The 55,505-nt window shown below is 69.8% G+C and carries 57 protein-coding genes (2 of these 57 running past the window's edge); 38 read left to right on the top strand and 19 right to left on the bottom strand.

Going from position 1 to position 55,505, the window contains the following annotated elements; translation table 11 throughout:
- From AC0Z9V_RS07740 to proC, 5 genes are all read left to right on the top strand, one after another.
- Positions 1–778 carry the final stretch of a DUF7059 domain-containing protein gene (locus AC0Z9V_RS07740; protein ID WP_485141160.1) on the top strand. It extends 935 nt beyond the left edge of the window, so 778 of the gene's 1,713 nt are visible here — the last part of the coding sequence; its start codon lies off the left edge, out of view; the stop codon is at positions 776–778.
- Between the two features lie 123 nt (positions 779–901).
- On the top strand, positions 902–3,649 hold the full coding sequence (topA, locus tag AC0Z9V_RS07735) for a type I DNA topoisomerase (RefSeq protein ID WP_459267312.1): 2,748 nt from the start codon (positions 902–904) through the stop codon (positions 3,647–3,649).
- A 58-nt stretch (positions 3,650–3,707) separates the two neighbouring features.
- Positions 3,708–4,721, top strand: a complete 1,014-nt coding sequence (locus AC0Z9V_RS07730) for a Ppx/GppA phosphatase family protein (RefSeq protein WP_485141159.1) — start codon at positions 3,708–3,710, stop codon at positions 4,719–4,721.
- A gap of 1 nt (position 4,722) precedes the next feature.
- Complete coding sequence (locus AC0Z9V_RS07725; RefSeq protein ID WP_208739175.1) at positions 4,723–5,523, top strand: sugar phosphate isomerase/epimerase family protein; 801 nt, start codon at positions 4,723–4,725, stop codon at positions 5,521–5,523.
- Positions 5,524–5,763: 240 nt separating this feature from the next.
- Positions 5,764–6,621, top strand: a complete 858-nt coding sequence (gene proC / locus AC0Z9V_RS07720) for a pyrroline-5-carboxylate reductase (RefSeq protein ID WP_485141158.1) — start codon at positions 5,764–5,766, stop codon at positions 6,619–6,621.
- On the opposite strand, the gene AC0Z9V_RS07715 is transcribed toward proC, so the two are convergent.
- The 3 genes from AC0Z9V_RS07715 to AC0Z9V_RS07705 are packed head-to-tail and all read right to left on the bottom strand — an operon-like array spanning position 6,587 to position 9,927.
- On the bottom strand, positions 6,587–7,870 hold the full coding sequence (locus tag AC0Z9V_RS07715; protein ID WP_485141157.1) for a glycosyltransferase 87 family protein: 1,284 nt from the start codon (positions 7,868–7,870) through the stop codon (positions 6,587–6,589). The two genes, proC and AC0Z9V_RS07715, sit on opposite strands and share 35 nt — an antisense overlap.
- On the bottom strand, positions 7,854–8,522 hold the full coding sequence (locus AC0Z9V_RS07710) for a potassium channel family protein (RefSeq protein ID WP_104050125.1): 669 nt from the start codon (positions 8,520–8,522) through the stop codon (positions 7,854–7,856). The genes AC0Z9V_RS07715 and AC0Z9V_RS07710 overlap by 17 nt, the downstream gene beginning before the upstream one ends.
- Entirely contained in the window at positions 8,515–9,927 is a 1,413-nt protein-coding gene (locus AC0Z9V_RS07705) for a TrkH family potassium uptake protein (protein WP_133081167.1), read from the bottom strand. The genes AC0Z9V_RS07710 and AC0Z9V_RS07705 overlap by 8 nt, the downstream gene beginning before the upstream one ends.
- 137 nt (positions 9,928–10,064) lie before the next feature.
- On the opposite strand from AC0Z9V_RS07705, the gene AC0Z9V_RS07700 reads away from it, so the two are divergent.
- The 4 genes from AC0Z9V_RS07700 to AC0Z9V_RS07685 all read left to right on the top strand — a co-directional run bounded on the left by AC0Z9V_RS07700 (position 10,065) and on the right by AC0Z9V_RS07685 (position 12,547).
- Positions 10,065–11,267 (top strand): acetoin utilization protein AcuC, encoded by a 1,203-nt coding sequence (locus AC0Z9V_RS07700; RefSeq protein ID WP_459267308.1) that lies wholly within the window; start codon positions 10,065–10,067, stop codon positions 11,265–11,267.
- 51 nt (positions 11,268–11,318) lie between these two features.
- Positions 11,319–11,846: an ArsR/SmtB family transcription factor gene (locus AC0Z9V_RS07695; RefSeq protein ID WP_133081166.1), complete on the top strand. Its 528-nt coding sequence runs from the start codon at positions 11,319–11,321 to the stop codon at positions 11,844–11,846.
- Positions 11,847–12,036: 190 nt separating this feature from the next.
- Entirely contained in the window at positions 12,037–12,249 is a 213-nt protein-coding gene (locus AC0Z9V_RS07690) for a helix-turn-helix domain-containing protein (RefSeq protein ID WP_133081165.1), read from the top strand.
- A 199-nt stretch (positions 12,250–12,448) separates the two neighbouring features.
- A complete protein-coding gene (locus AC0Z9V_RS07685; protein ID WP_003792170.1) occupies positions 12,449–12,547 on the top strand; it encodes a 30S ribosomal protein bS22 in 99 nt (32 codons plus the stop codon).
- Between the two features lie 141 nt (positions 12,548–12,688).
- Here the strand turns inward: AC0Z9V_RS07685 and AC0Z9V_RS07680 are convergent, their stop codons facing one another.
- Positions 12,689–13,501, bottom strand: coding sequence for an HAD family hydrolase (locus tag AC0Z9V_RS07680; protein WP_133081164.1), 813 nt, complete (start codon positions 13,499–13,501; stop codon positions 12,689–12,691).
- A gap of 55 nt (positions 13,502–13,556) precedes the next feature.
- Between AC0Z9V_RS07680 and AC0Z9V_RS07675 the strand changes: the two genes are divergently transcribed.
- Together AC0Z9V_RS07675 and AC0Z9V_RS07670 are read left to right on the top strand one after the other, a co-directional pair.
- Positions 13,557–13,814, top strand: coding sequence for a glutaredoxin family protein (locus tag AC0Z9V_RS07675; RefSeq protein ID WP_133081163.1), 258 nt, complete (start codon positions 13,557–13,559; stop codon positions 13,812–13,814).
- Between the two features lie 140 nt (positions 13,815–13,954).
- A complete protein-coding gene (locus tag AC0Z9V_RS07670) occupies positions 13,955–14,662 on the top strand; it encodes a redox-sensing transcriptional repressor Rex (RefSeq protein ID WP_133081162.1) in 708 nt (235 codons plus the stop codon).
- 21 nt (positions 14,663–14,683) lie between these two features.
- Here AC0Z9V_RS07670 and AC0Z9V_RS07665 read toward each other — a convergent pair whose 3' ends face one another.
- Positions 14,684–15,355 (bottom strand): hypothetical protein, encoded by a 672-nt coding sequence (locus AC0Z9V_RS07665; RefSeq protein ID WP_133081161.1) that lies wholly within the window; start codon positions 15,353–15,355, stop codon positions 14,684–14,686.
- A gap of 201 nt (positions 15,356–15,556) precedes the next feature.
- Positions 15,557–16,114: a YceI family protein gene (locus AC0Z9V_RS07660; RefSeq protein WP_133081160.1), complete on the bottom strand. Its 558-nt coding sequence runs from the start codon at positions 16,112–16,114 to the stop codon at positions 15,557–15,559.
- Between the two features lie 159 nt (positions 16,115–16,273).
- Between AC0Z9V_RS07660 and AC0Z9V_RS07655 the strand changes: the two genes are divergently transcribed.
- From AC0Z9V_RS07655 to ccsB, 5 genes are read left to right on the top strand one after another with little or no spacing between them, the layout of a single operon-like run.
- On the top strand, positions 16,274–16,951 hold the full coding sequence (locus AC0Z9V_RS07655; protein WP_133081159.1) for a histidine phosphatase family protein: 678 nt from the start codon (positions 16,274–16,276) through the stop codon (positions 16,949–16,951).
- 39 nt (positions 16,952–16,990) lie between these two features.
- Positions 16,991–17,611 carry a TlpA family protein disulfide reductase gene (locus AC0Z9V_RS07650; RefSeq protein WP_485141156.1) on the top strand — a complete coding sequence of 207 codons (621 nt, stop codon included), beginning with the start codon at positions 16,991–16,993 and terminating at the stop codon, positions 17,609–17,611.
- Between the two features lie 33 nt (positions 17,612–17,644).
- Positions 17,645–18,424: a cytochrome c biogenesis CcdA family protein gene (locus tag AC0Z9V_RS07645; protein ID WP_459267306.1), complete on the top strand. Its 780-nt coding sequence runs from the start codon at positions 17,645–17,647 to the stop codon at positions 18,422–18,424.
- Positions 18,425–18,484: 60 nt separating this feature from the next.
- Positions 18,485–20,206: a cytochrome c biogenesis protein ResB gene (gene resB / locus AC0Z9V_RS07640; protein ID WP_244185875.1), complete on the top strand. Its 1,722-nt coding sequence runs from the start codon at positions 18,485–18,487 to the stop codon at positions 20,204–20,206.
- Positions 20,203–21,234 carry a c-type cytochrome biogenesis protein CcsB gene (gene ccsB, locus AC0Z9V_RS07635; RefSeq protein ID WP_459267305.1) on the top strand — a complete coding sequence of 344 codons (1,032 nt, stop codon included), beginning with the start codon at positions 20,203–20,205 and terminating at the stop codon, positions 21,232–21,234. Before resB ends, ccsB begins: the two co-directional genes overlap by 4 nt.
- A 464-nt stretch (positions 21,235–21,698) precedes the next feature.
- On the opposite strand, the gene AC0Z9V_RS07630 is transcribed toward ccsB, so the two are convergent.
- Positions 21,699–22,145 carry a PLD nuclease N-terminal domain-containing protein gene (locus tag AC0Z9V_RS07630; RefSeq protein ID WP_133081157.1) on the bottom strand — a complete coding sequence of 149 codons (447 nt, stop codon included), beginning with the start codon at positions 22,143–22,145 and terminating at the stop codon, positions 21,699–21,701.
- Positions 22,146–22,175: 30 nt separating this feature from the next.
- Here AC0Z9V_RS07630 and AC0Z9V_RS07625 point away from each other — a divergent pair, with 30 nt between their 5' ends.
- A complete protein-coding gene (locus AC0Z9V_RS07625; RefSeq protein WP_133081156.1) occupies positions 22,176–22,481 on the top strand; it encodes a DUF4229 domain-containing protein in 306 nt (101 codons plus the stop codon).
- Positions 22,482–22,613: 132 nt separating this feature from the next.
- Here the strand turns inward: AC0Z9V_RS07625 and AC0Z9V_RS07620 are convergent, their stop codons facing one another.
- The 6 genes from AC0Z9V_RS07620 to AC0Z9V_RS07595 form a co-directional block, all read right to left on the bottom strand.
- Positions 22,614–23,498, bottom strand: a complete 885-nt coding sequence (locus AC0Z9V_RS07620; protein WP_485141155.1) for a 1,4-dihydroxy-2-naphthoate polyprenyltransferase — start codon at positions 23,496–23,498, stop codon at positions 22,614–22,616.
- A 51-nt stretch (positions 23,499–23,549) separates the two neighbouring features.
- Positions 23,550–24,680 carry an AMP-binding protein gene (locus tag AC0Z9V_RS07615; protein WP_485141154.1) on the bottom strand — a complete coding sequence of 377 codons (1,131 nt, stop codon included), beginning with the start codon at positions 24,678–24,680 and terminating at the stop codon, positions 23,550–23,552.
- A 7-nt stretch (positions 24,681–24,687) separates the two neighbouring features.
- Positions 24,688–25,641 (bottom strand): 1,4-dihydroxy-2-naphthoyl-CoA synthase, encoded by a 954-nt coding sequence (locus tag AC0Z9V_RS07610; protein WP_133081153.1) that lies wholly within the window; start codon positions 25,639–25,641, stop codon positions 24,688–24,690.
- A 61-nt stretch (positions 25,642–25,702) separates the two neighbouring features.
- A complete protein-coding gene (locus tag AC0Z9V_RS07605; protein WP_133081152.1) occupies positions 25,703–26,140 on the bottom strand; it encodes a VOC family protein in 438 nt (145 codons plus the stop codon).
- A 156-nt stretch (positions 26,141–26,296) separates the two neighbouring features.
- A complete protein-coding gene (locus AC0Z9V_RS07600; RefSeq protein ID WP_485141153.1) occupies positions 26,297–27,163 on the bottom strand; it encodes an SGNH/GDSL hydrolase family protein in 867 nt (288 codons plus the stop codon).
- A complete protein-coding gene (locus tag AC0Z9V_RS07595) occupies positions 27,160–27,591 on the bottom strand; it encodes a hotdog fold thioesterase (RefSeq protein ID WP_133081150.1) in 432 nt (143 codons plus the stop codon). The genes AC0Z9V_RS07600 and AC0Z9V_RS07595 overlap by 4 nt, the downstream gene beginning before the upstream one ends.
- A gap of 448 nt (positions 27,592–28,039) precedes the next feature.
- On the opposite strand from AC0Z9V_RS07595, the gene AC0Z9V_RS07590 reads away from it, so the two are divergent.
- From AC0Z9V_RS07590 to AC0Z9V_RS07570, 5 genes are read left to right on the top strand one after another with little or no spacing between them, the layout of a single operon-like run.
- Positions 28,040–29,332, top strand: a complete 1,293-nt coding sequence (locus AC0Z9V_RS07590) for an ABC transporter substrate-binding protein (RefSeq protein ID WP_133081149.1) — start codon at positions 28,040–28,042, stop codon at positions 29,330–29,332.
- Positions 29,333–29,335: 3 nt separating this feature from the next.
- A complete protein-coding gene (locus tag AC0Z9V_RS07585) occupies positions 29,336–30,325 on the top strand; it encodes an ABC transporter permease subunit (protein WP_133081148.1) in 990 nt (329 codons plus the stop codon).
- Entirely contained in the window at positions 30,322–31,236 is a 915-nt protein-coding gene (locus AC0Z9V_RS07580; RefSeq protein ID WP_133081147.1) for a carbohydrate ABC transporter permease, read from the top strand. Before AC0Z9V_RS07585 ends, AC0Z9V_RS07580 begins: the two co-directional genes overlap by 4 nt.
- Positions 31,233–32,702: a GH1 family beta-glucosidase gene (locus AC0Z9V_RS07575; protein ID WP_133081146.1), complete on the top strand. Its 1,470-nt coding sequence runs from the start codon at positions 31,233–31,235 to the stop codon at positions 32,700–32,702. The genes AC0Z9V_RS07580 and AC0Z9V_RS07575 overlap by 4 nt, the downstream gene beginning before the upstream one ends.
- A complete protein-coding gene (locus tag AC0Z9V_RS07570) occupies positions 32,702–33,781 on the top strand; it encodes a LacI family DNA-binding transcriptional regulator (protein WP_133081145.1) in 1,080 nt (359 codons plus the stop codon). Before AC0Z9V_RS07575 ends, AC0Z9V_RS07570 begins: the two co-directional genes overlap by 1 nt.
- Here AC0Z9V_RS07570 and AC0Z9V_RS07565 read toward each other — a convergent pair.
- A complete protein-coding gene (locus AC0Z9V_RS07565; protein ID WP_485141152.1) occupies positions 33,712–35,916 on the bottom strand; it encodes a S9 family peptidase in 2,205 nt (734 codons plus the stop codon). The two genes, AC0Z9V_RS07570 and AC0Z9V_RS07565, sit on opposite strands and share 70 nt — an antisense overlap.
- Positions 35,917–36,124: 208 nt before the next feature.
- Here AC0Z9V_RS07565 and AC0Z9V_RS07560 point away from each other — a divergent pair, with 208 nt between their 5' ends.
- The 4 genes from AC0Z9V_RS07560 to paaZ are packed head-to-tail and all read left to right on the top strand — an operon-like array spanning position 36,125 to position 41,113.
- Positions 36,125–37,333: an acetyl-CoA C-acyltransferase gene (locus AC0Z9V_RS07560; protein ID WP_485141151.1), complete on the top strand. Its 1,209-nt coding sequence runs from the start codon at positions 36,125–36,127 to the stop codon at positions 37,331–37,333.
- Positions 37,333–38,073, top strand: coding sequence for an enoyl-CoA hydratase/isomerase family protein (locus AC0Z9V_RS07555; protein ID WP_485141150.1), 741 nt, complete (start codon positions 37,333–37,335; stop codon positions 38,071–38,073). Before AC0Z9V_RS07560 ends, AC0Z9V_RS07555 begins: the two co-directional genes overlap by 1 nt.
- Complete coding sequence (locus AC0Z9V_RS07550) at positions 38,070–39,011, top strand: 3-hydroxyacyl-CoA dehydrogenase family protein (RefSeq protein WP_485141149.1); 942 nt, start codon at positions 38,070–38,072, stop codon at positions 39,009–39,011. The genes AC0Z9V_RS07555 and AC0Z9V_RS07550 overlap by 4 nt, the downstream gene beginning before the upstream one ends.
- Before the next feature lie 14 nt (positions 39,012–39,025).
- Positions 39,026–41,113, top strand: coding sequence for a phenylacetic acid degradation bifunctional protein PaaZ (gene paaZ, locus AC0Z9V_RS07545; RefSeq protein ID WP_485141148.1), 2,088 nt, complete (start codon positions 39,026–39,028; stop codon positions 41,111–41,113).
- A gap of 99 nt (positions 41,114–41,212) precedes the next feature.
- Here paaZ and AC0Z9V_RS07540 read toward each other — a convergent pair whose 3' ends face one another.
- Both AC0Z9V_RS07540 and AC0Z9V_RS07535 read right to left on the bottom strand, forming a co-directional pair.
- A complete protein-coding gene (locus AC0Z9V_RS07540) occupies positions 41,213–42,022 on the bottom strand; it encodes a type IV toxin-antitoxin system AbiEi family antitoxin domain-containing protein (RefSeq protein ID WP_485141147.1) in 810 nt (269 codons plus the stop codon).
- Positions 42,023–42,372: 350 nt separating this feature from the next.
- Entirely contained in the window at positions 42,373–42,984 is a 612-nt protein-coding gene (locus AC0Z9V_RS07535; RefSeq protein ID WP_133081138.1) for a TetR/AcrR family transcriptional regulator, read from the bottom strand.
- 134 nt (positions 42,985–43,118) lie between these two features.
- Between AC0Z9V_RS07535 and AC0Z9V_RS07530 the strand changes: the two genes are divergently transcribed.
- The 8 genes from AC0Z9V_RS07530 to AC0Z9V_RS07495 all read left to right on the top strand — a co-directional run bounded on the left by AC0Z9V_RS07530 (position 43,119) and on the right by AC0Z9V_RS07495 (position 48,813).
- Positions 43,119–43,574, top strand: a complete 456-nt coding sequence (locus tag AC0Z9V_RS07530; RefSeq protein ID WP_485141146.1) for a helicase associated domain-containing protein — start codon at positions 43,119–43,121, stop codon at positions 43,572–43,574.
- Positions 43,575–43,713: 139 nt separating this feature from the next.
- Positions 43,714–44,118: a DUF7793 family protein gene (locus tag AC0Z9V_RS07525; RefSeq protein ID WP_133081136.1), complete on the top strand. Its 405-nt coding sequence runs from the start codon at positions 43,714–43,716 to the stop codon at positions 44,116–44,118.
- Positions 44,119–44,212: 94 nt separating this feature from the next.
- On the top strand, positions 44,213–45,178 hold the full coding sequence (gene paaA / locus AC0Z9V_RS07520; RefSeq protein WP_459288072.1) for a 1,2-phenylacetyl-CoA epoxidase subunit PaaA: 966 nt from the start codon (positions 44,213–44,215) through the stop codon (positions 45,176–45,178).
- Positions 45,179–45,526 carry a 1,2-phenylacetyl-CoA epoxidase subunit PaaB gene (paaB, locus tag AC0Z9V_RS07515; RefSeq protein ID WP_133081134.1) on the top strand — a complete coding sequence of 116 codons (348 nt, stop codon included), beginning with the start codon at positions 45,179–45,181 and terminating at the stop codon, positions 45,524–45,526.
- Positions 45,523–46,347 carry a 1,2-phenylacetyl-CoA epoxidase subunit PaaC gene (gene paaC / locus AC0Z9V_RS07510; RefSeq protein ID WP_485141145.1) on the top strand — a complete coding sequence of 275 codons (825 nt, stop codon included), beginning with the start codon at positions 45,523–45,525 and terminating at the stop codon, positions 46,345–46,347. Before paaB ends, paaC begins: the two co-directional genes overlap by 4 nt.
- A complete protein-coding gene (gene paaD, locus AC0Z9V_RS07505; RefSeq protein WP_485141144.1) occupies positions 46,341–46,850 on the top strand; it encodes a 1,2-phenylacetyl-CoA epoxidase subunit PaaD in 510 nt (169 codons plus the stop codon). Before paaC ends, paaD begins: the two co-directional genes overlap by 7 nt.
- The gene (gene paaE, locus AC0Z9V_RS07500; RefSeq protein ID WP_133081131.1) at positions 46,850–47,980 is read left to right on the top strand and encodes a 1,2-phenylacetyl-CoA epoxidase subunit PaaE; all 1,131 of its coding nucleotides are present in this window, start codon (positions 46,850–46,852) and stop codon (positions 47,978–47,980) included. Before paaD ends, paaE begins: the two co-directional genes overlap by 1 nt.
- A gap of 53 nt (positions 47,981–48,033) precedes the next feature.
- Complete coding sequence (locus tag AC0Z9V_RS07495; protein ID WP_485141286.1) at positions 48,034–48,813, top strand: enoyl-CoA hydratase/isomerase family protein; 780 nt, start codon at positions 48,034–48,036, stop codon at positions 48,811–48,813.
- 406 nt (positions 48,814–49,219) lie between these two features.
- Here AC0Z9V_RS07495 and AC0Z9V_RS07490 read toward each other — a convergent pair whose 3' ends face one another.
- Positions 49,220–49,879: a dihydrofolate reductase family protein gene (locus AC0Z9V_RS07490; protein WP_485141143.1), complete on the bottom strand. Its 660-nt coding sequence runs from the start codon at positions 49,877–49,879 to the stop codon at positions 49,220–49,222.
- 161 nt (positions 49,880–50,040) lie between these two features.
- On the opposite strand from AC0Z9V_RS07490, the gene AC0Z9V_RS07485 reads away from it, so the two are divergent.
- Positions 50,041–50,415: a hypothetical protein gene (locus AC0Z9V_RS07485; RefSeq protein ID WP_133081129.1), complete on the top strand. Its 375-nt coding sequence runs from the start codon at positions 50,041–50,043 to the stop codon at positions 50,413–50,415.
- Positions 50,416–50,538: 123 nt separating this feature from the next.
- Positions 50,539–51,909, top strand: a complete 1,371-nt coding sequence (locus AC0Z9V_RS07480; RefSeq protein WP_485141142.1) for a hypothetical protein — start codon at positions 50,539–50,541, stop codon at positions 51,907–51,909.
- 63 nt (positions 51,910–51,972) lie between these two features.
- Here AC0Z9V_RS07480 and AC0Z9V_RS07475 read toward each other — a convergent pair whose 3' ends face one another.
- Positions 51,973–52,611 carry an isochorismatase family protein gene (locus AC0Z9V_RS07475; RefSeq protein WP_485141141.1) on the bottom strand — a complete coding sequence of 213 codons (639 nt, stop codon included), beginning with the start codon at positions 52,609–52,611 and terminating at the stop codon, positions 51,973–51,975.
- A gap of 141 nt (positions 52,612–52,752) precedes the next feature.
- Here AC0Z9V_RS07475 and AC0Z9V_RS07470 point away from each other — a divergent pair, with 141 nt between their 5' ends.
- Entirely contained in the window at positions 52,753–53,733 is a 981-nt protein-coding gene (locus AC0Z9V_RS07470; protein ID WP_133081126.1) for a helix-turn-helix domain-containing protein, read from the top strand.
- Between the two features lie 88 nt (positions 53,734–53,821).
- Here the strand turns inward: AC0Z9V_RS07470 and AC0Z9V_RS07465 are convergent, their stop codons facing one another.
- Entirely contained in the window at positions 53,822–54,265 is a 444-nt protein-coding gene (locus AC0Z9V_RS07465; protein WP_485141140.1) for an Lrp/AsnC family transcriptional regulator, read from the bottom strand.
- Positions 54,266–54,506: 241 nt separating this feature from the next.
- Between AC0Z9V_RS07465 and pdhA the strand changes: the two genes are divergently transcribed.
- Positions 54,507–55,505 carry the 5' portion of a pyruvate dehydrogenase (acetyl-transferring) E1 component subunit alpha gene (gene pdhA, locus AC0Z9V_RS07460; RefSeq protein WP_485141285.1) on the top strand. 165 nt of this gene lie beyond the right edge of the window, so the window shows 999 of its 1,164 coding nt (coding positions 1–999); the start codon lies at positions 54,507–54,509; its stop codon lies beyond the right edge, outside the window.

The raw sequence follows: 55,505 nt of genomic DNA, 5'->3' as shown, positions 1-55,505 counted from the left end.
CGGACTCGCCGGGGACGCCATCGTCGAGGACCTCGTCGGGACGCTGCCGGGAGTACTCGCACCCGGTGGTGCCGCCCAGCTGCTCGGCAACTGGGAGATCCCGGAGGGGAACGCGTGGGACCGGCGGGTCCGTGGGTTCGTCCCGCCCGGCGTCGACGCCTGGGTCATCCAGCGCGAACAGCTGACACCCGTGCAGTACGCCGAGACGTGGCTGCGGGACGCCGCGGAGAACCGCGACCGGGAGGCATACCTCGAGAGCTTCGCGGACTACCTCGCGGACTTCGCGTCGCGGGATGTCGAGGGGATCGGCTTCGGCTCCGTATGGCTGCGTCGGCCCGGCAACCCCAACGACCTCGTCCGGGTCACGCTGGAGGAGATCACCCACGAGATCGAACAGCCCGTGGGCCCCCACCTTGCCGCCGCGATCGGCCGGAACGACTGGCTCGCCGCCCACACGGAGCAGGCGGCGTCGGGCATCGGGATCGCTGACGAGTTCCTGCTGGTGGCGGACGACGTCACCGAGGAACGTCATGCACGGCCCGGAGCGGAACATCCCGGCGTCATCCTGCTGCGGCAGGGAGCGGGGCTGCGGCGCACCACGCTGCTGAGCACCGAGCTCGCCGGATTCGTGTCCGCATGCGACGGCGATCTCACCGCGGGCCAGATCGCGGGTGCGCTCGCGATGCTCCTGGACCGGCCCGACGCGGCGTTCACAGCGGAACTGCTGGTCGATGTCGAGCAGCTCGTCCGCGAGGGCTTCCTGATTCCGGCCCCCTGAAACCAGCGGTTACCCTTGTGCAGGTACGCATGACGCATACTGTGAGGTGAGGCCGAGCAGCGGGATCCGGACCGGACACCCACGCACCTGCCGCGGCATCGCACCCGTATATATAGGAGAGATGTGCCGACCAAGGCCACGGACAAGAAGCACGGCAAGAAGCTCGTCATCGTAGAGTCCCCCAGCAAGATCAAGAGCATTTCGGGCTATCTCGGCGAGGGTTTCCAGGTCGCGGCGTCCATGGGGCACATCCGGGATCTCCCGCAGCCCTCCGACCTCCCCGCCGAACTCAAGAAGTCCTCGGTGGGCAAGTTCGCCGTGGACCTCGACAAGGATTTCGAGCCGTACTACGTCGTCTCACCGGAGAAGCGGAAGACGGTCGCCGAGCTCAAGGCCGCCCTGAAGGACGCCGACGAGCTCTATCTCGCGACCGATAACGACCGCGAGGGCGAGGCCATCGCGTGGCACCTGCTGCAGGTCCTCAAGCCGAAGGTCCCCGTCTACCGCCTGACGTTCGGCGAGATCACCAAGGAAGCCGTGACGCGCGCCATGGGCGAGCTGCGCGACGTCGACATCCCCATGGTCGACGCCCAGGAGACCCGGCGCATCCTCGACCGACTGTACGGCTACGAGATCTCCCCCGTGCTGTGGCGCAAGGTGGCCCGCGGCCTGTCCGCCGGGCGCGTGCAGTCTGTAGCGACTCGGCTCGTCGTGGAGCGCGAGCGCGAGCGGATGGCGTTCCGGACCGCCTCGTACTGGGACCTCACCGGCACGTTCACCCCCGAGGACTCGGCGAAGGGCAGCACCTTCCCGGCCAAGCTCGTCGCCGTCGACGGCGGCCGGATCGCGACCGGCAAGGACTTCACCGACCGCGGCGAGCTGAAGGGCGCCAACGCGGTCCGGCTCGACGAGGAGGCGGCACGGTCCCTCGCCGCCGGGCTGGAGAGCGCCGCCTTCACCGTGCGCTCCGTCGAGACGAAGCCGTACACGCGCCGTCCCGCGGCGCCGTTCACGACGTCGACCCTGCAGCAGGAGGCGGCCCGCAAGCTGCGTTTCAGTTCGAAGGTCACCATGCAGGTGGCGCAGCGGCTGTACGAGAACGGCTACATCACCTACATGCGTACCGACTCGTCGGCGCTCTCGGACCAGGCCATCAACGCCGCCCGCCGGCAGGCCTCCGAGCTGTACGGTCCCGAGTACGTCCCCGAGTCGCGCCGCGTCTACAAGGGGAAGGCCAAGAACGCCCAGGAGGCGCACGAGGCCATCCGTCCTGCGGGAGACTCGTTCCGCACCCCCGCGCAGGTCGCCCAGTCCCTGCGCGGTGACGAATTCCGCCTGTACGAGCTGATCTGGAAGCGGACCGTGGCCTCGCAGATGGCGGACGCCAAGGGCTCGACGGCCTCGCTCCGCCTCGGCGCGACGAGCGCCGACGGCCGGGACGCCGAATTCGCCGCCTCCGGCACCGTCATCACGTTCCGCGGCTTCCTCGCCGCCTACGAGGAGGGCCGCGACGCCGACCGCAACGAGGACGGCTCCGACGACGACGCCCAGGGCACGCGCCTGCCCAACGTCGCCACGGGCGACGCCCTCGGTGCGACGGCGATCGAGGCCATCGGCCACGAGACGTCCCCGCCGCCGCGCTACACCGAGGCTTCGCTGGTCAAGGTGCTGGACGAGCGGGGGATCGGCCGCCCGTCCACGTACGCCGCGACGATGTCCACCATCATGGACCGCGGCTACGTGCGGACCCGCGGCCAGGCCCTCGTGCCGAGCTGGATCGCGTTCTCCGTGGTGCGCCTGCTCGAGGAGCACTTCAACGACTACGTCGACTACGACTTCACGGCGGAGCTCGAGGAGGACCTCGACCGCATCTCGCGGGGCGAGGCCGGGCGCGTGGAGTGGCTCAACCACTTCTACTACGGTGACCGCAAGGACACGGGCCTGCACACGATCGTCAACGAGCTCGGCGAGATCGACGCGCGCCGGATCAACTCGGTGGAGATCGCCGAGGGCATCACCCTGCGGGTGGGCAAGTTCGGCCCGTATCTCGAGAAGCCCCTGCCGGAGGATGCGCCCGAGGGGACCGAGCCCCAGCGCGCCAACGTGCCCGAGGACCTCGCACCGGACGAGCTGACGGCCGAGAAGGCGATCGAACTGATGGAGGCGCCGACGTCGCAGGAACGCGTCCTCGGCACCGACCCGGAGACCGGGCGCACGATCGTGGCCCGCGACGGGCGCTACGGGCCGTACGTCATCGAGCTGATCCCCGAGGTCACGGCCGAGGAGCTCGCGAGCCAGCCGGTCGAGTATTACAAGAACGGCAAGCCGAAGCCGCCGAAGAAGCCTGCGAAGGTCAAGCCCCGCACGGGTTCGCTCTTCAAGTCCATGGCCGTGGACACGGTGACGCTCGAGGACGCCCTCAAGCTGATGAATCTGCCGCGTGTCCTCGGGACGGACGAGGACGGCAAGGAGATCACGGTGCAGAACGGCCGGTTCGGCCCGTACCTGAAGAAGGGCAGCGATTCCCGGTCCATCGGCTCGGAGGAGGAGATCTTCACGATCACCCTCGAGCAGGCGCTGGAGATCTACAAGCAGCCCAAGCAGCGTGGCGGGCGGACGGTCACCCCGCCGCTGGCCGAGTTCGGCGACGATCCGGTGAGCGAGAAGCCCATCGTGGTGAAGGACGGCCGCTTCGGCCCCTACATCACCGACGGCGTCACGAACATCACCGTCCCGGGGTCGATGGCCATCGAGGAGCTGACGCGGGAGCAGGCGATCGAGATGCTCGCCGACAAGCGTGCGAAGGGACCGGCACCGAAGAAGACCACCCGCAGGGCACCCGTGAAGCGCAAGGTCGCGGCGGGTAAGTAGCCTGAAAGCGCGGGGCGGGAACACAGACGATAGCGGGAGAGCTGGGAGCGCGGGAACAATGCGGCTAGGTGTGCTGGACATAGGGTCGAACACGGTCCATCTGCTGCTCGTGGATGCCCACCCCGGTGGTCGGCCGGTGCCCTTCGCCTCCCACAAGAAGCCCCTGCAGCTCGTGGCCTACCTCGACGAGCACGGCTGCATCTCCCGACAGGGACAGGACGAGCTGGTGGGTTTCGTCCGCGAGGCACGGGAGTTCGCGACGGGGCACGACGCCGAGGACTTCCTCGCCTTCTGTACCTCGGCCATCCGTGAGGCGGGGAACGGCAGCGAGGTGCTCGCGAGGGTCCGCGAGGAGACCGGCGTCGACCTGCAGGAGCTGTCCGGCGACCAGGAGGCAGCAGTGACCTTCCAGGCCGTCCGCCGCTGGTACGGCTGGGGGGCGGAGTCGATCCTCAACCTGGACATCGGCGGTGGATCCTTCGAGCTGGCGATGGGCACGGACGAGCTGCCCGAGGTCGCCATGTCCGTACCGCTCGGCGCAGGCAGGCTCACGCGTGACTGGCTCCAGGGCGACCCGCCGTCGGCGAGGAGCGTCAAGGAACTGCGCCGCTACATCCGGGCGACCCTCCGCGAGGCAGTGCCGCAGTTCGCCCATCTCGGTACGCCGCACCTCGTGGCCGGTACCTCGAAGACCTTCCGGTCACTGGCACGCATCACGGGTGCCGCTCCGTCGGCCGCAGGTCCCTTCGTCCGGCGCGAGCTGCGCCTCGAGGACCTCACCCTGTGGACGAAGCGGCTGGCCGCGATGAGCGCCAGGGACCGCACCAGCCTGGACGGCGTCTCGGAACTCCGTGCGCCGCAGGTCCTCGCGGGAGCACTCGTGGCGGAGTGCGCCCTGGAACTGTTCAATGTCCCCTCCATGGACATCTGCCCGTGGGCGCTGCGGGAGGGACTCCTGCTGAGGCGGTTCGACGCCAAGATGTTCGACGCCGACGAGCCGCTGCCCGGTGCCGGGGTGGGGCACTCCCAGCTCGACTCGATGCGGCGCACGCCCCTGTCCAGGGGAGCCTGAGGTGGCGCACCCGGCCCACGGCCTGCCCGCGATCCCGGTCGCGCTGTCCAGTGCCTCCGTCTATCCGCTCGCGGTCCATGACGCGTTCGCGCTCGCCCAGGACCTCGGTTACGACGGGGTCGAGGTCATGGTCACCAACAACTCGGTGAGTCAGAGCCCCGACCAGCTCAACGTCCTGAGCGAACGGTACGAGATGCCGATCCTCGCCATCCATGCACCCACCCTGCTGCTGACGCAGCAGGTCTGGGGGAAGGCGTGGACGAAGATCGAACTCTCGGCAGCGATGGCCGCCGAGGTGGGGGCCAGGACGGTCGTGACGCATCCGCCGTTCCGCTGGCAGACGGGGTACGCCGAGGAGTTCCCCGAGGGTATCGCGCGCGTCGCAGCCGAGTACGGCGTCGAGATCGCCGTCGAGAACATGTATCCGTGGAAGGTCCGCGGCCGTGAGGCGAAAGCCTACCTGCCGCACTGGAACCCGGTGCCGGAGCCGTACGAGCGCATCACCTGGGACTTCTCCCACGCCGCCATCGCCGGGATGGACTCCTATGAGGAGATGCGGGCGCTGGGCGACCGGCTCGCCCACGTGCACCTGACCGATGGAACGCCCAACGGGAAGGACGAGCATCTCCTCCCGGGGCAGGGGCAACAGCGGTGCGCCGAGGCACTCGAACACCTCGCAGGGGCGGCGTGGGACGGCGTGGTGGCCGTCGAGGTCAGCACGCGCCGGGCACGGGGCGCGGGGGAGCGCGAGGAATGGCTCGCCGAGACCCTCCGCTTCGCGCGTTCGCACCTGCGCCACTGAGCGGCGCCGACGTCCCGGCCGCCCGGCCGGTCGCTCGGGCCGTTGAACGAGGAATGGCGCCGGTGGACGGTCCAGATGCTGGGGGAATCATCTGTTGCCACCGACGCCGGACCGGATCAGGAATTCCGGTCCCCATCACTCGCACCCTTATGAGGTAGTTGGAACACTAGGCCCCCAACTTGTGCCGCGACGACGAGGATGCTGGGAGAAGGCTGGTAGCCCTCGTGGCAGGATGGGGCCATGACTCCGCAAGCAACGCAGCGCATCGCCTTCCTCGGCTGCGGTTCGATGAACGAATCCATCCTCGCCGGGCTGCTCGCCGCCGGGCTGGACCCCACTCTGGTCACCGCCACCGTGCGGCGCGCCGAGCGTGCGGCGGAGCTGCGCCGGCGCCACGGGATCGAGGCCCTCGCCACCGCCGAGGACGACGGCGCGAACGTCGCCGCGGTCCGCAACGCGGACGTCGTCGTCCTGGGCGTGAAGCCGGTCGGCATCGTCCCCCTCGCCCGTGAGGTCTCGCCCGCGCTCGAACCGACCGCCGTCGTCCTGAGCGTCGCCGCCGCGGTGTCCATCGCGATGATCGAGGCGGCGCTGCCCGCGGGGCAGCCCGTCATCCGGTCCATGCCCAACACGCCGTCGCGCCTCGGACGGGGCGTGCTGTCCATCTCGGCCGGCACCTCGGCGGGGCCGGAGCTCATGGCGCAGGCCCGGGAACTCCTGCGGCCGGCCGGTACGGTCGTCGAGATCCCGGAGGCCCAGGTCGACGCGCTGTCGGCCGTCAGCGGCTCGGGACCGGCGTACGCGTTCTACCTCGCGGAAGCCATGGCGGCCGCGGGCGAGGAACTCGGCCTGGACCCCGGGCTGGCCGAGCTGATCGCCCGCGAGACGGTCGCCGGAGCCGGGTTCATGCTGGCGGAGGAGGGCGCCGACGCCACGGCGCTGCGACGGGCCGTGACCAGCCCCAACGGGACGACGCAGAGCGCCATCGAGACCTTCGACAAGCTCGGACTGGCGCACATAGTGACCGCCGGCGCGCAGTCCGCCACCGCCCGCGCGGCGGCGATCACCCGTGAGCTGGCAGGGCCGCCGTCCGCCTGACCGGCCGCAGCGCCCAAAGCCCCAGCAGCGCCACCGGCAGGACCACGCCGAGTGCCGTGAAGAGCCGCAGGGGCAGCGGCCCCTCGCCCGACACGGCCCCCGTGAGGGTGAGGGTCACGGTGATGGAGGAGAACATCATGACGGGCACGAGGGCGGCCAGCAGCACCCGGACGGCTGTGCGCCGTGCGCCCTCCTCCGGGGCGGACAGGTAGGCGGCGGGGAAGACCAGCGCGATCCAGACCCAGTGGTGGAACCAGGAGATCGGTGAGATCGCGAGCATCACGACGGCGTTGGCGGCGATCGCCCGGACGGTGTCGCCGGCGTCGTCCGCCCGCCGGATCGCCAGATACCCGACGGCGATCACTGCGAGGGACGCCAGCGCCCACACGGGCCGCTGCAGGGATCCGGGCAGGCCGGACTGGGCCACGATCGAATTGAGCGACACGTTGTAGAGGTCGGCCGTCGCCCCCACGCGGGAGGCGTCGAACAGTGCATCCAGCCAGAAGACCGCGGACTCGCGGGGGGCGAGGACCCACCCGAGGGCGACGGTGGAGCCGAAGGACGCCGCCAGCCAGGCGAGGGAACGCCAGTCCCTCCGGGCCAGGTAGACCAGCCCGAACGCGAGCGGGGTCAGCTTGATGCCCGCGGCGATCCCGACGAGGACGCCGGAGGGCAACCGCGTGGAGCGCAGCAGGTCGGTGAGGACCAGGACCATCAGGAGGGCGTTCACCTGCCCGAAGCCGAGGCCTTCCCGCCAGGGTCCGCTGAGGCCGAGGACGAGCATCGTCGCGAGCACGGCGACGGCGGTGTGCCGCGGCGCCGTCGCGCCCGCGGGGCGGGCCGAGCGCAGGTACCGCACCACGAGGGCCGCGACGCCTGCCAGGCAGCCGCAGGACAGCGCGGTGACGATGCCGAGGGCCACGGACTGCGGCACGAGCGCGAGGGGCACGAACAGGATCGCGGCGAACGGGGGATAGGTGAAGGGCAGGCCGCGCGTGTCGGTCTGCACGAGGGCGTCGTCGTACAGGTCCTTGTCGCCCGCCCGGCCGAGCAGCGCGAGCGCGCCCTCCCGGTAGACGGAGAGGTCGAGTCCGTGGATCTGCGCGGCAGCGACGACGACGGCGAGCACGAGGGCACCCCCGAGGGCCGATGCGGCCGCCGGCCGGAACGCGGGGCGGACGCGGGCCGGGGTAGCGGGGTCCGGCTGCGGGGAACCGGGCCCCCGCCGCATGCTAGGGACGGCCGGCAAAGCGCTCGAGCAGATCCACGTGGCCCGAGACGATCAGCATGTCCCGGCCGGATACCTTCGTGTCGGGCCGGGCGTAGGTGAAGTCCTCGCCCGGGGACTTCACCCCGACGACCGTGACGCCGTACTTGGAACGCACGGAGGACTCGGCGAGGGTGAACCCCTGGGTCTCCTTCGGCGGGTACATCTTCACGATCGCGAAGCCGTCATCGAACTCGATGAAGTCCAGCATGCGACCGCCGACCAGGTGCGCGGCGCGCTGCCCGGCGTCGGCCTCGGGATAGATCACGTGGTTCGCGCCGATGCGCTTGAGGATCTTGCCGTGCGAGGGCGTGATCGCCTTGACCCAGAGATGGTCGATCCCGAGGTCCACGAGGTTCGCCGTGATGAGCACACTCGACTCGATCGAGGTCCCGACGCCGACGACGGCGGCGGAGAACTCCTGCGCGCCGAGCTGGCGGAGGGAGTCGATGTTCGTGGCGTCGGCCTCGACGACGTGCGTGAGGATGCTCGCGAACTTCTGCACCAGCTGCGGATCGCGCTCGATGGCGAGCACCTCACGGCCCTGCCGGACCAGCTGCTCGGCGGTGGCCGCACCGAAGCGGCCGAGGCCGATCACGAGGACGGGTGCGTTGTGGGCGGGTCTTTCAGCCAATGATCGGCCTCTCGTCGGGGTAGCGGTACAGCGTGCTGCGTTGCCTCAGCGCCAGGGCCGAGGCGAGCGTGATGGTGCCCATGCGCCCGGCGAACATCAGGGCGGACAGGACGTACTTGCCCGCAGGGGGCAGTTCGGCGCTGAGGTTGGTGCTGAGGCCCACGGTCGCGAAGGCCGAGATGACCTCGAAGACCACCTTGTCGAGCGGCTCGTCGGAAAGCGCGAGGATCAGGCCGCTGCCGACGAGGACGAGCGTCGCACCCATGAAGATGACCGAGATCGCGACGCGCATGGCACCGTGCGGGATGGTGCGGCCCCAGGCGCGGACGTCGGCGTCACCCCGCGCCTCGGCGACGATCGCGAGGAACATGACCGCGATCGTGGTGACCTTGATGCCGCCGGCCGTGGACGCGGACCCGCCGCCCGCGAACATGAGCGCGTCCGTGAGGAGCATCGTCGTCGTGTTCATGTCGTTCTGGTCCACGAGGTTGAACCCGCCGGAGCGTGTCATCACGGAGGCGAACAGGGCGTGGATGCTCTTGTCGACCACGCTGAGTCCGGAGATCGTGCGGTCGTTCTCCCACTCGAGGAAGCCCCAGCCGAACGTCCCCGCGACGAGGAGGATCAGCGACACGGACACGGTGAGCTTGGCGTGGAGCGTCCACTTGCTGAACCGGTGGCGCACCTGGACGAGCACCATGACCACGGGGAACCCGAGGCTGCCGAGGAACACGCCGACCATGAGCGGTGTCAGGATCCAGAGGTCCGTCTCGTAGGGCACCAGTCCGTCGCTGTGCGGTGTGAATCCCGCATTGTTGAAGGCGGAGATCGAGTAGAAGATCCCGTGCCACAGCGCCTGCCACCACGGTTCGCCGAGGATCATGAAGCGGGGGATGAGGACGACGGCGAGCACGATCTCGATGACCACGGAGGTGACGATGACGATCCGCAGGAGCGTGCCGATCTCCCCCAGGCGGCTGGCGTTGTTCAGCGCCTCCTGGGCCAGCAGCTTGCCGCGCACGCCGAGCCGCTTGCTCACGATGAGCGCGAGCAGGGATGCGAGCGTGAGGGTGCCCAGTCCGCCGATGAAGATGCCGAGCAGGATCACCAGCTGCCCGAAGAAGGACCAGTGGGTGGCCGTGGAGACGACCGTGAGCCCGGTGACGCAGACGGCGGACACCGCAGTGAAGAAGGCGTCGTGCAGGACCGTGACCTCGCCGCTGGTGGTCGCGATCGGCAGGCTCAGGAGCGCGGTGAACAGCAGGATGACGCCGCTGAAGATGAACAGGGCGAGCCGGGCGGGAGAGCTGTTGGCGAAGGAGTCGACGAAGTCACGGATCGAGGCCAGCAGCCTGAAGTATCCGTTCTGATCGTCCTTCAGCCACCGCGGCTGTTGACTTAGCATTGACGCCCGCTCTGCCCCGTCTGCCGGTCCTCCCGCCGAAGCGGCACGGTGACCGCCCCTTGTTGTCTTCCTGCAGTAGTAAAGCATCTCACCCGCGGGCATCGTCGGAATATCCGCCATCGCGTAGCCTTGCAGGGATGTCTACGCACTCCGGGCCAGCGGTACCCCTCCAGGTCGTCTGGGACGATTCGATGCTGGCCTACGACTTCGGTGGCCTGCACCCCATGAATCCCGAGAGGCTGCACCTGACGGCCCGCCTCACGCGGGACTGCGGCCTGCTCGACCGCCGGGGAGTGACGGTCGCGCGGCCCTTCGTGGCATCGGACGAGGACCTCGCCTGCGTCCACAGCCCCGACTACATCAGCGCCGTCCGGCTCGTCAGCAGCAATCCGGACAGATCCGACGCCGCGCACGGACTCGGCACGGAGGACAATCCCGCCTTCGCCGGGATGCACGAGGCCAGTGCTCGTCTGGCCGGCGGTTCGCTCGGTGCCGCCGATGCCATCCTGCAGGGCACGACCGTGCGGGCGGTCAACTTCGGCGGCGGCATGCACCATGCAGCGCGCTCGCGGGCCAGCGGCTTCTGCATCTACAACGACGCCGCCGCCTCCGTCCAGCGGCTGCTCGACCGCGGCGCGCAGCGCGTCCTCTATATCGACGTCGACGCCCACCACGGGGACGGGACGCAGAGCATCTTCTGGGACGACCGCCGCGTCATGACGATCTCCCTCCACGAGACGGGCATGAGCCTCTTCCCGGGCACGGGCTTCGCCAACGAGACGGGAGGGCCCGGCGCCGAGGGCTACGCCGTCAATGTGGCCCTGCCGACCGTCGCGGGCGATGCCGCCGTCCTGCGGGCCTTCCACGCCGTCGTGCCGCAGCTCGCCGGGGCCTTCGCGCCCGACGTGATCGTCAGCCAGCACGGCTGCGACTCCCACCGTGAGGATCCCCTGACGAACCTCCGGGTGAGCGTGGACGCCCAGCACGCGATGATGGTCGCCGTGCGGGATCTGGCGGACCGCCTGTGCGGCGGGCGGTGGATCGCCACCGGCGGGGGTGGGTACGCACTCGCGAGCGTGGTGCCCCGTGCCTGGACGCTGCTCGTCGCGGTCGCGGCGGGCGCCGCACTGGGTCCGGGCAGCGAGGTACCCGCAGCCTGGCGCGAGTACGTCCTCGAGCGGCACGGGATCGATGCACCCCGCCTGATGGGGGACGGTGCGGATACGTGGTGGCGTTCCTGGGAGGTCGGCTACGACCCCGATGATGACCTGGACCGCACGGTGATGGCGACGCGCAAGGCCGTGTTCCCGCTGCACGGATTGGATCCCTGGTTCGACTGATGCGTCGGGTCGCAGGATGCCCGGCGGCGTATATATCGCTAGGGTAGGCGGATGGGTATCGATGATGTTTTCGCTGTCATCGCCGAAGGAACACGCAGGCAGATCCTCAAGAACCTGCGGGACGGCGACAAAGCGGTGGGGGAGCTCGTTGTCGAGCTGCAGGTGAGCCAGCCGACGGTGTCGAAGCACCTGAAGGTCCTGAGGGAAGCGGGACTGGTCACCATGAGGGCGCAGGGCCAGAAGCGGTACTACTCGCTGGATCCGGCGCCGCTCGACCACGTGCGGAACTGGCTCGCCGACTTCGAGGCGTCCGCGACGCAGGCGGGTACGGCCCTCGGGGAACCGGCCGGGGAGGCATCGGCTGACGCGACGCCGGAAGCAGCGACAGATGCGGATGTCGGCGCTGCCGGGGCCGCGGAGATCGCCGAGACCGGGGTGCTGGCTGCAGCGGTGCTCGCCGCCCCGCAGCCTCCGACCGGGGTCGAGGCCGTCCGGCCGCCCATCGGGAGGACCATGGGACGCGCAGCCGAGCGTGCCGCGGATCTGTTGTCGCAGCTGCGGCGGCGTCGCGAATCGTAGGGCCTTCCCACGACGGACGCCTGGGTGACGCACAGTCCTTTCACTTTGGTCACAGGAGCCACTAGAGTTGTTCCTTAGGCGAAAATCCAGACAGCTCAGGACGACACGCCGGAGAGTCCCTCCAGGGGTGTCCTCCCCGATGCCGGTCTCAGGGTGAACAACAGCCTTCGTGCAAAGGAAAAGTGGTGAGATGGCAGACGGGAACAACTTCTCGGATGTGCAGTTCCTGACGGTCGCGGAAGTGGCCGAGCTCATGCGTGTCTCGAAGATGACGGTGTACCGGCTCGTCCATGCCGGTGACCTCCCTGCGGTGCAGTTCGGCCGCTCGTACCGCGTCCCCGAATCGGCGGTCGAGGCCTTCCTCCTCGCCGCGCAGGTCGAGGGCCAGTCCGAGAGCGCCTGAGGCCGGGTCCGCGCGTCCAGTCCGTTGTTCAAACGGATGTACCCTGTTAAGGAGCGTTTTGGGCGGGCCTAGGCCCGCTCGATTTATTGCATCATCCGGGCGACTGCCAGACGGCAGGTGCCGACGTCATGACCAGGGACGGCCTTCCGGCTACGAGCCTGATGCCGCCCTGGCAACAGAACAAGTTTGTGAGGACTCTATGGGTTCAGTTATCAAGAAGCGCCGCAAGCGTATGGCGAAGAAGAAGCACCGCAAGCTGCTTCGCAAGACCCGTCACCAGCGCCGCAACAAGAAGTAGGCAGGCGCCCGGCCACGAGCCGGGGTGTGCAGACCGGCCCGGATCCCCGCCCTCGAGGCGTCGGATCCGGGCCGTCGTCGTTCCCCGGCCCTGCGGATCGCGCAGAAGGCATCGCGCAGAGGGCAGAGCCGGGCCGCGGCGTCAGCGGCCCCGGAAGCGTGAGAAGCCGCGCCACAGGCCGTAGACGGACCCGACGAGCGTGGCGGCGCTGAGGCCGAAGGTGGCCGCACGCCGACCGCTGCGGAAGTCGTAGACGGGCCAGTTGTTGGCGCGTGCATGACGGCGCAGCTTCCTGTCCGGGTTGATCGCGACGGGGTGGCCGACAGCGGTGAGCAGCGGGATGTCGTTGTACGAGTCGCTGTAGCCCCAGCACCGTGCGAGGTCGAGGTGCTCCCTCTCGGCGACCGCCAGGACGGCAGCGGCCTTCGCCGAGCCGTGCAGGAAGTCGCCCACCAGCCGTCCGGTGTAGAGCCCGTCGATGACTTCGGCCACCGTCCCGAGCGCGCCGGTCAGGCCGAGCCGGCTGGAGATGACGGCGGCGACCTCCACGGGCGTGCCGGTCACGAGCCAGACCTGCCGGTTCGAGGAGAGGTGCTGTTCAGCGAGGGCGCGGGCGCCGGGCCAGATCTTCGAGGCGATCATCTCGTCGTAGACCTCCTCGCCGAGGGCCAGGATGTCCTCGTGGGCGATCCCGATCGCGAAGGCGAGGGCGGCCTCGCGCACCGCATCCACGTCGGTCATCGTCTCGCCGCGCATGATGAAGCGCAGCTGCTTCCAGGCCAGTCCAGCCGCGAAACGGAGGGTGAACGCCTTCCGCTGGTACATCTTGCGCGCTACGTGGAACAGGCTCGCGCCCCGCATGAGGGTGTTGTCGACGTCGAAGAACGCGGCCTCGCCCGGAGGCGGCGCCGGAGGCTCTGGGGAGGGCTGCGTGCCCTGGATGGCGTCCGGCATGCTCCGAGTCTAGTTCTTCGCTCCGCGGGCCTGCCCCTGCCAGTACGGTGGAGGCATGGAATCGACCGCTGACGCGCCGGGAAGCGGCGTCGTGCTCCTCACGCGCCCGGACTGCCACCTCTGCGAGGACGCGCGCGCAGTGGTGGACCGTGTGACCAGGGACCTCGGGATCGGCTGGCGGGAACTGTCCGTGACCGATGCCCCGGCACTCGGGCAGCAGTTCGCCGAGGAACTCCCCGTCCTGTTCATCGGTGGGGTGCAGCGTGACTTCTGGTCGATCGACGAGGCGAGGCTGCGCAGGCTGCTGTCCTAGGCCCTCCGGGTGCTGTCAGGGCGTGCCGGTCCGGCTTGGAGGCCCCGCGTCGTCGGCATACAGTGGTTCTACTTCCGCCCCGACGACGCCGGGGGACCAGGAACCACCGCCCGCTCGCGGTGGTGCTAGCAACGGAGCCGATGACAGTGACAACGCCGGACATGCCAGGCCTCCACCCCGTGGGTGATTCGTCACGCCATATCCCGCCCGCCTCGGTGGCCCGCCTGACCATCTATCTGCGGGCCCTCAACTCGCTGCTCGCCGAGGGGATCGAACGCGTGTCCTCCGAGGAGCTCGCGGATGCTGCCGGGGTCAATTCGCCCATGCTGCGCAAGGACCTCTCCTACCTGGGGTCGTACGGCACCCGGGGGGTCGGGTACGAGGTGCAGTACCTGAACCGGCAGATCTCGATCGCCCTCGGGCTGACGCTGGACTGGCGCGTGGCGATCATCGGCGCCGGCAACCTCGGCCGCGCGCTGGCGGGCTACTCCGGCTTCGTCTCGCGCGGCTTCGAGATCGTCGCGATCTTCGACGCCGACCAGCTCGTCGTCGGGTCCGAGGTCGGCTACCTCCGCGTGAGCGCCGTCGACGACCTCGAGGCCGTGCTGGAGCGGACCCGCACCAACATGGCGGTCCTGTCCGTGCCGGGCGCCGTGGCGCAGGAGCTGTGCGACCGCCTGGTGGACGCTGGGATCTCCAGCATCCTCAGCTTCGCGCCCGTGGTGCTCCAGGTGCCGCCGCACGTGCAGCTGCGGAAGGTGGACATGTCCACCGAACTGCAGATCCTCGCCTATCACGCGCAGCGGGCGCAGGAGACGGACCTCGATCCGATCTCCCGCGCCCAGTAGGTATCGCTGCGGAGGTCCCGCTCAGTAGCCGAGCTTCCTCGGTGCGAAGTAGGGCCGCGCGGGCTTCGCGTAGGTCAGGACGACGCCGGCCACGCCGAGGAGCATGACGATCACGCTCAGGGCGAGCGAGAGTCCTGAGGGCTGGACCGCGGCCTGGCCGGTCGCCTCTGCAGCCTGGCCCACGAGCGGGAGGAGGAGGAAACTGCTGAGGACGGACAGGACGTTGAGCCCTGCCAGCACGGTCGCAGTGATCCTCGCCCAGTTGTGGCCCTTCCTGATGAAGACGGCCAGCACGATGTACACGGCGGTGAAGAGGGCCGCGAAGACGATCCCCAGGCCCACGCCGATGGATGCTCCCGGAGCATCCGGCACGGGGGTGGTCAGGCCCGAGACGACGGACGCCACGAGGTAGAGGATGCCCGCCGCCAGGATGAGGTAGTACGCCCGCTGGACCTCCGTGGGTGCGGGACCCCTGTCCGCCGGGCCGGATCCCCCGGCGGGGGGCGTCGGGTAGGCGTAGCTGGAGGGCTGCGCCGACTGGTAGCCGTACCGGCCCCCACCGTCGCCCTGTCCGTAGGCGCCGGGCCGGCCGTGTCCGTCCTGGCCGGCACCGCCTGTGCCGGGCGCGCTCCACGGCTGTCCCTCGCCCTGCCTGTTGCCCTGCCCGTTCGGGTCGTCCTGTGGCGTGCTCATCGCTGCGTCCTCCGTTGCGGTTCGAATGTCCATCCACCCGCCGGAGCCCCCATGGACGTGCCTTTCGTGGATGCGGTCATCGTCAGCCTAGTTCGTCGGCCGCGGCCGCGGACAGGGGCCGACGGCAACGGCCGACGCCGTCCAGGGGACGACGTCGGCCGTGAGCGTGCTGCCGGCCGGCCCAGCGGCCGGGATGCGGGACTAGACCGTGACGACGGCGGGAGCCACGAAGGCGGCTTCGATGGTGATGGTCACCTTGTCGCCGACGAGGACGCCGCCCGCTTCGAGTGCTGCGTTCCAGGTCAGGCCGAAGTCCTTGCGGGAGATGGTGGTGGAGGCGGAGACGCCTGCGCGGGTCGCGCCGAAGGGGTCCACGGCCACGCCGTTGAACTCGGCGTCGAGGACGACCGCCTTGGTGATCCCGCGGATGGTGAGGTCTCCGTGGATCTCGTAGGTCTCGCCGGAGCCGGTGTGGGAGGTGGAGACGAAGGTCATCTCGGGGAACTGCTCGACGTCGAAGAAGTCGGCGCCCTTGACGTGCCCGTCGCGGTTCTCGTCGCCCGAGGTGAACGACGCGGTCCTGATGGTCGCCGTGATGCTGGAATCCTCGAGGGAGGATCCGACGGTGAGGGACGCATCGACGTCCTTGAACGAGCCGCGGACCTTGCTGATACCGGCGTGGCGGACGCTGAATCCGACCTCGCTGTGGGCGGGATCGAAGGACCAGGTGCCGGAGGTGAGGCCTGAGGGGACAGTCATGATGAACTCCTGAGAAGTGGTGGTGGCGACGCTTACAGTGGATAGAAGCATGCGTATGCATGTTTTATTCCACAAATCGGTGGAATGTTCAAGTAAATGTACCGGTGTCCACTGCGCCCCGATTGGCCGTCGTGCGGGGACATGCGGGAAACTGGACCCATGCAGCGAGCAACCGTCCACCTGGTGCGCCACGGTGAGGTCCATAATCCCGAGGGCGTCCTCTACGGGAGGCTTCCGGAGTTCCACCTCTCCGAACTGGGCCGCCAGATGGCCCTGCAGGTGGCGGGTCACTTCGAGCAGCGCCGCGACGAGGGTGCCGACATCGTCCACCTCGTGGCCTCCCCCCTGACGCGGGCCCAGGAGACCGCGCGCCCCCTCGCCGAGGCGCTGGGCCTGGAGATCGCCACGGATGAGCGCATCATCGAGGCCGAGAACCGCTTCGAGGGGATGTCGAGGATCAAGAGCAGGCTCCGCCAGCCGAGGTACTGGCCCCTGCTCGTCAATCCGTTCCGGCCGTCCTGGGGGGAGCCCTACGCCGAGCAGGCGGCGCGGGTGATGCTCGGGGTGCACGACGCCCGCCGCCGCGCCCTCGAACTCGCGGAGGGCGGAGGGGCGGACCGTCCCGCCGAGGCGATCCTCGTCAGCCACCAGCTGCCCATCTGGGTGACACGGCTCGCCGCCGAGCATCGCCGGCTCTGGCACGACCCGCGCCAGCGCGAGTGCACCCTCACGTCCGTCACGTCGCTCGACTTCGAGGGTGACTCCGTCCGCCGCGTGCGCTACGCCGAGCCCTGCGCCGACCTGCTGCCCGGTGCGGCGAATGTCCCCGGGGCGTAATAGAATTACTACACGTCGTAGAAATCATCGGAAGAAGCTGTGACACCAACCGCCCGTCCCCCGAAGCGCCGCCTCCTGCTCGAACTGGGCATGGCGCTCGCCGTCGTGCTGCCGGTTTCCCTGGTGGTCACCTCCTGTGCCGCCGAGGACCCGCTCGCACAGCAGGCCGCGGCCGGTGACGGCAAGAACTACATCGCAGGGGACGGCTCCGTCACGGAGTACGCGGCCGCGGACCGCGGTGAGCCCGTCGAGGTCTCCGGCACCCTGTTCGACGGGACGGACGTCTCGAGCGCCGACTGGGACGGCCAGGTCACCGTGCTCAACTTCTGGTACGCCGCCTGCGCACCCTGCCGGGAGGAGGCCGCGGACCTCGTCTCGCTCCACGACGAGTACGCGCCGCAGGGCGCAGCGTTCTACGGCGTCAACATCCGTGACGAGCAGGCCACCGCAGAGGCGTTCGAGCGCAGCTTCGGTATCCCCTACGCGAGCTTCGATGACAAGGACGGGGGAGTGCTGCTCGGCATGACCCAGTACGTCCCGCCGCAGGCCGTCCCCACGACGATCGTCCTCGACCGGGAGGGGCGGGTGTCCGCCCGGATCCTCGGACTGGCCGACCGCGGTACCCTCAAGGCCCTGATCCATGATGCCCTCGCCGAGTAGCGCGCCCGCCGCGTCCCGTCCATGACGGTGGCCATGGCCGGACACGTTCCCCTCGCCGCGGGGAACGCCTTCGCCGACGCCGTGCTCAACGGCTCCATGCTCCTCGCCCTGCCGGTCGCGCTCCTGGCCGGTCTGGTGTCCTTCGCCTCCCCCTGCGTCCTGCCGCTGGTCCCCGGGTACCTCGGGTACGTCACGGGCCTGACCGGCGTCGACCTCGAGAAGCAGAAGAGGGGACGGATGCTGGCCGGGATCGGGCTCTTCGTGCTCGGCTTCTCGGTCGTCTTCATGGCCTACGGGACCCTGTTCGGGCAGTTGGGCGCCTTCCTGAGGGTGTCCCAGGGGTGGCTCATCCAGGTGTTCGGCGTCGTCGTGATCCTGCTGGGCGTCGTGTTCATGGGCGGTCTCTCCTGGTTCCAGCGCGAGAGCCGCGTCCATGCGAAGGTACCCGCCGGCCTCCTGGGGGCACCCCTGCTGGGTGTGACCTTCGGGCTCGGCTGGGCGCCGTGCATCGGCCCCACGCTCGGTGCGGTGCAACTCCTGGCGATCTCCGGGAACGACGCGACGGCACTCAAGGGCGCGGTCCTCACGTTCGTCTACTGCCTGGGCCTGGGCCTTCCGTTCCTGCTGATCGCACTCGGCGTACGCCGCGGCATGGGGGCCCTCGCCTTCTTCCGGAAGCACCGGCTCCTGCTGCAGCGGGCCGGGGGCGGACTCCTGGTGCTCGTGGGCGTCCTCATGGTGACCGGCATCTGGAACTTCTGGATCACCCAGCTGCAGGACCTCCTGATCGGCAACGTGGTCCTGCCGATCTGACCACCGGTGGCATCCGCCGGACACGCACGCGAACAATCGACATCATTCGGAAAGGGCACAGTGAAGCAGGACGTCTCACAGGATACGAGGGACACGGCAGGCGCCCCGGGCGCCAGGGCCGACGTCGTCCTGCCCTCACTCGGCGTCTTCGGCACCCTGCGGTGGGCGTGGACGCAGCTGACCAGCATGCGCACGGCGTTGTTCCTGCTGCTCCTGCTCGCCGTGGCGGCCGTTCCCGGCTCGCTGTTCCCCCAGCGCCCGGCGAACCCCGCCGTCGTCACGCAGTACATCCAGGACAACCCGGACACCGGGCCCGTGCTGGACTGGTTCCAGCTGTTCGACGTCTACTCGTCCGTCTGGTTCTCGGCGATCTACCTCCTGCTCTTCATCTCGCTCATCGGCTGCGTGGTGCCCCGGGCGATCGCGCATCTTCGAGCCGTGCGCTCCACGCCGCCACGTACGCCCAAGCGGCTCTCCCGCCTGCCCGTGTACGGCACGCTCGAGGTTCCTGCCGACCGGGCGCGTGATGCCGGCCTCACGCCGTCGTCCGCCGCCGAGCAGGCCGCCGCGGTCCTGCGGAAGCGCGGCTACCGCGTCGACGTGCGCGATGCCGGGACCGACCGCCCCTCCGTCGGCGCCGAACGCGGCCTCGCCAAGGAGCTCGGCAACCTCGTCTTCCACACCTCGCTCATCGGCGTCCTGGTGTCGGTCGCCGTCGGCGGGCTCTTCGGCTACAACGGCCAGAAGGTGATCGTCGAGGGCGACAGCTTCGTGAACACCCTGATCGGCTACGACAGCTTCAGCCCGGGCTCCAACTTCTCCGACGACCAGCTGGAGCCGTACTCGATCCGGCTCGACTCGTTCGACGTGCGCTTCGACCGCGAGCAGGAGAGCCACTACGGCCAGCCGCTCGACTTCACGGCGAACGTCACCACGCAGGACGGACCGGGCGAGGACGAGGCGCAGCAGGTCCTCAAGGTCAACGCGCCGATCACCATCGGCGGCACCAACGTCTACCTGGTCGGCAACGGCTACGCGCCCGTCGTCACCGTGCGCGACGGCGAGGGGAACATCGCCCAGCAGGGCCCCGTCGTCTCGGTCCCGTCCGACGGCCTCTACACCTCGCTGATCGTCATCAAGGCCCCGGACGCGAAGCCGGACCAGCTCGGCTTCGTCGGGTTCTTCCTGCCCACCGCCTTCGTGGACGAGAAGGGGGTCTCCTTCTCGCGGGACCCGGACCCCTTCAACCCGCAGCTGAACCTGAACTCCTACTACGGGGACCTCGGGCTCGACGACGGGACGCCCGAGAACGTCTACGTGCTGGACACCGAGAACCTCACCGAGCTCAACAGCCGCAACAACGACGACGGCGGGATCGTGCTCGGCGTCGGACAGACGTACGACCTGCCCGAGGGCAAGGGTTCCGTCACCTTCGACGGGCTCAAGCGCTACGTCGCCCTCGACATCCACCACGATCCCGGCGAGCTGGGCGCACTGGTCTTCTCGACACTCGCGCTGCTCGGACTCTCGGCGTCCCTGTTCATCGGGCGCCGCAGGCTCTGGGTGCGCACCGGCGAGCACCCGGACGGGCGCCTCATGGTCGAGTACGGGCTGCTGGCCCGCGGGGAGGACCACCGCCTGCCGGCGGAAGGCGCAGCCGTCGAGAAGCTGCTGGCGGATCGCTTCTTGGTCCCCACCGGCAGCGCGGGGGACCATAGTCATCAGGACGCCGCACCGGCCGGCACGGGGCAGTCGCACACCAACGCAAAGGACAAGTCATGACACCACCAGTCAATGCCGAGCTCGGGCAGGTCAGTGAGCTCTTCATGCTGCTGGCCTCGATCGCCTACGTGGTGGCCCTGGTCTTCTTCGTGCTCGACCTCGTGAAGTCGAGCTCCACGATCGGCAGCCTCGAGACGCGGCTCGCGGACGAGCAGGCGGCGCCGGCCCGGTCCCTCGCGGGCGTGGGCGCACGAGGCGGGAGTTCGATCGCGGCAGCGGCAGGATCGCCGGCGACGGCGGACGCCTCGATGGACTACGGGTCGGGGCCCCGGCGCCGCTCAGCGCGCATCGCCGTCTCGCTGACGGTGCTGGCCGCCGTCGTCCACGGCGCCGCCGTCCTCACCCGGGCGATCGCCGCGCACCGTGTCCCCTGGGGCAACATGTACGAGTTCTGCACCACAGGTGCCTTCCTCGTCGCCGCCATCTTCCTCATCACGCTCACCCGCAAGGATCTGCGGTTCGTCGGTTCCTTCGTGGTGGGACTCGTGGTCATCATGCTCTGCGCCGCCACCGTGGGCTTCCCCACGCCGGTCGCCCGCCTGATCCCCGCCCTGCAGAGCTACTGGCTGATCGTGCACGTCTCCATCGCCGTGGCGTCCTCGGCGCTGTTCACCATCACGTTCGCCATGTCCGTGCTGCAGCTCCTGCAGACCTCCCGCGAGGCCAAACTCCTCGCCGGCAAGGCGGACACCGCTCGGTTCCTCCGCCTCGTGCCCTCCGCGCTGAGCCTCGAGAACCTGTCCTACCGGCTCAATGCCGTGGCGTTCGTCGGCTGGACCTTCACCCTCATGGCGGGTGCCATCTGGGCCGAGCAGGCATGGGGCCGCTACTGGGGCTGGGACACCAAGGAGGTCTGGACGTTCGTGATCTGGACCGTCTACGCCGGCTACCTCCACGCCCGTGCCACGCGTGGCTGGACGGGCACGCGTGCTGCCTGGCTGTCGATCGTCGGGTACCTCTGCATCGTCTTCAACTTCACGATCGTGAACATCTACTTCTCGGGGCTCCACAGCTACTCGGGAGTGTAGGCGCGGGCCGCGTATCGGCCGGTCGGAACGGGAGAGCCCCGCGGTGGATGCCGCGGGGCTCTCGCGTGTCCGGGAGCGCCCCTCCGGCGGGGGTACAAGCAGGGAGCATGGCGTGCGGCCGGGGTGTCCGTCGGTCGCGCCGTCGGTCCTGCCCGAAGGGCGGCTTCGGCTTCCGCCCACTGATGAGGTCCGATCCGCGGACATGATCGACCATGCCCACCGGTCGTTCGCGATCAGTGGGTGCTACGGGATCGGGCGCCGGCGCATGGGATGGTCCTCGCTGCCGCGCGACGTGTCGGACCTGCCTGGAGACCGCCCGCGATCTGTGGGTGCTACGGGATCGGGCGCATGGGATGGTCCTCCCTGCCATGCGACGTGTCGGACCTGCCTGGAGACCGCCCGCGATCAGTGGGTGCCAGGGCATTCGGCGGCGCCGCAGGGGCCTGGCAGGCGGACGCAGGGTGTCAGGGGTGGTGGGCTCCCGCGGAACCGGAGCCGGCGTCGTCGTTGCCTTCGCCGTCGTGCTTGTCGTCCTTCGGGGGAGTCTCCCGGCCGGCCTCGCCGGCCTTGGCCTCGCGTTCCTTCTGCTCCTGCTCGCGGCGGCGGCGCTCCTGCTCGCGGGCGCGCTGGCGGCGCTGCGCTTCGAGATTCTGGAGGAAGGCCGGATCGTCGTCCGGCGCGGTGGGCGTGCGGGGAGCCGGACGCCGCGGACCGGAGGGACCCTCGCTGCGAGGACGTCCGAACAGGAACCACATCCCGGCCCCGATGAGCGGCAGGATGAGGATGGTCACGAACCACGCCGTCTTCGAGATGCTCCGCACCTCGTGTTTTCGGCTCATGACGCAGTCGATCAGTGCATAGATGACGACGGCGACCCCCAGGATCGCGGCGAAGAGCAGGAGGCGGGGCATGCGCCAATTGTAGGCGAGTAAACTTGGAGCGTGGCCTTCCTCAAATTCACCGCCCTGCGCCTGCTGCTGATCGTCGTGTTCTACGTGGCGTGCGTGCTGCTGGGCCTCGGATTGTTCCTGTCGGCGGTGGTGGCCGCGATCCTCGCCTGGTGCGTGACGTACCTGTTCTTCCGCACCCTCCGGGACGCCGCCGCCGCCACCCTGCAGCGGCGTTTCACGCCCGGCGCGCCGCCCGTGCGGTCCGCGGTCGAGCTCGACGACGCAGCGGCCGAGGACGCACTGGATCCCAACACCCCGGTCAATGCGGACCGGAAGCCGCGCGGCACCGCTGCCTGACAGACCGTCTCGGGGCGCCGGCCGACGCGGGACATAGCGTCGGTCCCGGGGGACGACAGCCGCACGGCAACGCTGCCGAAGGCGGCCCGCCGGCACCCCGCCGGCACCCTCGGGCAGTCCGGCCGGCTCCGCCTAGGCGAGGACCGTCGTGACGATGATGCCTGCCGTGAAGAGGAGGCTGAACGCCAGGTTGATCAGGCCCGTCTGCTTCAGCACCGGGATCAGGCTCCCGCGCTTCTTGCCCGTGAGCATCAACCAGCTCGGCTGGAGGCACGCCGGGATCAGCAGCAGCACCAGCAGCACCCACGGGTAGTCGTAGCTGAGGAACAGGGGCAGCAGGACCGCCGCCGCGAGCATCATGACGTAGCTGATGCGGGCGGCCGGGTCACCGAGTCGCACGGCGAGGGTCCTCTTGCCCACCACGCTGTCCGTCGGGATGTCGCGGACGTTGTTGGCCATCAGGAGCGCCATGGCGATCAGGCCGGTACTCACCGCACCGATCCAGGCGGCGGCGCTGAGCTGGTCCGCCTGGGTGAAGGTGGTGCCGAGGGTGGCGACCAGCCCGAAGAAGACGAAGACGAACAGATCACCGAGGCCGAGGTACCCGTAGGGGTTCTTCCCTCCCGTGTATCCCCAGGCGGCCGCGATGCAGCCCACCCCGACCAGGAGGAGGATCCAGGTCTGGGCCAGGATCACCAGTGCCAGCCCGGCCAGCATGGCAAGGCCGAAGCACGCGAAGGCGGCGCGCTTCACCTGGCGGGGCTGGGCCACCCCCGATCCGGTCAGGCGGAGCGGACCCACCCGCTCGTCGTCGGTCCCGCGGATGCCGTCGGAGTAGTCGTTCGCGTAGTTCACGCCCACCTGCAGCAGCACGGACACGATCGCGGCGAGCACTGCGTTGAGCGGTTTGAAGGATCCGAGGCCGAACGCGGCCGCGCTGCCGATGATCACCGGTGCGAGGGCCATGGGGAGGGTGCGGGGACGGGCTCCTTCAAGCCATTGAGCGGCAGTCGCCACGGGAGGTTTCCTTCTGGTCGGGTCGGTGGTGCTTCTGGTGTCCTCGGACGCTCAGGCGCGTTCGAGGAGCGAGCGGACGGTGCGGCGGTCCGGCTTGCCGCCGGGCAGCAGGGGGAAGGCGTCGAGCGTGACGATGGACTTGGGGACGGCGTGTGCCCCGAGTTCGACGTGGACAGCCTGGCGGATCACCTCGGCGTCGACATCGCCCACGATCGCGGCCGCGACGGCAGCGCCCCATTCCTGGCTCCGGATACCGAGCACAATGGCCTGCTCGACGCCGGGCAGGGCCTGGATGACGTCCGACACCTTCATGGCGGAGACCTTCAGCCCACCCGTGATGATGACGTCGTCGAGCCGTCCGTGCACGGTGACGGCGCCGTCGAGTGCCACGTCCCCGGCGTCGTCCGTGACGAACCAGCGCCGCCCCGAGTTGAACACGAACTTCTCCTCGGTGAGGGCGGGCGCATCGAGGTAACCGTCGGCGAGGACCGCCCCGCCGATGCGTAAACGCCCGTCCACGGAGCGGAGCTCGACGCCGTCGAGCGGGGTCCCGTCGTAGACACAGCCGCCGCAGGTCTCGCTCATGCCGTAGGTCTCGACGATGTTCAGATCCTGGCTGCGCGCGAGGGACCGCAGGGAGGCCCCGGCGGGCGCCCCGCCGAGCAGGATGGCATCGAAGCGGCGCAGGAGCCTCAGCGTCTCCGGCGACGGATCGGCCAGCAGGCGGTGGAGCTGCGTGGGGACCAGCGAGGTGAACCGGACGCGGTCCGTCAGCTCGGCGGCCGCATCGGTGAAGGCCTCTGCGGTGAAGCCGGCGGAGGTGTCCATGACCCAGGGCTGGGTGCCTGCGTACAGGGAGCGGACGAGGACCTGGAACCCGGCCACGTAGTGCACGGGGAGGGTGAGCAGCCACTGGCCCTCGGCCTTCAGCGCGAACGCGGTGCCCATCGCCGAGGCAGCGAGCGCGTCGACGCTGAGCATCGTCTGCTTGGGTGTCCCCGTCGATCCCGACGTGCTGATGACGGCAGCGATCTCGTCGTTCGGCAGGGTGCCGTCGAAGACCTGGCCCGGCAGTACATGGGGCGCGACGGCGGGTCCCTCGCCCGAGAGTGCGGCGGCGAGGGGTTTCAGCAGTCCCAGCGGGTCGAAGCCCTCGGGGGTGTGCACGGGAAGGAGTTCCACGTGGCTCCTAGAAGTAGTAGGGGAACGAGGACCAGTCCGGCGCACGCTTCTCGAGGAAGGCATCCCTCCCCTCCACCGCCTCGTCGGTCATGTAAGCCAGGCGTGTCGCCTCGCCGGCGAAGACCTGCTGGCCCGCGAGTCCGTCGTCGGCGAGGTTGAAGGCGAACTTCAGCATGCGGATCGCCTGCGGGCTCTGCCGGGCGATGTCCGCCGCGTAGGCCAGCGCCGTCACCTCGAGTTCCTCGTGGTTCACGGCGTCGTTCACCGCGCCCATCTCCACCATGTCCTGCGCGGAATACTCGCGCGCCAGGAAGAAGATCTCACGTGCCCTCTTCTGCCCGATTTGCCGGGCCAGGAGGGCCGACCCGTATCCCGCGTCGAAGCTGCCGACGGTCGCATCGGTCTGCTTGAACCGGCCGTGCTGCGCCGAGGCGATGGTCAGGTCCGCCACGACGTGCAGGCTGTGGCCACCGCCCGCCGCCCAGCCGTTGACGACGGCGACGACGACCTTGGGCATGGTCCGGATGAGCCGTTGCACCTCGAGGATGTGGAGGCGCCCTGCACGGGCAGGATCGATCGTCTCCCCGGTCTCGCCTTCCGCGTACCGGTATCCGTCACGGCCCCGGATGCGCTGGTCGCCTCCCGAGCAGAAGGAGTGGCCGCCGTCGCGGGGGCTGGGACCATTGCCGGTCAGCAGCACGGTCGCGACGTCGGGCGTCATGCGGGCGTGGTCGAGGGCGCGGTACAGCTCGTCGACGGTACCCGGGCGGAACGCATTGCGGACCTCGGGACGGTCGAAGGCGATGCGTACGGTCGGGAGGTCGCGCACCACGGCGCCGTCGGCGTCGCGCTCCACCTGGCGGTGGTAGGTCATGTCCGCGAAGTCCTCGAAACCCGCCACGACCCGCCATCGGGTCGGGTCGAAGATGTCGGATACCTTGGCGGGCAGCTCTGAAGTCACCCGTCGAGTCTAGCGGCGGAACGGCGCCGACCCGTCCCGCCCCCGGCGTCGTACGGGGGCGTCAGGCGATACAGAACTCGTTGTCCTCGGGGTCGAGCATGACGTACCAGGCGTGCGGTCCCTGGGAGTGCCGTGCCAGGTAGCGGGCGCCCCGCGCCTCGAGCCGGGTCCGCTGCTCGTCCCTGTCGGCGCCGCCGAGGTTGATGTCCAGGTGCACCCTGTTCTTGGCGACCTTGGGTTCGGGGACCGGCTGGAACAGGATGCGCTCCCGACCGGCCCGGCCGACGTCGTCGGCCCGGCAGATCGCCGTTCCGTCCTTCCAGACCCGCTTGCCGCTGTGGACGATCACGTCCGTCTCGCTGGCGAAGCCCTCCGCGATCATCCGGTCGAGGAACGCTTCGTCGGTGGGTTCGACGACCCAGTCGAGGGTCTCCGCCCACCAGTCCGCCTGGGCGTGCGGGTCCGTGCAGTCGATCGAGATCTGGATGGAGAAGGGCATGGCGACAGGGTAGGCCCACCAGCCCTGTTTCTGAAGGGGCGGGCCGGCGGAAGGTGTCGGGGGAGCGTGCCGGACGTGCCCGAGGGGTGCGCGGTCGACGTCGGCGGCCGTCCTGGTGACTCCGCCGGACCCCCGCGGGCCCGGAGGACGGAGCCCCTAGCGCTGCAGTTGGGAGAAGTTCACGGCACTGCGTACCGCGGGGTAGTACCCGGACTTGTAGCCCTCCGCGGTGGGGTGCAGGTTGTCGGAGGCTCCTGCCCGGAAGGTGATCCAGGGGTCCGTGGAGCCGAGCCCGTGGCCCTCGAACTTCGGGACCAGGTCGACGAAGGTGAAGCCGTGCGTCTCGGCCTGGGTGCGGATCACGGCGTTGAGGGCATCGGTGCCCGCGTTGAACGCGGTCTGCGAGGCGATCGGGATGACCGGGGTCCCGAACTCGGGGGAGAACAGGTGGGGGTAGCCGGTCACGACCACCGTGGCATTCGGGGCCGCCGCGTCGATGGAGTCGTACAGGGCATCGAGGGTGCGGTCGAGCACGGGGAGCGCGGCGGCGTTCTTGGCCGCGATGAACTGTGCGCAGATCGCGGGGGACTGGGTCGCACACACCCCTGCGACCTCCCCGAAGCCAGCGTCGTTGCCGCCTGCCGAGATGGTCACGAGGTCGGTGTCCGCCGACAGTGCTCGGGCGGCGGTCGTGCCCGCCACCTGCTCCGGGAGGTCGACGGCGCCGCCCGGTTCCGTGACGACCTTCGCTCCGGCGCAGGTGGCATCGGCGACCAGGTCGACCTGCTTCTTCCCGTCGAGGATCCCGGGCAGTCCGAGTGGCGACTGGCCGCAGCCGTTGACGTACGAGCCGGCACCGAATCCGGACGCGTAGGAGTCACCGAGGGCAACATACGACAGGGGTGCCTTGGGTGCGGCTGCGGCGGGGCCGGCGGCCCCGCCGACCAGCGCCGCTGACGTCGCGAGAGCGAGCGCGACGAATCGGGTGGAACGGGTCCTGCGGGCACGCGTGGCGGAAGTCATGGCCTAACGGTACTCGCGGAATGCGGCTTGTCCAGGAGCAGGTTGGTGATGCGGAGGGTGCAGAGCCGCTGCCCGGCGTCGTCGGTCAGCAGCACCTCGTGCGTGGTCAGGGTGCGGCCGAGCTGGATCGGCGTGGCGGTGATCGTCACCGTTCCCTCGCGGGCGCCGCGGTGGTGCGTCGCGGAGACGTCCACCCCTACAGCAGTCTTCCCGAGGGTGGAGGCATGGATGACCGCCGCCCAGGAGCCCACGGCTTCTCCGACCGCGAGCGACGCCCCTCCGTGAAGGAGGCCGAAGGACTGGCGGTTGCCCTCCACCGGCATCGTCGCGACGACGCGCTCCGCCGACTGCTCCAGGATCACGACACCCATCTTCTCGTCGAGCTCGCCGAGCGTGATGGTCCATGGGGGGAAAGACTCCTGGTTCATCGCCTGTGAACTCCTCGTGGTCGGGTACCGGGTGAGCGCAACTCTAGCGGCGGCACGTCCGCCGGTACCGCCGCCACATAACAATAGGGTCACGTCCGATACCGTGATCGGCGTCTGACCTGCGGCGATAGTCCAGCTTTTTCCCATCCCGTTGCGGTGGAAGCGCTCCCACTTGACAGTGCCGTACGTCACAGTCAGGATGAGTGGCACGTCGTGAGAGCGCTCCCACCGGAACTGATCTGCCGGAGGACGGCGATCCCGCCGACATCATCATCCCGCGTCGGCGGCGGGCTCCGGGTGCTCCCGCAACCCGCCGCCGCCAACCCACCGGAGGCCGCCGACAAGGATCGGCCCCGGCCCGAACCCGTCCGGACACTGCGTCCGCCAGGGATGCTCACCCGAGTCCGCTGCAACCGGCGGCGGAATCAAGCTGACAAAGGAGTCAACCGTGCACAGCAGAGCACGCATCACCGCACTTTCCGCTACGGCGGCATGCCTCGCCCTGGCCCTCACCGCCTGTGGATCCGGCGGTTCGGACAACGCCGGAGTCGAGGGCGAGACCGGTACGGACGACGTCACCCTCTCCGTCGGGACGTTCAACGAATTCGGCTACGAGGAGCTCTTCGAGGAGTACGAGCAGCTCAACCCGAACGTCACGATCAATCACAAGAAGGCCGCCACCTCCAACGAGGCCCGCGACAATCTCACCACCCGTCTGGCCGCAGGGTCCGGGCTGTCCGACATCGAAGGCATCGAGGTCGACTGGCTGCCCGAGCTGCTCGAGTTCCCCGACCAGTTCGCCGACCTCACCGACCCGGCCGTCGAGGGCCGCTGGCTCGACTGGAAGACGGAAGCCGCCACCACGGAGGACGGACAGCTCATCGGGTACGGCACCGACGCCGGCCCCCAGGGCGTGTGCTACCGGGCCGACCTGTTCGAGAAGGCCGGGCTGCCCAGCGACCGCGAGTCCGTCGCCGCGTTGCTCGACGGCTCCTGGCAGGACTACTTCGACGCCGGTAAGGAATTCGTGGCCGCCAGCGACGGCGTCGCGTGGTTCGATTCCGCCGGCGCCACCTACCAGGGCATGATCAACCAGGTCCAGAACGCCTACGAGGACAACGACGGCACGGTGATCGCCACCGAGAACCCCGAGGTCAAGGACATCTACGAGCAGGTCCTCCAGGCGTCCGTCACGGACGGGCTCTCCGCGCACCTCACGCAGTGGGAGGACGACTGGGTGGCGAGCTTCCAGTCCGACGCGTTCGCCACGAAGCTCTGCCCGGGCTGGATGCTCGGAGTCATCGAGGGCAACGCCGAGGGCGTCGAGGGCTGGGACATCGCCGATGTCTTCCCCGGCGGCGGCGGCAACTGGGGCGGCTCCTACCTGACCGTCCCCACCCAGGGCGAGAACCAGGCCGAGGCGAAGAAGCTCGCCGAGTGGCTGACCGCCCCGGAGCAGCAGATCAAGGCCTTCGAGTCGAAGGGCACGTTCCCCAGCCAGGTCGAGGCGCTCGAGAGCGAGGAGCTGCAGGGACAGGTCGATCCGTTCTTCAACGACGCACCCACCGGCCAGATTCTCGCCAATCGGGCCACCGCCGTCGAGGTCACGCCGTTCAAGGGCCCCAAGTACTTCGCCATCAACGATGCGATGCAGCAGGCCCTGACCCGTGTCGACGTCGACGAGACCGATGACCCCGCCTCCTCCTGGGAGAAGTTCACCACCGCTGTGGGCGCTCTGTAGCCGATGGCCGTCACGGACCGGGTCCAATCCCCACCTCCCAACACGAATCGGCGGACCTCACGCGAGACGAGCGTGAAGCGCCTGGCCTTCTCCCAGAAGGTGTCGAAGTGGGACGTCAAGCTGTCTCCGTATCTCTACATCTCACCGTTCTTCCTGCTCTTCGCCATCACGGGCCTGTTCCCCCTGCTCTACACGGCATGGGTCTCGCTCCACAGCTGGAACCTCATCGGGGGCCAGGGCGATTTCACGGCACTGGAGAACTACGAGTTCGTGCTCGCGCAGCCGTTCTTCTGGAACGCGGTAGGCAATACGTTCAGCATCTTCCTCCTCTCGTCCGTCCCGCAGGTCGTCCTCGCCATCGCCATCGCCGCGGTGCTCGACGCCAACCTGCGGGCCAGGACGTTCTGGCGGATGGGCGTCCTCGTCCCCTTCGTGGTGGCCCCCGTGGCCGTAGGGTTGATCTTCAACAACCTCTTCGCTGACCAGGCAGGCCTGTTCAACGAGCTGTTGACGGGGATAGGGCTGGACCCGGTCCGCTGGCACTCCGATTCACTCGCCAGCCACGCGGCGATCGCGACCATGGTGAACTTCCGGTGGACCGGGTACAACGCGCTGATCTTCCTCGCCGCCATGCAGGCCATCCCCCGGGACGTCTACGAGGCGGCGACCATCGACGGCGCCGGACGCCTCCGGCAGTTCTTCTCCGTCACCGTGCCGATGCTGCGCCCCACCATCATCTTCGTGGTCATCACCGCCACCATCGGCGGCCTGCAGATCTTCGACGAGGCCCGGGTCTTCGACCAGGCGGGTCTCGGCGGGGCGGACCGGCAATGGCAGACGCTGACCATGTACATCTGGGAGCTCGGCTGGGGCCAGCGCAACTTCGGCAGGGCCTCGGCGGTCGCCTGGCTCCTGTTCCTGATCATCGTCGTGATCGCGATGGCCAACTTCCTCATCACCCGCCGCATCGCGAACCAGGGAGGCCGACGATGAGCTCCATCCCCATGATCGAGCAGACCGCAGGGAAGGGCGCGGCCCGCGCCGCCCAGCGGGGCCTCGGCGCGCGACGCCGAGGCGCGCCCGGCGGAACCATGCGCCGTCCCGGGTTCCTCACCTACGGGTTCCTCGGCGCGGTCATCCTCGGTTCGGTGTTCCCGCTCTGGTGGTCCTTCCTGGTCGGCAGCCATGACAGCTCCGTCATCAGCAAGGGCGTGCCGATGATCCCGGGCGGCAACTTCCTGGCCAACGCGGCATCGGTCCTGGACAGCATCCCGTTCTGGAAGGCGCTCAGCAACAGCATCATCGTCTCCACCGTCACGGCGGCGTCCGTGGTGCTGTTCTCCACCCTCGCCGGCTTCGCCTTCGCCAAGCTCCGCTTCCGGGGCAGCAAGGGTTTGCTGGTGTTCGTGATCGCCACGATGGCGGTGCCCACCCAGCTCGGCGTGGTGCCGCTGTTCATCGTGATGGCGAAGCTCGGCTGGACCGGCTCGCTCTGGGCCGTCATCGTGCCCGGCATCGTGACGGCGTTCGGCGTCTTCTGGATGACCCAGTACCTGCGGGATGCCCTGCCGGACGAGCTCATCGAGGCCGTCCGGATCGACGGTGCCTCCATGATCCAGGCCTTTTGGTACGTTGGTCTCCCCGCGGCCCGACCGGCTGCGGCGATGCTCGCGCTGTTCACGTTCGTCGCCACCTGGACGAACTTCTTCTGGCCGTTCATCGTGCTGGATCCGTCCAACCCCACCCTCCCGGTGGCGCTGCAGCTGCTCCAGGCCGCGCACTTCGTCGATTACTCGATCGTGCTCGCCGGAGCGGTGCTCTCCACCATCCCGCTCCTGCTCCTCTTCGCCGTGGCGGGACGTCAACTCGTTTCAGGAATCATGCAAGGAGCAGTCAAAGGATGAGCAGCACCGACATCACCTTCCCCGAGGGTTTCCTCTGGGGAGCGGCGACAGCCGCCTACCAGATCGAGGGCGCCGCCCGGGAAGGCGGCAGGGGACCCTCCATCTGGGACACCTTCACCCGTGTCCCCGGAGCCGTGGCGGATGCACACAACGGCGACGTGGCCTGCGACCACTACCACCGGTCGGCCGACGACGTCGCACTGATGAAGAGCCTCAACCTGCAGGCCTACCGCTTCTCGACCTCGTGGTCGCGCTGCATGCCGGACGGGGTGACCCCGAACATCGAGGGCATCCGCTTCTACTCCACCCTCGTGGACCAGCTCATCGAAGCCGGCATCAAGCCATGGCTCACCCTGTACCACTGGGACCTGCCGCAGGCACTCGAGGACGAGGGCGGCTGGACGAACCGGGAGACGGCCTACCGGTTCGCGGAGTACGCGGCGGTCATGCACGAGGCGCTCGGTGACCGCGTCCGCATCTGGACCACCCTCAACGAGCCCTGGTGCGCGGCGTTCCTCGGCTACGCAGCCGGCGTGCACGCACCCGGACGGCAGGAGCCCACGGCAGCCCTCGCCGCTGCCCATCACCTGCTCCTCGGGCACGGACTCGCGACGCAGGAGCTCCGCCGACGCGACGCGGACGCGACGCTCGGCATCACGCTCAACTTCACGGTTGCCGATCCGCTCGATCCTTCCAGCGAGGCGGACCGCGACGCCGCGCGCCGGATCGACGGGCAGTTCAACCGCATCTTCGTCGATCCCGTGCTGCGCGGCGAGTACCCGGAGGACCTCCTCCGGGACGTCGAGCACCTCGGCCTGACGGATGCGATCCGGGACGGCGACCTCGCGATCATCGCAACGCCGATCGACGTCCTGGGCGTGAACTACTACCACGGCGAGGCCGTGACGAAGACGCCGTCGGACGAGGCCGCGCCCCAGGAGGGCCATGCCCCCCTCGAACGCCCGGTCTCCTCGCCCTACGTCGCCGCGCACGGCGTGCGCTCCGTCCCGCGCGGCCTGCCGGTCACCGCGATGGACTGGGAGGTTCAGCCCGAGGGCCTCCGCCGCCTGCTCAACCGGCTGCAGGACGAGTACACCGGGCCCGCGGGCATCCCCCTCTACATCACCGAGAACGGCGCGGCGTACGACGACACCGCGGACGGGTCCGGCTTCGTGGACGACCAGGATCGCCTCGCGTTCTTCGATGTCCACGTCCGCGCCATGAAGGACGCGATCGACGACGGCGTCGACCTGCGCGGCTACCTCGCCTGGTCGCTCATGGACAACTTCGAGTGGGCCTGGGGGTACCACCAGCGGTTCGGTCTGGTGCGCGTGGATTACGAGACCCAGGAACGGACGCCGAAGGCGAGTGCCCTCTGGTACGCGCGGCTCGCGGCCTCGAACCAGCTGCCGGAGCGCCCGTCGTCGCCGGACGCCGAGAAGGCCGGTGCCGTATTGTCGAGGTGATGAACACGTCGCCGCCCCGGTCGCTGCGCCCGACCACGGCCCGCCCGAGCCCCACGCTCGAGGACCTCGCCGTGGCGGCCGGGGTGTCGCGGTCCACGGCGTCCCGGGCCATCAACGGCGGCGATCGGGTCAGCCCCGAGGCGCAGGCGGCCGTGGACCGGGCCGTCGTCGCCCTCGGGTACATCCCGAACCGTGCGGCTCGCAGCCTGGTGACCCGCCGGACCTCCTCGATCGCCCTGGTGATCCCCGAGCCGGACGTCCGCGTCATGATGGATCCCTTCTTCGCCGTCGTCATCACCGGCATCACGGAGGCGCTCCGGGAGACCGACGTCCAACTGGTGCTGCTGATGTCGCGGACCGAGGACGACTCGTCCCGCACCCTGCGCTACCTGCGGGGCGGGCACGTCGACGGCGCGATCGTGGTCTCGCACCACAAGGCCGATTCCTGGGCCAGATCGCTGGCCGAGACCGGCCTTCCCACCATCTTCATCGGACGGCCGTGGGACATGGCGTTCGACGTCACCTATGTGGATACCGACAACGTCGGGGGCGGGCGCCTGGCCGCCCAGCACCTCGCGGGTATCGGGCGACGGCGCCTCGCCACGGTCGCCGGCCCCGCGGACATGACCGCCGCCGTCGACCGCCTCCGCGGCTGGCGAGCCGGTCTCGCCGACGCAGGGCTTCCCGACGGTCCCGTGGTCCACGCGGACTTCACCACGGACGGCGGCGCGGCCGCGGCTCGCCGGCTGCTCGCCGAGCACCCCGAGATCGACGGGATCTTCGCGGCCTCGGACCTCATGGCGCTCGGCGTGCTCGACGTCGTCCAGGCGGCGGGCAGGACGGTCCCGGGGGACATCGCGCTGGTCGGCTACGACAACCATGCCGTGGCGGAGACCGCGCCGACACCCCTGACCACCATCACCCAGCCCATGGTCCGGATGGCCGTGAAGGCCGGCACCATGCTGCTCGAGGAGATCGAGGCCCCGGGCTCGCACCCGGAGCCCGTCATCTACACCACGGAGCTGGTGGAGCGCGCCAGCACCGCGGTGGCGCCCACCGCGTCCGCGGCGAACGCGTAGTCCCAGGCCACGTCGCGCCAGCGGGAGTAGCGTCCGCTCGCTCCACCGTGGCCGCCGTCCATCTCGGTCTTGAGGACGATCGGCTCGCTGCCGGTCGTCGTCTCGCGGAGCTGCGCCACCCACTTGGCGGGCTCGACGTAGAGCACCCGGGTGTCGTTGAAGCTGGTGACCGCCGCGATGCGCGGATAGGCCACGGGGCGGACGTTCTCGTAGGGCGTGTACTCCTTCATGTAGCGGTACACCTCCGCATCGGTGATGGGGTTCCCCCACTCCTCCCACTCGAGCGCCGAGAGGGGCAGCTCGGGATCGAGGATCGTGGTCAGGGCGTCGACGAACGGCACCTGCGCGACGATGGCCCGGTACTTCTCGGGTGCGAGGTTCGCGACGGCGCCCATGAGCAGCCCGCCCGCCGATCCGCCCATGGCCGCGATGCGGCCGGCGTCCACCCAGCCCGAGTCGGCGAGGTACGTGGTGGCGTCCACGAAATCGGTGAAGGTGTTCTTCTTCGCGAGCTTCTTGCCCTGGTCGTACCAGCTGCGACCCATCTCGCCGCCGCCGCGGATGTGCGCGGTGACGTAGATGATGCCCCGATCCAGCAGCGACAGCCTGGCGATCGAGAACGCAGGGTCCATACTCGCCTCGTAGCTGCCGTAGGCGTAGATGACGGCGGGGTTCGTACCGTCCTGGGACAGTTCCGCACGGCGGACGACCGAGAGCGGGATCAGGGTGCCGTCCGCGGCCGGCGCCCACTGGCGCTCCGCGACGTAGGAGGCGGGGTCGTAGCCGCCGCGCACCTCCGTCTCCTTGCGGAGTGCCAGCGTACCGTCCTCGAGGACGTAGTCGTACACGCGCGGCGGCGTGAGGTAGGAGGCGTAGGACAGCCGGATGATCGGGGAGTCGAACTCGGCGTTGGCGAGGTTGCTCGTGAACAGCTCCTCGTCGAAGTCCGGTTCCGTCGGCTGCCCCTGGTCCGGCGTCCCCAGGCCGGCGAGGGGAAGGACCTGCACCCGTTCGATCGTGTCCTTCCGCACCGACAGCACCACGTGCGTGCGGGTGACCGTGAGGCCGTTGACGCGCACAGCGTCGTCGTGGGCGAGCACCGTCGTCCACTCCTGGTCGGCGAGCGGCCTGGCGAATTCGGACGCCGCCACGAGGCTCACCATGGAGTTCTTCGCGTCGCGGTCGTGGGTCAGCAGGTAGTGCGGCACGCCCGCGATGGTGACCGGCTCGGCGTCGTACAGGATGCGCTCGTCGCGGGGGACCAGCGTGGTGAGCCCGGCCCCGGGATCCGCGAGGTCCAGGACACGGTACTCGCTGTACTCGGAACACCCGATGCTGATGAGGAGCTGCGTGCGGTCGGCCGACACCTCGAAGCCGGTCCACATCGCGACGTCGTCCTCCTGGTAGACGACGGCGTCCTCCTCGACCGGCGTGCCCAGGGTGTGCACCCGCACCTGGTAGGGGCGCCAGGAGTCGTCGACGACGGTGTAGTAGACGCGCGTCCCGTCGGGGGCGAAGGACAGTCCGTAGAAGACGTTCGGCACCTCGTCGGGGAGGAGCTCGCCCGTTCCGAGGTCCTTGATGCGCAGCGTGAAGCGCTCGTCACCCGCGTTGTCCTCACTGTACGCGAGCAGCGTGCCGTCCTCCGTGACGGACAGGCCGCCGAGGGAGAAGAAGGGCTTGCCCTCGGCGAGTTCGTTGCCGTCGAGGAGGATCTGTTCGCCCTCGACGGGCCGGCCGGGAACCACCTCGGGCGGCGTCCAGTCGCGGCCGAGATCCCCGGTGTCCTCCGCGGCCACGCGGCACTGGATGCCGTACTGCTTCCCCTCCTCGGTGCGCGAATAGTACCACCACCCCTTCTTGCGGGCGGGGACGGAGAGGTCGGTCTCCTGCGTGCGTTCCTTGATCTCGCCGAAGATGGCCTCGCGGAGCGGTTCCTGGTGGCGCGTGACGGCCTCCGCGTACCGGTTCTCGCGCTGGAGGTAGTCGATCAGCTCGGGGCTCTCCTTGTCGCGCATCCACTCGTAGGAGTCGACGAAGGTGTCGCCATGGTGCGTGCGCACATGGGGCACCTTGCTGGCCGGGGGCGGGACGGGGACGACGAGTGCGGTGGCATCAGCGGTCATGGTTCCCATCTTGCCACCGGCGCCACTGCCGCCAGGGCCCCACCGACCCCCGGGGGAGCCCTCCACCGTCCCTCCGCAGCCCCTTCGGGTGCCGCGCCGGCGCGTCCGGGAGCGGCCGGTTGACCCGGCCGGACGGGCGTGCAATTCTGGAGCAGGCTTTTACAGAACGAACGTTCGGTAATTCGCCGGCAGGACCACGACGACGAGGGAGACGACCATGGCCGAGGCTTTCCTGGTGGGCGGTGTCCGCACTCCCGTCGGCCGGTACGGCGGAGCCCTCTCCGGCGTCCGCCCGGACGACCTCGCGGCCCTCGTCCTCTCCGCCGTCGTGCAGCGCGCCGGCGTCGACCCCGCCACCGTGGACGAGGTGATCCTCGGCAACGCCAACGGCGCCGGGGAGGAGAACCGCAACGTGGCACGCCTGGCCTCGCTGCTCGCCGGCTACCCCGACAGCGTTCCCGGTATCACCGTCAACAGGCTCTGCGCCTCCGGCCTCTCGGCCATCATCATGGCATCCCACATGGTCCGGGCCGGGGCGGCGGACGTCGTCGTCGCCGGAGGCGTCGAATCCATGAGCCGCGCCCCGTGGGTGATGGAGAAGCCGGACAAGGCCTTCGCCCGGCCCGGCGCCGTCTTCGACACCTCGATCGGCTGGCGCTTCACGAACCCGTTGCTCGCCGCACGGGACAAGGCCACCTACTCGATGCCCGAGACGGCGGAGGAACTCGCGGCCCTGGACCGCATCACGCGCGATGACGCCGATGCGTTCGCCCTGCGCTCCCACCAGCGCGCCCTCGCCGCCATGCAGGCGGGACGATTCGACGACGAGATCGTGCCCGTCCAGATCAACCGCGGCAGGACCTCGTTCTCCATGGACACCGACGAGGGGCCCCGCGAGGACACCACCCTGGAAGTCCTCGCGAAGCTGCGACCCGTCGTCCGGCCGGACGGCATCGTCACGGCCGGGAACTCGAGTTCGCTCAACGACGGCGCCTCCGCCGTCGTCGTCGCCTCCGAAGCGGCCGTGGAGCGCTACGGCCTGACGCCGCGTGCGCGCATCCTCGAGGGCGCGTCCGCGGGCGTCCCGCCGGAGGTCATGGGGATCGGGCCGGTCCCGGCCACGCACAGGGTGCTCGAACGCACGGGCCTGTCCATCGCCGACCTCGGCGCCGTCGAACTCAACGAGGCGTTCGCCACGCAGTCGCTCGCCTGCATCCGCCGCCTCGGCCTCGACGAGGAGATCGTCAACCGCGACGGCGGCGCGATCGCCCTCGGCCACCCGCTCGGCTCGTCGGGCGCCCGGATCGCGGTCACGCTGCTCGGCCGGCTCGAGCGCGAACTGTCCGGCCCCGCGCGGCGCCTGGGCCTCGCGACGATGTGCGTCGGCGTGGGGCAGGGCACGGCCCTGCTCGTGGAGGCCGTCTGATGCCCGCCGCTCTCCGGGTCACCGAGGGGGAGGCGCGGCTCGTCGTCGAACTGCACCGGCCGGAGGTCCGCAATGCGATCGACCGGCAGATGGTCGACGAACTCCACGCCGTCTGCAGTGACCTCGAGCGCACCCCGCGCACGCTCATCCTCCTGGGGTCCGACGGCGTCTTCGCGTCGGGCGCCGACATCGCCGAGCTGCGGGAGCGGCGGCGCGACGATGCCCTCGCAGGGATCAACTCGACGCTCTTCGCGCGGATCGCCGCCCTCCCCATGCCCGTCATCGCCGCCCTCGACGGCTACGCCCTCGGCGGCGGAGCGGAACTCGCCTTCGCCGCCGACTTCCGGCTCGGCACGCCCCGCCTGAGGATCGGCAATCCGGAGACAGGCCTCGGCATCCTCCCGGCTGCCGGCGCGACCTGGCGCCTCAGGGAGCTCGTGGGGGAGCCCCTCGCACTGGAGATCCTCCTGGCCGGTCGCATCCTGACCGCCGAGGAGGCGCTCGACGCGCGGCTCATCACCGCGATCCACGCCCCGGAGGACCTCCTGCCGGCCGCACACGACCTCGCGGACCGGATCGGCCGGCAGGACCCGCTGGCGGTGCGGATCACCAAGAGCGTGTTCCATGCCCCACGGGAGGCCCATCCCCTGATCGATCAGCTGGCGCAGGCCGTCCTGTTCGAATCCGAGGCGAAGTTCGACCGCATGCAGCGGTTCCTGGACCGGAAGAAGGGCTCATGAGCGGATTCCCCACCCGTGTCGGCGTACTCGGTGGCGGGCGGATGGGCGCGGGCATCGCGCACGCCTTCTGCCTCGCCGGGTCCGACGTCGTCGTCGTCGAGCGCGACGAGGAGGCCGCATCGGCCGGGCTCGGGCGCGTGACGCAGGCCCTCGCGCGCAGCGTGGAGCGCGGGACGACGACGGAGGACCTCGACCGGCTGTCCGCACGGATCTCCGTCTCCACCGACTACGCCGCCTTCGCGCCCTGCTCGCTCGTCGTCGAGGCGGTCCCGGAGGACCTCGGCCTGAAGCGGCAGGCGTTGCGGGCGGTCGAGGACGTGCTCGACGGCGCCGCCTGGCTCGCGACGAACACCTCGTCCCTGTCCGTGGACGCGCTCGCGGCCGTGCTGCAGCGGCCCGAGCGGTTCTGCGGACTCCACTTCTTCAACCCGGTCCCGGCGTCGACCCTGATCGAGGTGGTCCTCGGAGCGGCGACGTCAGCGGCGCTCGAAGCGGCCGCGCGGTCCTGGGTGGACGCGCTCGGCAAGACGCCCGTCGTCGTGCGTGACACCCCGGGGTTCGCGAGCTCGCGGCTCGGTGTCGCCATCGCCCTCGAGGCCATGCGGATGCTCGAGGAGGGCGTGGCGACGGCGGAGGACATCGATGCGGCGATGGTCCTCGGCTACAGGCACCCCGTGGGTCCGCTCCGCACCACCGACATCGTGGGACTGGACGTGCGCCTCGGCATCGCGGAGTACCTCGAATCCACGCTCGGTCCACGCTTCGCCCCACCCGCGATCCTGCGCGAGAAGGTGGCGCAGGGCCGGCTCGGACGCAAGAGCGGCCAGGGCTTCTTCGACTGGGACGACGCCCCGCCGCCGCCCGTCCCCCCGACCCGGCAGGACCCGACCCCACAGGAACAGGCCGGCACGCGCCCGGCGTTCCAGCAGCACGAGTGAAAGGCGAGCGGACCATGACAACCGCCCCGGAACGAGTACAGATCGACGTCGTCCCCAGCTTCCTCGAGGACGCCTGGTGGACCCCCGACCGCTCGGCAGCGGAGGGCGACGGCACGGTGGTCCGTGATGCCAGCACGGGCGAGGAACTCGCCGTCGTCAGCACGGCCGGCATCGACACCGCGGCCGCCGTCCGGTTCGCGCGGACCACGGGGCAGGCGGCCCTGGGCCGCCTCACCTTCCACGAGCGCGCACTGAAGCTCAAGGAGCTCGCGCAGCACCTCAATGCGCACCGCGAGCCGCTCTACGAGCTGTCCGCGAAGACCGGAGCCACGAAGGTCGACTCCATGGTGGACATCGACGGCGGCATCGGCGTCCTGTTCACCTTCGGGTCCAAGGGCCGCCGGGAGCTGCCGAACTCCCACGTCATCGTCGACGGCCCGCCCGAGGTGCTGTCCAAGGACGGCTCGTTCCTCGGGACGCACATCCACACGCGCATACCGGGCGTCGCCGTCCAGATCAACGCCTTCAACTTCCCGGTGTGGGGCATGCTCGAGAAGCTCGCTCCCGCGTTCCTCGCCGGTGTGCCGACCATCGTGAAGCCCGCCACACCCACGGGCTTCCTCGCGGCGGCCGTCGTGAAGCTGATCATCGGCTCGGCGATCCTCCCCGAGGGCTCCCTGCAGCTCGTCTCCGGGCCCGCCCGCGACATCCTCGACCACCTCGACTATCGCGACCTCGTGTCCTTCACAGGTTCGGCGTCCACCGCGAACCACCTGAAGTCCCACCCCTCGGTGGCCCGCGGCGGCGTGCGGTTCACGTGCGAGACGGACTCGCTGAATGCGGCCATCCTCGGCCCCGACGCCGTTCCCGGCACCCCCGAGTTCGATGCCTTCGTGAAATCGCTGGTCACCGAGATGACCGTCAAGGCCGGCCAGAAATGCACCAGTATCCGTCGGTCCATCGTGCCCGAGGTCCTCGTCGACGACGTCGTCCGCGCGGCGGGCGATCGCATCCGGTCGCGGGTCACGCTCGGCGACCCGCGCGCCGAAGGGGTCACCATGGGAGCGCTCGCCTCGCTCGAGCAGCTCGAGGGCGTGCACGGCTCGGTGCGGGAACTGCTGGCCTCGGGTGGGGCCGTCGCGTTCGGATCGCTCGACGCGCCGGAGGTGCTGCGTGCCGACAACACCCGGGGCACGGTTCCGGGCGGCGCGTTCATGGAGCCCCTGCTCCTCACCTGGGAGGACGTGGAGGCAGGCGCCCTCCACTCCGTCGAGGCGTTCGGGCCGGTCGCCTCCGTCATCGGCTACGCCGATCTGTCCCATGCCGTGCACCTGGCGGCCCTCGGCTCGGGGTCCCTCGTAGCGACCGTGTGCACCAACGATCCGGCGGTGGCCCAGGAGCTGGTGATGGGCATCGCCGCGCATCACGGTCGCGTGCTGATCCTCAACCGCGAGGACGCCCGGACGTCCACCGGGCACGGCTCGCCCGTGCCGCATCTCGTGCACGGCGGCCCGGGACGGGCGGGCGGCGGTGAGGAACTCGGCGGCATGCGCTCGGTCCTGCACCACATGCAGCGCACGGCGGTGCAGGGATCCCCGAACATGCTCACCGCCATCACGGGGGAGTGGCACACGGGCGCGGACCGCCGGTTCGACGACGTCCACCCGTTCCGCAAGGACCTCGCGGCGCTGCGGATCGGCGACGCCGTGCGCTCTGAGCTCCGCGAGGTGACGCTGGCGGACATCACCGCGTTCGCCGAGACGACAGGTGACACGTTCTACGCCCACACGAACGAGGAAGCGGCGGCCGCCAATCCCTTCTTCCCCGGGATCGTGGCGCACGGCTACCTGCTGCTGTCCTGGGGTGCGGGCCTGTTCGTCGACCCCGCTCCGGGGCCCGTCCTCGCCAACTACGGGCTGGAGAACCTCCGGTTCATCACGCCCGTCGCCGCGGGCGACTCGATCCGGGTGACCCTGACCGCGAAGCGCATCACGCCGCGCGAGACGGACGAGTACGGCGAGGTAGCCTGGGACGCCGTCCTGCAGAACCAGGACGACGAGATCGTGGCGACCTACGACGTCCTGACCCTCGTGCAGAAGTAGCGGCGGGTGGGCCCGTACGGCCGGGCTGACGGCGGGTTCCTCCCACTGATCAGGGCGAGTCGGCGGGCATGGTCGGGCATTCCCACCGAACGGCCCCCATCAGTGGGAGGAACGTGTCGCGAGGGTGGCCCGTACGAGCTGGATGAACGGCCCGGGAGCATCGAAGAGCAGGCTCCGGGTCACGCGGAGGACCGGGACTCCCCGGGTGGTGAGGATGTTCCACCGGCGGCGGTCCTCCTCGAACTCCCGCCGGTCGCTGTGGTGCTGCCGTCCATCGGCCTCGATGCCGAGAACGCCGTCGACGAAGAGATCGAGGCGGCCTACCCCCGGGATGTGCACCTGCGACGAGACCTGGAAGCCGGCCCTGAGGAGGTGGTACCGGGCGACCGTCTCCAGGATCGACTCGGCGTGCGGATCCACCGATCCCACGATCCGGCGAACGGAGCCGGATCTGCGCCCCAGGGCCTGCCCCCGCAGGTCCTCGAGCGACACCGAGCCGCGGACCACGGCGGACTCGACGATGCACAGGGCATCGAGTTCGGGGAGGCAGCGCATCACCTGCAGGCACACCGTGAGGTCGGAGACGGGACGGGCAGCACGATGAACCCGCACCCGGTCACTGTCGATCCCATGCCCGGAGTCGGTTGTGACATGCAGCAGGCGGGGTGGACGAAGCACCCATAGCCCCCGGAGCTGCGCGGCGCTGATGCATCCCAGCTCGCTGCCCAGGGACAGCGCCGTCCGCGCTCCGGCGTCGTGGTCCGGCAGGGCGTAGACGCCACGGGCGACCCGGAGCACGACGCCGTTCCGCACCGCCCTGGTGAGGAGGGCGGCGGAGGCGCCCGCTGCCAGGAGATCGCGTGCTCGCGCGACTCCGCCTGATCGGGCCAGCAGCGCGACGACGTCCATGGCAGCAGCATGATGCCTCGGCCGGGTGCGGCTCTCGTGGTGCGGGTCTATGTGGGCGACACGTGTGCCCACTGATCGGGGTCGATCGGTGGGCATGTTCGGGAACCCCCACCGAACGGAGCCCTTCGGTGGGAGGAACGTGCAGGCAGCAGCGTGGAGCAGGAAGGAGCGGGCAGCAGCGTGGAGCAGGAAGGAGCGAGCAGCAGCGTTGCGAACAGGCAGCAGCGTGTAGCGGGAAGCAGCAGGCAGCAGCGTGTAGCAGGAAGCAGGAAGCAGGAAGCAGGAAGCAGGAAGCAGGAAGCAGGAAGCAGGAAGCAGGAAGGAGCAGGCAGCAGCCAGGGCGCAGCAGGTCAGCGCCGGTGCAGCCCGTCGAACACCATGACGATGACGTCGTCGGCCAGTTTGTCCGCCGAGAGGGGACCGCCCGGCCTGTACCATTCGACGATCGAGTTGATGGTCCCGAAGATGAGGCGCGTGGTGGTCCGTGGGTCGATGTCGCCCCGGATGGATCCCTCGTGGCGGGCGGCGTCGACCAGGCCCGCCACCGTGCGGTCGAAGGTCCGGCGCCGGTCGAGGGCATCCCGTTCCACGTCCGTGTTGCCGCGCAGCCGCAGCAGGAGGGTCACGAAGGGCAGCCGCTCGGTCAGGACGGCGATGGTCCCGCGCAGGACGAACTCCAGGCGCTCGTCCGCCGGGCCCGCACTCGCCCGCGCATCCTCGAGGACCGACTCGAGACCGCCCAGGGCATGGTCCAGGGCCAGCCGCAGGAGGTCGCCCTTCGACGGCACGTGGTGGTAGATGGCGGACTTGCTGATGCCGAGTTCCTCGGCCAGCATCCCCATCGACGTCGCCTCGTACCCGTGGCGGTTGAACGCGGCGACGGCGACCGCCAGGACCGACTGCTGGTCGTAGCCCGGCCGCCCGCGACGGGTAGGGATCGGAGTGGGCCCGGCGACAGTCATACCGCCATTTTTACACGACCGTTCGGTCGGTCCCGCGCCCCCGGACCTGCCGCAGCGCACCAAGAATCACTAGTTTGTCTAATAATGCGTATGCTTACTACGACATCTTGACCCGCCTCCGAGAGGGCGCCTCCGTGCCGACCACATCCTGGGAACTCCGACTGCGAGCGCTCGCAACCTTCCTGGCCCTCGAGGGCCGGGAACCCGCTGTCCGTGCCGCGGTCCCCGGCGAGCATCGGCTCGCGCTCTGGCTCGACGAGCAGCGCAGATCGGCGCATGCGGGTCGGCTTCCCGCTGACCGCACGGAGCAGCTGCGTGCCGCCGGGCTCCTGGCGTCCCCGATGCAGGGCGCGCCGACCAAGGGCGGCGTGGCCTGGCTGAAGATCGCGAGCATCGCTGAATTCCTCGAGGAGGAGGGGCGCCTGCCGTCCCTGGCGGCGCCGAGGTCGGCGGGCGAGAAGCGCCTGGCGGCATGGCTGCACGCGCAGTCGACCGGGGGCACCAGGGATGCGGACGTCGCCGTCGCACTCCGCGCGATCCTCGACGCCGCCGGTGCCGACCGGGCCCCGTCCCTCGCACACGTCGGCTGAATCCCGGGTCCCGCCTCGGCGCCGCCCTTACGCAGAGAGCGGGCCGGTGGTATTTTCGGCTCATCGGCGGCGCGTTCGCGACAGGCTACCCCGACGTCGAGGGGAGCTCCGGGCGGTCTGCGTCGCCCGAGGGAGAACCATGGAGAGCCTGATGGCGGCAGGCGGCAAAGCCACGGTGGCGTTGGTCTCGGACGACCTGCAGCACCTGGAGTGGATCGAGCGAGCGTGCATCACACCCGAGGACGCGTACTCCGTCCTCGCCGCCAGCCGCCGCCTCTCCCGTGGACGCCCCTACGCGATCCTCGTCGACATGACGAACATCGTCGCCCTTCCCCCCGGTGCGCGCGCCGTTTTCAATGCCGAGTCCCTCGTCGTGGCGGCCGCCCTCCTGGGCGACGGGCCCATGGACGAGGTGCTGGCCGCGGGCGCGTGCAGGGCCATCCATCCCACCCGGTACTTCACCTCCGAAGCGAGTGCGCTCGCGTGGCTGCGCGCCTTCCTGGTGGAGGCCGATCTGCCGTTCGCGGACCCCCGGTTCCGTTGACTGCCCCTCGCCGACCTCCCTATACTGAACGAACGGTCGGTAAATAAGCCGGGCGGTCCAGATGAGCGAGGTAGGCACGATGACGGCTACAGCGATGAACGCAGGAACGCACACGGACCACGACGTCGAGGGCGAGAGGCTGTTCAACGACCTCATCGCGCAGGACTCACGCATCGAGCCGCGTGACTGGATGCCGGCCGACTACCGCAAGTCGCTCACCCGCCAGATCTCCCAGCACGCGCACTCCGAGATCATCGGCATGCAGCCGGAGGCGAACTGGATCACGCGCGCACCGTCGCTCAAGCGCAAGGCCGTGCTGATGGCGAAGGTCCAGGACGAGGCGGGTCACGGCCTCTACCTCTACTCGGCCGCCGAGACCCTGGGGACGCCCCGGGACCAGATGACCGAGGACCTCATCGCCGGCAAGGCCCGGTACTCGAGCATCTTCAACTACCCCGTCCTCACCTGGGCCGACATCGGCGCGATCGGATGGCTCGTCGACGGAGCCGCCATCTGCAACCAGGTCCCGCTGTGCCGGGCGTCCTACGGCCCGTACGGCCGGGCGATGGTGCGCATCTGCAAGGAGGAGTCGTTCCACCAGCGGCAGGGGTTCGAGATCCTCCTCGAGCTCGCCAACGGGACCCCCGCCCAGCGGGCGATGGCGCAGGACGCCGTCGACCGCTGGTATGCGCCCTCACTCATGATGTTCGGGCCCCCCGACGAAGATTCGCCCAACTCGCAGAAGTCGATGGAGTGGAACATCAAACGCTTCTCCAACGACGAGCTGCGCTCGCGCTTCGTGGGCATGATGGTCGAGCAGATCAAGGTCCTCGGGCTCGAGCTGCCGGACAAGGACGTGCGCTACGACGAGGAGACGGGGCGCTGGCACCACGGACCCCTCGACTGGAACGAGTTCAAGGAGGTCCTCGCCGGCCGCGGGCCCTGCAACGCGCAGCGCATGGAGCGGCGCCGCGAGGCCCACGAGGAAGGCGCCTGGGTCCGCGAGGCCGCGGCGGCCTACGCGCAGAAGCAGGCCCTGAAGCACGGGAAGGCGGCCTAGATGACCGGCGGATCGACGACGGGCGACGACGGCGCGAAGGCACCGGCGTCGGGCCCGCAGGAGACACGCGCCGCCTGGCCGCTGTGGGAGGTGTTCGTCCGTTCGTCCCGGGGCCTCTCGCATGTCCACGCGGGGTCGCTGCACGCCCCCGACGCCGAGATGGCCGTCCGCAACGCCCGTGACCTCTACACGCGCCGCAACGAGGGCGTCAGCCTGTGGGTGGTCCCGGCGTCGTCCATCATCACCAGCGATCCCGATGCGAAGGACCGTTTCTTCGAGTCACCGCAGGGCAAGGACTACCGCCACGCCACGTACTACACCAAGAGCGAGGGAGTGAAGCACCTGTGAGCGAGGCGAACGCCAGTGCCACGCGCATCACGCCGGGCAACGCACTGCGGCCCGAGGACATCGCGCTCCTGAACACCAAACCCGGCGACGCCGTCGGGCAGTACGCGCTCGGGCTGGGCGACGACGCGCTGATCCTGGCCCAGCGGCTCGGCTGGTGGATCTCCCGGGCACCGGAGCTCGAGGAGGACGTGGCCCTCGCCAACATCGCACTGGACCAGATCGGCCACGCCCGGTCCTTCCTCACCTACGCCGGACGGGCGTGGGACAGGACCGAGGACGACCTCGCGTACTTCCGGCGGGAGCCCGAGTTCCGCTCCGTGCACCTGGTCGAGCAGCCCAACGGGGACTTCGCCCGCACGATCGCCCGGCAGCTCGTCGTCTCGCTCTACCAGTGGGAGCTCTACTCCCGCCTCGTCGACTCGACCGACGCGACGATCGCCGCGATCGCCGCGAAGGCCGTCAAGGAAGTCGACTACCACCGCGACCACAGCATCCAGTGGGTCCTGCGCCTCGCGCTCGGTACCGACGAGTCGCGCCGCCGGATGATCGCCGGCCTCAAGCTCACCTGGCCCTACGTGGACGAACTGTTCGCCGACCACCCCCTGATCGACGAGGTCGACGGCGCGGGGGTCCGCCCGAGCACCCTCCGTGCGCCCTTCGACGCAGCGATCCAGGCGGTCCTCGACGAGGCGGACCTCGAGCGCCCCGCCGTCCCCGGTGCCGTCGGTGGCGGCCGGTCGGGACGCCACAGCGAGCACCTCGGGTACATCCTCGCCGAGATGCAGGTGCTGGCCCGCGAGCATCCTGGTGCGTCGTGGTAGCGCTGGCAGACCTGCGCCGGACCGCTGCCGATGCCGCCGTCTGGGACATCGCGGCCACCATCTGCGACCCGGAGATCCCCGTCCTCACCATCGAGGACCTGGGTGTGCTGAGGGACGCGCACGTCACGGAGACGGGGCAGGCCGTCGTCACCATCACGCCAACCTATTCGGGCTGCCCGGCGATGGATGCCATCCGCGACGACGTGACCACGGCCCTCCGCGCGTCCGGGTACGACGACGTCGCGGTCCGCCTGGTCCTCGCGCCCGCCTGGACCACGGACTGGATGAGCGACGGCGGCAAGGCCAAGCTCGCGGAGTACGGTATCACGCCCCCCACGGGCACGGCGGCAGCCGGTCCCGTGCGGATCGGCCTGAGCGTCAAGTGCCCCCAGTGCTCCTCGTTGAACACGCGCGAGATGACGCGCTTCGGCTCCACGTCCTGCAAGGCCCTGTACGTCTGCAACGACTGCAGGGAACCCTTCGACTACTTCAAGGTGCACTGATGGCCGTTGTCCTCGCCCCCTCGACGAAGCGGCGCAGCGCCTTCTCCAGCCTGACCGTGCGGGAGGTCCGCCGCCTGACGGAGGACGCCGTCGAGGTCACGCTCGACGTCCCGGAAGAACTGCAGGACCGCTACGACTACCTGCCGGGCCAGTACGTGGCCCTTCGCGCGACGCTCGACGTCGACGGCGAACCGAAGGAGGTACGCCGCAGCTACTCGATCTGCGCCGACCCGCGCCCCGGGGAGCTCCGCGTCGCAGTGAAGCGCGATCTCGGCGGGATCTTCTCCACCTGGGTGAACGAGTCCCTGAAGGCGGGGGACACCCTGGAGGTCATGAGTCCGCTCGGACAGTTCACGCCGCGCACCACGCCGGGCCAGGCGGCCGTCTCGCTCGTAGCCGTCGCCGCGGGGTCGGGCATCACCCCGGTGCTCTCGATCGCCCGGTCCATGCTGGCCGCCGGTCCGCACGTCCGGTTCGATCTCATCTACGCGAACCGGGCCGCGATGGACGTCATGTTCCTCGAGGAACTGGCTGACCTGAAGGACCGCTACCCCTCGCGCTTCGCACTGCACCACGTCCTGTCCCGTGAACAGCGCATCTCGCCGCTGCTCACGGGCAGGATCGATGCGGAGAAGCTGGAGAGACTGCTCGGCACCGTCCTTGCTGCCGAACGTGTCGACGAGTGGTTCCTCTGCGGCCCCTTCGAACTCGTGCAGCTGTGCCGCGACTCGCTCGCGGAGCGCGGCGTGCCGGCGGACAGGGTGCGCTTCGAGCTGTTCACCACGGGCGAGCCCACCCGGCCCGAGGGGAGCATCGGACGCCCCGTGGCCCCGGCCGACGCCGGCCAGAACTACAGCATCTCCTTCAACCTCGACGGGCTGAAGGGGAGTGTCCAGAGCCCCACGCACGCGCGCGAGTCCATCCTCAACGCGGCGCTGCGCGTGCGGCCCGACGTGCCGTTCGCCTGTGCGGGCGGGGTCTGCGGGACCTGCCGCGCCAAGGTCGTCGAGGGGACGGTGGAGATGGAGGAGAACTACGCCCTCGAACCCGACGAGGTGGCGAACGGGTTCGTCCTCACCTGCCAGGCACACCCGACCAGCGATTCCGTCTCCGTCGACTACGACGCCTAGGAGGAACCATGCCTGCATCACCGACCACGACGCCGGCCGGGACCGGCGCCGGCATGATCCGGCTCGCCGTCGCGGATGGCGTCGCGGAGATCGTCCTCGACGCCCCCTACCGGCTCAACGCAGTCGACGAGTCGGCGCTCGCCGACCTCTCGGCCGCCTATGACGACGCCGCTGCCGGGGTCCGAGACGGCACGGTCCGGGCCCTCGTACTGCGGGGCGAGGGGCGCGCCTTCTGCGCAGGCCGGGATCTCGGCTCGATCGAACCCGGGGCCGACGACGCCCATCGCTTCCTCGACGCCGCCCTGACGCCGCTGCTGCGGAAGATGGCGGAGTTCCCCGCTCCGACGTTCGCTGCCGCCCACGGTGCGTGCCTCGGGGTCGGGCTGGGTCTGCTGATCGCCACGGACGTCGTCTACGTCGCGGAGAACGCGAAGATCGGGTCCCCGTTCGCCAACCTCGGCCTCGCCCTCGACTCGGGCGGGCACTGGCTGTTCACGGAGCGGCTCGGTCCGCACCGCGCCCTCGACCTCATGTACACGGGGGATCTCCTGACCGGCGCCGAGGCCGTGGCCGGCGGGCTCTTCAGCCGTGCGGTACCGGCGGCCGACCTGCTCGAGCTGACCCGGACGAAGGCTGCCCGTGCCGCCCGCGGACCGCTGCAGGCCCTCGTCGCCTCCAAGCAGTTGGTCGGCCGGATCCGTGACGAGCGCCTCGGGCTGTGGCAGGCCATCAGCGGCGAGAACGATGTGCAGGGCGTCCTCGGCGCCTCCGACGACTACCGCGAGGGCCTGGATGCATTCCGGGAGAAGCGGGCGCCGCGCTTCGGAGCCTGACGCCGGAAGGGCCGGGTGTCGCGTGCCATGGACAACGCTGTCCGTTCCACTTCGGCTGCCGTTTCGCCCGCACCCGGCTCGAGGACGACCGTCGGGCTGCCCGAGTCGGTGCGGTCCAGGTGCAGGCGGTGTCCGCCGACGTCGACCAGCCGACCGTGCGTGGGCGAGGCCGTGGCCTCCGCCGCCCCGCGGACCTTTCCGCAACCGCCGCCCAGGCAGGCGGGTAGAGCAGGACGTGTCCGCTGCGACTCCTCAGCCGCACGACGTGGACGGTCATCCAGTCGGCCAGCACCAGCAGGGCGGGCGGCCAGACCCGTGCGAGCATGTCCCGACCGGGCGGAGCGGAAGGGTCCCGCCCGGTCGGGATGCGCTGGAACGACGGTTTGACGCTCCGTCCGGCGCGGTCCTAGCGGGTCGGACGCCGGGTGAAGACCAGGTGCACGACCCCCTGCGGGGAAGGGGTCGCTTCGATGTCGAAGCGCTGTTCGAGTCCTTCGAGCGAGTCCCAGAGCCGCTCGCCCCGCCCCAGGACGATCGGGACGAGGACGATGTGCAGGTGGTCGATCAGATCGGCCTCGAGGAACTGCCGGACCGTGCGGACACCCCCACCGATCCGGACGTCGAGGTCACCGGCCAGGGCGCGGGCCTGCTCGAGCGCCGAGACGGGATCGGCGTCGACGAAGAAGAAGGTCGTCCCGCCGTCCATCTCGAGTGCCGGCCGGGGGTGATGGGTCAGGACGACGACAGGGGTGTGGAAGACGGGGTCATCACCCCACCAGCCCTTCCATTCCTCGTCCTCCCAGGGGCCGCGGTGCGGGCCGAATTTGTTGCGGCCCATGATCTCCACGCCGATCCCGGGCCGCCACGCGCCGGCGAACGCGTCGTCGACACCGAGGGACCCCTTCGATTCTCCGTGGATGCCCATGTCGCGGAAGGTGCGCGTCTCGACCGCCCACTCCATCAACCGTGAATCTGCGTGACCGAAGGGTGCGTCGAGCCGCTGGCCCTCACCGGTGCCGAAGCCGTCGAGGGAGACCGAGAAGTTGTGCACGCGGACGAGGGACATGTCATCTCCTGGGGTGCTTGCCGTGCGCGGCCGCCGGATGGTGGTCGATGCACGACCGACGATGACAGAAGGACGCCGCGATGTACACGGAACCGCGGGGTGGGCTGCCCGTCACGGGGCCGACGATGGACGCTGCCCAATCCCTGGGGCAGGATGCTCCCATGGGGAACAGATGGGGAGTCGCCGCTGTCGGCTGGGCCGCTCTCCTGCTGACGGGCTGCACCGTCCCGTCCTTCTCCGAGGACGAGAAGCTCGAGATGCGGGACAGCGCCAGCGGGTTCCAGCGGGCCATCCTGGAGGATCTGGTGGTGACCGCTGCCGAGTACCGCGACGCGGTCGGCGCGACCCGCGCTTGCGTCCAGGAGAAGGGATGGGGCGTCGGGCCTATCGAGCAGGACGGCAAGCAGTTGGGCTTCCAGTCCTCCTCCACCGGCGACGGCCCCCCTGCCGATGACGTGACGAGGGATTGCTATGACGAGTACCTGACCTTCGTCGGCTCCATCTGGGTGTCCCAGCGCACCCCACTGACCGGATAGACACCTCCGGTCCGGGCCCGCACGGGTCCGATGCGGCGCGGAACGGGGAATCCCGGGCTGCTTGCCCCGCACGATCCCCGCGCCGGCACTCGTGGTACCGCGCACCGGCGGGCATACTGGCGTATGAGCGAGTTCACCGGACGCTTCGGACTGGACCTGGACCATCTGGTGCCCGGAGTCCTGCGCTTCGAACGGGACGGCTCGTTCGTGCTCGAACTCGACGGCCCCATCCTCGGGCCCGAGCAACCGGACGGGTCGGGGCCCGACAGGGTGTCGCCCGGCGGAGACCCGGACAACGTCGCCGATCCCGTACCCCGGGACATCCTGGGCTCTCTTGCGGACGGCCGACCCGTCACCCTCTTCGATGCCGTCGTGGAGGCTCCGTCCTTGCCCCCGTCATCGGTGAAGCAGACGTTCCACGGCTCCATGTCCCTCGCGGGAGCACACGTACGCGGTGACCGCGACCTCGTTGCCGGCATCAGGTGGACCTGGCTTCTGCCGGTGGGTGCGGCCCTCCGGCGGGAACAGTCCTCGGAGCCGGTCGCCGGCTCGATCCCGGGAGTCCTCGAAGGATGGGGTTCCGACGACGGGGCGGGTCTCCAGTTCTCCGCCGGCAGGGCGACACCACTCCGGCGGTTGCGTCATCAGGTGCAGCACTCCTGCAGCCAGCTCCTGGGTCTGTGGAGCGGCCTGGAGGTTCCAGGAGTGGCCCACACCGAGGTACGTGTCGGGAACCGCTGGTGTGTCCTTCGGAATCGAGGCAGCGAGCCCGTTCCCCTCGCTCGCAGCAGCTTCCTGCCGGTCCAGGATCTCTCCGTGGCCGTGTTCGCCGCCTGGATACCCCTCGCGCACATCGTCGATCCCGTGCCGTTCCTCCTCACCGGTCCCACGGGACCCCGGCAGCTCGACGCTTTGGTCCTGGCAACAGCACTCGAAGGCCTTCATCGTCGGCTGTACCTGGAGGGGGTCCGCTTCGAGGGCGTCGCCCAGCGCGCCGTGGAGCGTGCAGCGAGGCAGGCGCGACAGGCAGGCGTGGAGGTACTGCTCTCGGAAGGATTCCCCGACGAGGACAAGGCGCACGCCGTCTTCAGGGAGACCCTGCGGCACCTCAACCAGATGACCTACCAGGATCGGGCTCGCGAACTGCTCGAACCCGTACGACTCATCGTTCCCGGTCTCTTCGGCCCCGACCTGGTGCAGTGGATCGCGATGGTGACGAGGATCCGCGATCATCAGAGCCATCACCTGGCCATCGAGTTCGACGAGCCACCGACGGCCCTCTACGACGCGGCAGCGGAGAGCAGCCGATGGGCCCTGCTCCTGCGGATCCTGCTCGAACTCAACCCTGGCTACGATTTCCCGTCGCACCTCGCGCAATCACCCGGGTTCTCCGCCGCACTCGCCCGCATCGATCGGACAGGCCTGTGGCCGGGATTCTCCGCTCTCGCCGCATTCCGCACCTCCGTCAGGGGCAGCCGCGGCAGGCCGGCCTGAGCAGCGAGGGACGCAGGGCGCAGGAGAGCACAGCCGATAGTCCGTTCCCGTCGGCCCGTCGCGTCAGGACCGGGCGGTGCGCGCAGTTCCAGCCGTCGCGGAACTGCCCAGGTCACTTCCCGGAAGTGCCTGATGCGCGGCGAGGGCCGTAGTCCACGCCTCGGTCGTGGCGACGGCCGCCCAGTTGGAGTTCAGCAGCGCGAGCAGTGTCGTGTGGACGGTCTTCGCATCAGCGAAACCGGCATCGTTGGCGATGTTGATGGCGCCGGTCGCGTCGGCGAGGACCTCGGTGGAGAGCCCGAGGGCTTCGGCTTCGACAGCTGAGGCGAGGATGCAGTTGTTGGTCATGTACCCGACGAGGGTGACCGTGTCGACGTCGTTCTCCCGCAACCAGCCGGCGAGGTCCGTGTCCGCGTAGACGGAGCCGTACTGCTTCACCACGCCCTTCCACGCGTCGGTGCGCCGGCCCTCGATCTCGGGGTGCAGGGCGAAGCCGGGTGTGCCGGGGGCGAAGACCGGAGCGCCTTCGCCGGCCGTGTGCTGGATGACCGCGACCGGGATCCCGGCGTCGGCAGCGGCATCGACGGCCGCCGCGATACGCGGCAGCGACTGCTGGTGCGGGGGGTACTGGATCTCGAGGGGGCCGGCGAAGTACTGCTGCTGGACATCGACGAGGACGAGGGCGCGGCGAGGGGTGCTCATGGGGACGTTTCTCCTGGCTCATGGTGGTGCTGGTCTGCGGTTGCTGACGGACCTGCAGTCCATCCTTCCTCCGGTGGCAGCCCGGAGCGAGTGGCACGCAGGCCCGGTTACGATGAATTCGGGCCAATCGGGGAGGTGCGCATGCGGATCGCGGTGTACGCGTTCGACGGCGTCACGATGTTCCATCTCGCCGTGCCGCAGATGGTGTTCGACGAAGTCACGCGCCAGGGCCTCGCCGAGTGGACGACCGTCCTGTTCTCCGACGAGCCCGGCTCAGTACTCACGGCGGAGGGCTACCGGCTGGCAGGCATCTCCGGGCCGGGCGTCGCTGCCGAGGCAGACATCGTGGTGGTCCCTTCCTGGTTCGACGACGGCCGCGGGGTGAGTGAGGTCCTGCGCACCGTGCTGCAGGAATCTCACGGACGGAACGCACCGGTCCTCGGACTGTGCCTCGGGGCCATCGCGGTGGCGGACGCAGGACTACTGTCCGGCCGGCGCGCCGTGACGCACTGGCAGGCCTTCGACACACTGGCGGGACGGCATCCGGACATCACCCTCGATCGGGCCGTGCTCTACATCGATCACGGGGACGTCATGACCTCGGCGGGCACGGCATCCGGCCTGGACGCGTGTCTCCACCTCGTGCGCGAGCGGCTCGGGGCCGATGCCGCCAACCGGGTGGCCCGCAGTCTCGTCGTCGCCCCGCACCGTGAGGGCGGCCAGGCCCAGTACATCGAGCACCCGGTTCCCCGGAGCCTGGCCGGCGATCCGGTCGCGGACCTCCTCGAATGGATCCTGGGGCACCTCCGCGAGGCCCTTCCCATCGACCGGCTCGCACGCCAGGCGCACATGAGCCGCCGCACCTTCGTCCGTGCGTTCCGCACGGCGACGGGCACGACACCGTCGGCCTGGATCCGTTCGCGCCGCCTCGACGCCGCCCGGAGGCTCCTGGAGACGACCGAGCTGTCCGTGGACCAGATTGCGGCGACCTGCGGCTTCGGGAACGCCGTCACCCTCCGACAGAACTTCGCGGCGACCTTCTCGACCACCCCGACCGCCTACCGGCGCCACTTCTCGACGCGTCGGACCGCTGATGTGCCCGGCGGCGACCGCCCGCGCTGAGCGGCAGCACGACACGCAGCGGGATCCCCGTGCGATCCCGCCGGCCGGCGGGGGTCGTTCCCGGGGGTCGTTCCCGGGGGAAGGGGGGTCAGCGGGTGTCGAGGTCCTCGAAGACGAGGAAGGTCTGGGTGTCGAGCACCCCGGGCATCGACTGCAGCTGGTCGAAGATCACGCGCCGCAACCCGACGTTGTCCTCCGCCCGCACCAGCAGGATCACGTCGAAATCACCTCCGACCAGGGCGATGTGGTGGATCTCCGGGATGTTCCTGAGGATGTCCCGGAGCTCGCGCCAGGAGTGCTGCCGCACCTTCAGGGTGACGTAGGCGGACGACCGCAGGCCGGCCTTGGCGGGATCGATGATGGCCGTGAACCGCGTCAGGACGCCGTCCTCGGTCAGCCTCGCGATGCGAGAGTACGCATGCGCCCGTGAGATGTGCACCCGCTCGGCGACGGAGGTGACCGACTGCCGGCCGTCCCTGGTCAGCTCGGCGAGGATCTTCCGGTCGACGTCGTCGAGGGGGCCATCCGCCACGTGTCCACGCTCCTCCGCGTAATGCAGGTCACACCCGCCTATTCGTCCACAGAATATCCTCTTTCGACCGTGATGATCCACACTTTGCGGACTCCGTGGATACAAAAGGTGGCTGCTGACCATACTTGACCTACACAGCATCCAGTGCCGGAGCTATCGCCCGGCGCACGGTAGGAGCGCCGCCGCAGCGGCACATGATGGAGGCGGGATGAGTACGGCAACGAATGGTGGCCGCGGCAGCATGCTGGGGGGAGCGTCCGACGGCGGTGCCGCACCGGCAGCCGACCGGGCGCTGCTGCCCTCGGCGGAGCCGGTACAGCTGGTGGACCCCGACGGACAGCACAACCACGACGACAGGTACCCGCTGCCCGACGGTGAGCAGCTGCTCGGCGCCTTCGGGCGCCTCGTCGCCGGCCGCCGCATCAACGACCAGGCGAACGCCCTCGTGCGCCAGGGGCGCATGGCCGTCTACCCCTCCTCCCACGGACAGGAGGCCTGCCAGGTGGCGGCCGCCGTCGTCCTCGGGGCCGAGGACTGGCTGTTCCCCACCTATCGCGACACCGTCGCCGTCATTACGCGGGGGGTGGATCCCCTTCAGGTCCTCACGCTGCTGCGCGGAGACTGGCACGGCGGGTACGACCCGCACGAGCACCGCGTCGCGACGCAGGCGACACCACTCGCCACCCAGCTCCTGCACGCCGTCGGGGTGGCCCACGCGGCGAAGCTGCGCGGCGAGCCCACCGTGGTCCTGGCGATGTGCGGCGACGGCGCCACCAGTGAGGGCGACTTCCACGAGGCCCTCAACTTCGCCGCCGTGTTCCACGTCCCCGTGGTGTTCTTCATCCAGAACAACGAGTTCGCCATCTCCGTGCCGCTCAAGAACCAGACGGTGGCCCCCTCCCTCGCGCACAAGGCCATCGGCTACGGGATGCCGGGGGAGCGCGTGGACGGCAACGATCTCGCCGCCCTGCTCGCGGTGCTCGGAGCCGCCGTCGACCGCGCCCGCGACGGCGGTGGTCCCTCCCTCATCGAGGCCCACACGTACCGCATGCAGGCCCACACCAACGCCGACGACGCCACGCGCTACCGGTCGGCCGACGACGTGGAACGCTGGGTGCCCAGGGATCCGATCCTGCGGATGCGTACCTACCTGCGGGCCCTGAACCTGCTCACGGACGAGGGCGAGCAGGCGTTCGCCGACCAGGCCGACGCGATCGCCGCCGCCATCCGCACGGGACTC

The organism is Arthrobacter sp. UYP4 (assembly GCF_057291175.1).
The sequence above is the reverse complement of the archived record's forward strand: the minus strand, read 5'-3'. Positions and strand labels throughout refer to the sequence as shown.

Bases quoted from the DNA above. Each gene is read 5' to 3' on its own strand.
- AC0Z9V_RS07730 (WP_485141159.1), top strand. From the start codon at position 3,708: ATGCGGCTAGGTGTGCTGGACATAGGGTCGAACACGGTCCATCTGCTG.
- proC (WP_485141158.1), top strand. From the start codon at position 5,764: ATGACTCCGCAAGCAACGCAGCGCATCGCCTTCCTCGGCTGCGGTTCG.
- AC0Z9V_RS07705 (WP_133081167.1), bottom strand. From the start codon at position 9,927: ATGCTAAGTCAACAGCCGCGGTGGCTGAAGGACGATCAGAACGGATAC.
- AC0Z9V_RS07700 (WP_459267308.1), top strand. From the start codon at position 10,065: ATGTCTACGCACTCCGGGCCAGCGGTACCCCTCCAGGTCGTCTGGGAC.
- AC0Z9V_RS07695 (WP_133081166.1), top strand. From the start codon at position 11,319: ATGGGTATCGATGATGTTTTCGCTGTCATCGCCGAAGGAACACGCAGG.
- AC0Z9V_RS07690 (WP_133081165.1), top strand. From the start codon at position 12,037: ATGGCAGACGGGAACAACTTCTCGGATGTGCAGTTCCTGACGGTCGCG.
- AC0Z9V_RS07685 (WP_003792170.1), top strand. From the start codon at position 12,449: ATGGGTTCAGTTATCAAGAAGCGCCGCAAGCGTATGGCGAAGAAGAAG.
- AC0Z9V_RS07680 (WP_133081164.1), bottom strand. From the start codon at position 13,501: ATGCCGGACGCCATCCAGGGCACGCAGCCCTCCCCAGAGCCTCCGGCG.
- AC0Z9V_RS07675 (WP_133081163.1), top strand. From the start codon at position 13,557: ATGGAATCGACCGCTGACGCGCCGGGAAGCGGCGTCGTGCTCCTCACG.
- AC0Z9V_RS07670 (WP_133081162.1), top strand. From the start codon at position 13,955: ATGACAGTGACAACGCCGGACATGCCAGGCCTCCACCCCGTGGGTGAT.
- AC0Z9V_RS07665 (WP_133081161.1), bottom strand. From the start codon at position 15,355: ATGAGCACGCCACAGGACGACCCGAACGGGCAGGGCAACAGGCAGGGC.
- AC0Z9V_RS07660 (WP_133081160.1), bottom strand. From the start codon at position 16,114: ATGACTGTCCCCTCAGGCCTCACCTCCGGCACCTGGTCCTTCGATCCC.
- AC0Z9V_RS07655 (WP_133081159.1), top strand. From the start codon at position 16,274: ATGCAGCGAGCAACCGTCCACCTGGTGCGCCACGGTGAGGTCCATAAT.
- AC0Z9V_RS07645 (WP_459267306.1), top strand. From the start codon at position 17,645: ATGGCCGGACACGTTCCCCTCGCCGCGGGGAACGCCTTCGCCGACGCC.
- ccsB (WP_459267305.1), top strand. From the start codon at position 20,203: ATGACACCACCAGTCAATGCCGAGCTCGGGCAGGTCAGTGAGCTCTTC.
- AC0Z9V_RS07630 (WP_133081157.1), bottom strand. From the start codon at position 22,145: ATGCCCCGCCTCCTGCTCTTCGCCGCGATCCTGGGGGTCGCCGTCGTC.
- AC0Z9V_RS07605 (WP_133081152.1), bottom strand. From the start codon at position 26,140: ATGCCCTTCTCCATCCAGATCTCGATCGACTGCACGGACCCGCACGCC.
- AC0Z9V_RS07600 (WP_485141153.1), bottom strand. From the start codon at position 27,163: ATGACTTCCGCCACGCGTGCCCGCAGGACCCGTTCCACCCGATTCGTC.
- AC0Z9V_RS07595 (WP_133081150.1), bottom strand. From the start codon at position 27,591: ATGAACCAGGAGTCTTTCCCCCCATGGACCATCACGCTCGGCGAGCTC.
- AC0Z9V_RS07585 (WP_133081148.1), top strand. From the start codon at position 29,336: ATGGCCGTCACGGACCGGGTCCAATCCCCACCTCCCAACACGAATCGG.
- AC0Z9V_RS07580 (WP_133081147.1), top strand. From the start codon at position 30,322: ATGAGCTCCATCCCCATGATCGAGCAGACCGCAGGGAAGGGCGCGGCC.
- AC0Z9V_RS07575 (WP_133081146.1), top strand. From the start codon at position 31,233: ATGAGCAGCACCGACATCACCTTCCCCGAGGGTTTCCTCTGGGGAGCG.
- AC0Z9V_RS07570 (WP_133081145.1), top strand. From the start codon at position 32,702: ATGAACACGTCGCCGCCCCGGTCGCTGCGCCCGACCACGGCCCGCCCG.
- AC0Z9V_RS07565 (WP_485141152.1), bottom strand. From the start codon at position 35,916: ATGGGAACCATGACCGCTGATGCCACCGCACTCGTCGTCCCCGTCCCG.
- AC0Z9V_RS07560 (WP_485141151.1), top strand. From the start codon at position 36,125: ATGGCCGAGGCTTTCCTGGTGGGCGGTGTCCGCACTCCCGTCGGCCGG.
- AC0Z9V_RS07555 (WP_485141150.1), top strand. From the start codon at position 37,333: ATGCCCGCCGCTCTCCGGGTCACCGAGGGGGAGGCGCGGCTCGTCGTC.
- AC0Z9V_RS07550 (WP_485141149.1), top strand. From the start codon at position 38,070: ATGAGCGGATTCCCCACCCGTGTCGGCGTACTCGGTGGCGGGCGGATG.
- paaZ (WP_485141148.1), top strand. From the start codon at position 39,026: ATGACAACCGCCCCGGAACGAGTACAGATCGACGTCGTCCCCAGCTTC.
- AC0Z9V_RS07540 (WP_485141147.1), bottom strand. From the start codon at position 42,022: ATGGACGTCGTCGCGCTGCTGGCCCGATCAGGCGGAGTCGCGCGAGCA.
- AC0Z9V_RS07535 (WP_133081138.1), bottom strand. From the start codon at position 42,984: ATGACTGTCGCCGGGCCCACTCCGATCCCTACCCGTCGCGGGCGGCCG.
- AC0Z9V_RS07525 (WP_133081136.1), top strand. From the start codon at position 43,714: ATGGAGAGCCTGATGGCGGCAGGCGGCAAAGCCACGGTGGCGTTGGTC.
- paaA (WP_459288072.1), top strand. From the start codon at position 44,213: ATGAACGCAGGAACGCACACGGACCACGACGTCGAGGGCGAGAGGCTG.
- paaB (WP_133081134.1), top strand. From the start codon at position 45,179: ATGACCGGCGGATCGACGACGGGCGACGACGGCGCGAAGGCACCGGCG.
- paaE (WP_133081131.1), top strand. From the start codon at position 46,850: ATGGCCGTTGTCCTCGCCCCCTCGACGAAGCGGCGCAGCGCCTTCTCC.
- AC0Z9V_RS07495 (WP_485141286.1), top strand. From the start codon at position 48,034: ATGATCCGGCTCGCCGTCGCGGATGGCGTCGCGGAGATCGTCCTCGAC.
- AC0Z9V_RS07490 (WP_485141143.1), bottom strand. From the start codon at position 49,879: ATGTCCCTCGTCCGCGTGCACAACTTCTCGGTCTCCCTCGACGGCTTC.
- AC0Z9V_RS07485 (WP_133081129.1), top strand. From the start codon at position 50,041: ATGGGGAACAGATGGGGAGTCGCCGCTGTCGGCTGGGCCGCTCTCCTG.
- AC0Z9V_RS07480 (WP_485141142.1), top strand. From the start codon at position 50,539: ATGAGCGAGTTCACCGGACGCTTCGGACTGGACCTGGACCATCTGGTG.
- AC0Z9V_RS07475 (WP_485141141.1), bottom strand. From the start codon at position 52,611: ATGAGCACCCCTCGCCGCGCCCTCGTCCTCGTCGATGTCCAGCAGCAG.
- AC0Z9V_RS07470 (WP_133081126.1), top strand. From the start codon at position 52,753: ATGCGGATCGCGGTGTACGCGTTCGACGGCGTCACGATGTTCCATCTC.